Annotated in this window: 67 protein-coding genes and 1 tRNA gene (1 of these 68 only partly in view); 44 read left to right on the top strand and 24 right to left on the bottom strand. The window is 68.4% G+C overall.

The features are described 5' to 3' along the window. Together ACGFML_RS34650 and ACGFML_RS34645 are read right to left on the bottom strand one after the other, a co-directional pair. Positions 1-144, bottom strand: the 5' portion of a protein-coding gene (locus ACGFML_RS34650) for a hypothetical protein (protein ID WP_393549637.1). 90 nt of this gene lie to the left of the window's left edge; the window shows 144 of its 234 coding nt (coding positions 1-144); the start codon lies at positions 142-144; the stop codon falls past the left edge of the window. Positions 145-266: 122 nt separating this feature from the next. Next, the gene (locus ACGFML_RS34645; RefSeq protein ID WP_393549636.1) at positions 267-683 is read right to left on the bottom strand and encodes a hypothetical protein; all 417 of its coding nucleotides are present in this window, start codon (positions 681-683) and stop codon (positions 267-269) included. 263 nt (positions 684-946) lie between these two features. On the opposite strand from ACGFML_RS34645, the gene ACGFML_RS34640 reads away from it, so the two are divergent. The 10 genes from ACGFML_RS34640 to ACGFML_RS34595 all read left to right on the top strand — a co-directional run bounded on the left by ACGFML_RS34640 (position 947) and on the right by ACGFML_RS34595 (position 7968). Continuing rightward, the gene (locus tag ACGFML_RS34640; RefSeq protein ID WP_393549635.1) at positions 947-1453 is read left to right on the top strand and encodes a hypothetical protein; all 507 of its coding nucleotides are present in this window, start codon (positions 947-949) and stop codon (positions 1451-1453) included. Positions 1454-1521: 68 nt separating this feature from the next. Continuing rightward, entirely contained in the window at positions 1522-2181 is a 660-nt protein-coding gene (locus ACGFML_RS34635; RefSeq protein ID WP_393549634.1) for a hypothetical protein, read from the top strand. After that, positions 2181-2399, top strand: a complete 219-nt coding sequence (locus ACGFML_RS34630) for a hypothetical protein (RefSeq protein WP_393549633.1) — start codon at positions 2181-2183, stop codon at positions 2397-2399. The genes ACGFML_RS34635 and ACGFML_RS34630 overlap by 1 nt, the downstream gene beginning before the upstream one ends. Before the next feature lie 203 nt (positions 2400-2602). After that, positions 2603-2986, top strand: coding sequence for a hypothetical protein (locus ACGFML_RS34625; protein ID WP_393549632.1), 384 nt, complete (start codon positions 2603-2605; stop codon positions 2984-2986). A gap of 68 nt (positions 2987-3054) precedes the next feature. Beyond that, positions 3055-3267, top strand: coding sequence for a hypothetical protein (locus tag ACGFML_RS34620; protein ID WP_393549631.1), 213 nt, complete (start codon positions 3055-3057; stop codon positions 3265-3267). Positions 3268-3349: 82 nt separating this feature from the next. After that, entirely contained in the window at positions 3350-4033 is a 684-nt protein-coding gene (locus ACGFML_RS34615) for a hypothetical protein (protein ID WP_393549630.1), read from the top strand. Positions 4034-4117: 84 nt separating this feature from the next. Next, the gene (locus ACGFML_RS34610) at positions 4118-4771 is read left to right on the top strand and encodes a hypothetical protein (protein ID WP_393549629.1); all 654 of its coding nucleotides are present in this window, start codon (positions 4118-4120) and stop codon (positions 4769-4771) included. A 172-nt stretch (positions 4772-4943) separates the two neighbouring features. After that, the gene (locus tag ACGFML_RS34605) at positions 4944-5792 is read left to right on the top strand and encodes a hypothetical protein (RefSeq protein ID WP_393549628.1); all 849 of its coding nucleotides are present in this window, start codon (positions 4944-4946) and stop codon (positions 5790-5792) included. A gap of 380 nt (positions 5793-6172) precedes the next feature. Next, entirely contained in the window at positions 6173-7498 is a 1326-nt protein-coding gene (locus ACGFML_RS34600) for a DNA cytosine methyltransferase (protein ID WP_393549627.1), read from the top strand. Between the two features lie 119 nt (positions 7499-7617). Next, entirely contained in the window at positions 7618-7968 is a 351-nt protein-coding gene (locus tag ACGFML_RS34595) for a hypothetical protein (RefSeq protein WP_393549626.1), read from the top strand. Between the two features lie 13 nt (positions 7969-7981). Here the strand turns inward: ACGFML_RS34595 and ACGFML_RS34590 are convergent, their stop codons facing one another. The 4 genes from ACGFML_RS34590 to ACGFML_RS34575 form a co-directional block, all read right to left on the bottom strand. Further along, positions 7982-8281 (bottom strand): hypothetical protein, encoded by a 300-nt coding sequence (locus tag ACGFML_RS34590; protein WP_393549625.1) that lies wholly within the window; start codon positions 8279-8281, stop codon positions 7982-7984. Positions 8282-8409: 128 nt separating this feature from the next. Further along, positions 8410-8952 (bottom strand): hypothetical protein, encoded by a 543-nt coding sequence (locus ACGFML_RS34585; RefSeq protein ID WP_393549624.1) that lies wholly within the window; start codon positions 8950-8952, stop codon positions 8410-8412. 77 nt (positions 8953-9029) lie between these two features. Then, a complete protein-coding gene (locus ACGFML_RS34580) occupies positions 9030-9353 on the bottom strand; it encodes a DUF6087 family protein (protein ID WP_393549623.1) in 324 nt (107 codons plus the stop codon). Positions 9354-9412: 59 nt separating this feature from the next. Continuing rightward, positions 9413-10531, bottom strand: a complete 1119-nt coding sequence (locus tag ACGFML_RS34575; RefSeq protein ID WP_393549622.1) for a hypothetical protein — start codon at positions 10529-10531, stop codon at positions 9413-9415. Positions 10532-10717: 186 nt separating this feature from the next. On the opposite strand from ACGFML_RS34575, the gene ACGFML_RS34570 reads away from it, so the two are divergent. The 10 genes from ACGFML_RS34570 (at position 10718) to ACGFML_RS34525 (ending at position 17750) form a co-directional block, all read left to right on the top strand. Next, entirely contained in the window at positions 10718-11035 is a 318-nt protein-coding gene (locus ACGFML_RS34570; RefSeq protein WP_393549621.1) for a hypothetical protein, read from the top strand. Positions 11036-11157: 122 nt separating this feature from the next. Then, the gene (locus ACGFML_RS34565) at positions 11158-11673 is read left to right on the top strand and encodes a hypothetical protein (RefSeq protein ID WP_393549620.1); all 516 of its coding nucleotides are present in this window, start codon (positions 11158-11160) and stop codon (positions 11671-11673) included. A 124-nt stretch (positions 11674-11797) separates the two neighbouring features. After that, complete coding sequence (locus tag ACGFML_RS34560) at positions 11798-12301, top strand: hypothetical protein (RefSeq protein ID WP_393549619.1); 504 nt, start codon at positions 11798-11800, stop codon at positions 12299-12301. A 93-nt stretch (positions 12302-12394) separates the two neighbouring features. Then, positions 12395-12748 carry an HNH endonuclease gene (locus tag ACGFML_RS34555; RefSeq protein WP_393549618.1) on the top strand — a complete coding sequence of 118 codons (354 nt, stop codon included), beginning with the start codon at positions 12395-12397 and terminating at the stop codon, positions 12746-12748. Continuing rightward, positions 12745-13041, top strand: coding sequence for a hypothetical protein (locus tag ACGFML_RS34550; RefSeq protein ID WP_393549617.1), 297 nt, complete (start codon positions 12745-12747; stop codon positions 13039-13041). Before ACGFML_RS34555 ends, ACGFML_RS34550 begins: the two co-directional genes overlap by 4 nt. Positions 13042-13330: 289 nt before the next feature. Continuing rightward, positions 13331-13933, top strand: a complete 603-nt coding sequence (locus tag ACGFML_RS34545; protein ID WP_393549616.1) for a hypothetical protein — start codon at positions 13331-13333, stop codon at positions 13931-13933. A gap of 273 nt (positions 13934-14206) precedes the next feature. Continuing rightward, positions 14207-14890: a hypothetical protein gene (locus tag ACGFML_RS34540; protein WP_393549615.1), complete on the top strand. Its 684-nt coding sequence runs from the start codon at positions 14207-14209 to the stop codon at positions 14888-14890. Between the two features lie 74 nt (positions 14891-14964). Continuing rightward, the gene (locus ACGFML_RS34535) at positions 14965-15207 is read left to right on the top strand and encodes a hypothetical protein (protein WP_393549614.1); all 243 of its coding nucleotides are present in this window, start codon (positions 14965-14967) and stop codon (positions 15205-15207) included. Positions 15208-15426: 219 nt separating this feature from the next. Continuing rightward, positions 15427-17220 carry a hypothetical protein gene (locus ACGFML_RS34530; protein ID WP_393549613.1) on the top strand — a complete coding sequence of 598 codons (1794 nt, stop codon included), beginning with the start codon at positions 15427-15429 and terminating at the stop codon, positions 17218-17220. Positions 17221-17546: 326 nt separating this feature from the next. Then, entirely contained in the window at positions 17547-17750 is a 204-nt protein-coding gene (locus ACGFML_RS34525; RefSeq protein WP_393549612.1) for a hypothetical protein, read from the top strand. A gap of 25 nt (positions 17751-17775) precedes the next feature. Here the strand turns inward: ACGFML_RS34525 and ACGFML_RS34520 are convergent, their stop codons facing one another. Next, positions 17776-18093, bottom strand: a complete 318-nt coding sequence (locus ACGFML_RS34520) for a hypothetical protein (protein ID WP_393549611.1) — start codon at positions 18091-18093, stop codon at positions 17776-17778. Between the two features lie 81 nt (positions 18094-18174). On the opposite strand from ACGFML_RS34520, the gene ACGFML_RS34515 reads away from it, so the two are divergent. Continuing rightward, positions 18175-18447, top strand: a complete 273-nt coding sequence (locus ACGFML_RS34515) for a hypothetical protein (protein WP_393549610.1) — start codon at positions 18175-18177, stop codon at positions 18445-18447. Positions 18448-19022: 575 nt separating this feature from the next. On the opposite strand, the gene ACGFML_RS34510 is transcribed toward ACGFML_RS34515, so the two are convergent. Then, complete coding sequence (locus ACGFML_RS34510; protein WP_393549609.1) at positions 19023-19544, bottom strand: hypothetical protein; 522 nt, start codon at positions 19542-19544, stop codon at positions 19023-19025. Positions 19545-19739: 195 nt separating this feature from the next. Here ACGFML_RS34510 and ACGFML_RS34505 point away from each other — a divergent pair, with 195 nt between their 5' ends. Next, positions 19740-20216: a LexA family protein gene (locus tag ACGFML_RS34505; RefSeq protein ID WP_393549656.1), complete on the top strand. Its 477-nt coding sequence runs from the start codon at positions 19740-19742 to the stop codon at positions 20214-20216. 177 nt (positions 20217-20393) lie between these two features. Here ACGFML_RS34505 and ACGFML_RS34500 read toward each other — a convergent pair whose 3' ends face one another. From ACGFML_RS34500 to ACGFML_RS34445, 12 genes are all read right to left on the bottom strand, one after another. Beyond that, positions 20394-20828 carry a hypothetical protein gene (locus tag ACGFML_RS34500; protein ID WP_393549608.1) on the bottom strand — a complete coding sequence of 145 codons (435 nt, stop codon included), beginning with the start codon at positions 20826-20828 and terminating at the stop codon, positions 20394-20396. A gap of 454 nt (positions 20829-21282) precedes the next feature. Continuing rightward, the gene (locus ACGFML_RS34495; RefSeq protein ID WP_393549607.1) at positions 21283-21621 is read right to left on the bottom strand and encodes a protease inhibitor I42 family protein; all 339 of its coding nucleotides are present in this window, start codon (positions 21619-21621) and stop codon (positions 21283-21285) included. Positions 21622-22105: 484 nt separating this feature from the next. Beyond that, complete coding sequence (locus tag ACGFML_RS34490; RefSeq protein ID WP_393549606.1) at positions 22106-22855, bottom strand: 2'-5' RNA ligase family protein; 750 nt, start codon at positions 22853-22855, stop codon at positions 22106-22108. 46 nt (positions 22856-22901) lie between these two features. Continuing rightward, on the bottom strand, positions 22902-23384 hold the full coding sequence (locus ACGFML_RS34485; RefSeq protein WP_393549605.1) for a hypothetical protein: 483 nt from the start codon (positions 23382-23384) through the stop codon (positions 22902-22904). A gap of 13 nt (positions 23385-23397) precedes the next feature. Next, positions 23398-23955, bottom strand: coding sequence for a hypothetical protein (locus ACGFML_RS34480; protein ID WP_393549604.1), 558 nt, complete (start codon positions 23953-23955; stop codon positions 23398-23400). Continuing rightward, on the bottom strand, positions 23943-24200 hold the full coding sequence (locus tag ACGFML_RS34475; protein WP_393549603.1) for a hypothetical protein: 258 nt from the start codon (positions 24198-24200) through the stop codon (positions 23943-23945). Before ACGFML_RS34475 ends, ACGFML_RS34480 begins: the two co-directional genes overlap by 13 nt. Then, positions 24197-24853, bottom strand: coding sequence for a hypothetical protein (locus tag ACGFML_RS34470; protein ID WP_393549602.1), 657 nt, complete (start codon positions 24851-24853; stop codon positions 24197-24199). Before ACGFML_RS34470 ends, ACGFML_RS34475 begins: the two co-directional genes overlap by 4 nt. After that, positions 24850-25173: a hypothetical protein gene (locus ACGFML_RS34465; RefSeq protein WP_393549601.1), complete on the bottom strand. Its 324-nt coding sequence runs from the start codon at positions 25171-25173 to the stop codon at positions 24850-24852. The genes ACGFML_RS34470 and ACGFML_RS34465 overlap by 4 nt, the downstream gene beginning before the upstream one ends. A gap of 115 nt (positions 25174-25288) precedes the next feature. Then, the gene (locus ACGFML_RS34460) at positions 25289-26131 is read right to left on the bottom strand and encodes an aminoglycoside phosphotransferase (protein WP_393549600.1); all 843 of its coding nucleotides are present in this window, start codon (positions 26129-26131) and stop codon (positions 25289-25291) included. Then, positions 26112-26954 (bottom strand): aldo/keto reductase, encoded by an 843-nt coding sequence (locus ACGFML_RS34455; RefSeq protein WP_393549599.1) that lies wholly within the window; start codon positions 26952-26954, stop codon positions 26112-26114. The genes ACGFML_RS34460 and ACGFML_RS34455 overlap by 20 nt, the downstream gene beginning before the upstream one ends. Next, positions 26876-28099: a JmjC domain-containing protein gene (locus ACGFML_RS34450; RefSeq protein WP_393549598.1), complete on the bottom strand. Its 1224-nt coding sequence runs from the start codon at positions 28097-28099 to the stop codon at positions 26876-26878. The genes ACGFML_RS34455 and ACGFML_RS34450 overlap by 79 nt, the downstream gene beginning before the upstream one ends. 72 nt (positions 28100-28171) lie before the next feature. Continuing rightward, positions 28172-28342, bottom strand: a complete 171-nt coding sequence (locus ACGFML_RS34445; protein ID WP_393549597.1) for a hypothetical protein — start codon at positions 28340-28342, stop codon at positions 28172-28174. A 229-nt stretch (positions 28343-28571) separates the two neighbouring features. Between ACGFML_RS34445 and ACGFML_RS34440 the strand changes: the two genes are divergently transcribed. After that, entirely contained in the window at positions 28572-30026 is a 1455-nt protein-coding gene (locus tag ACGFML_RS34440; RefSeq protein ID WP_393549596.1) for a hypothetical protein, read from the top strand. Between the two features lie 144 nt (positions 30027-30170). Then, a tRNA-Met gene (locus tag ACGFML_RS34435) sits at positions 30171-30244 on the top strand. A gap of 244 nt (positions 30245-30488) precedes the next feature. Here the strand turns inward: ACGFML_RS34435 and ACGFML_RS34430 are convergent. The 3 genes from ACGFML_RS34430 to ACGFML_RS34420 all read right to left on the bottom strand — a co-directional run bounded on the left by ACGFML_RS34430 (position 30489) and on the right by ACGFML_RS34420 (position 32736). Further along, a complete protein-coding gene (locus ACGFML_RS34430; RefSeq protein WP_393549595.1) occupies positions 30489-30962 on the bottom strand; it encodes a TrmO family methyltransferase in 474 nt (157 codons plus the stop codon). Between the two features lie 39 nt (positions 30963-31001). Next, positions 31002-32393 (bottom strand): Tat pathway signal protein, encoded by a 1392-nt coding sequence (locus tag ACGFML_RS34425; RefSeq protein ID WP_393549594.1) that lies wholly within the window; start codon positions 32391-32393, stop codon positions 31002-31004. 169 nt (positions 32394-32562) lie between these two features. Continuing rightward, positions 32563-32736 (bottom strand): hypothetical protein, encoded by a 174-nt coding sequence (locus tag ACGFML_RS34420; protein WP_393549593.1) that lies wholly within the window; start codon positions 32734-32736, stop codon positions 32563-32565. Between ACGFML_RS34420 and cutA the strand changes: the two genes are divergently transcribed. Further along, positions 32735-33061, top strand: coding sequence for a divalent-cation tolerance protein CutA (gene cutA / locus ACGFML_RS34415; RefSeq protein WP_393549592.1), 327 nt, complete (start codon positions 32735-32737; stop codon positions 33059-33061). The genes ACGFML_RS34420 and cutA overlap by 2 nt on opposite strands. 62 nt (positions 33062-33123) lie before the next feature. Here cutA and ACGFML_RS34410 read toward each other — a convergent pair whose 3' ends face one another. Next, complete coding sequence (locus tag ACGFML_RS34410; protein WP_393549591.1) at positions 33124-34368, bottom strand: helix-turn-helix domain-containing protein; 1245 nt, start codon at positions 34366-34368, stop codon at positions 33124-33126. A gap of 519 nt (positions 34369-34887) precedes the next feature. Here ACGFML_RS34410 and ACGFML_RS34405 point away from each other — a divergent pair. The 19 genes from ACGFML_RS34405 to ACGFML_RS34315 all read left to right on the top strand — a co-directional run bounded on the left by ACGFML_RS34405 (position 34888) and on the right by ACGFML_RS34315 (position 54261). After that, positions 34888-35493, top strand: a complete 606-nt coding sequence (locus ACGFML_RS34405) for a hypothetical protein (RefSeq protein ID WP_393549590.1) — start codon at positions 34888-34890, stop codon at positions 35491-35493. A 124-nt stretch (positions 35494-35617) separates the two neighbouring features. Then, positions 35618-36055, top strand: coding sequence for an ATP-binding protein (locus tag ACGFML_RS34400; RefSeq protein ID WP_393549589.1), 438 nt, complete (start codon positions 35618-35620; stop codon positions 36053-36055). A 56-nt stretch (positions 36056-36111) separates the two neighbouring features. Further along, a complete protein-coding gene (locus ACGFML_RS34395) occupies positions 36112-36534 on the top strand; it encodes a hypothetical protein (protein ID WP_393549588.1) in 423 nt (140 codons plus the stop codon). Positions 36535-37091: 557 nt separating this feature from the next. After that, the gene (locus ACGFML_RS34390) at positions 37092-37289 is read left to right on the top strand and encodes a DUF5999 family protein (RefSeq protein ID WP_393549587.1); all 198 of its coding nucleotides are present in this window, start codon (positions 37092-37094) and stop codon (positions 37287-37289) included. Then, positions 37289-37753 carry a LuxR C-terminal-related transcriptional regulator gene (locus ACGFML_RS34385; protein ID WP_393549586.1) on the top strand — a complete coding sequence of 155 codons (465 nt, stop codon included), beginning with the start codon at positions 37289-37291 and terminating at the stop codon, positions 37751-37753. The genes ACGFML_RS34390 and ACGFML_RS34385 overlap by 1 nt, the downstream gene beginning before the upstream one ends. Next, complete coding sequence (locus ACGFML_RS34380) at positions 37741-38160, top strand: DUF6415 family natural product biosynthesis protein (RefSeq protein ID WP_393549585.1); 420 nt, start codon at positions 37741-37743, stop codon at positions 38158-38160. Before ACGFML_RS34385 ends, ACGFML_RS34380 begins: the two co-directional genes overlap by 13 nt. Further along, positions 38157-38603, top strand: coding sequence for a DUF6082 family protein (locus ACGFML_RS34375; RefSeq protein ID WP_393549584.1), 447 nt, complete (start codon positions 38157-38159; stop codon positions 38601-38603). The genes ACGFML_RS34380 and ACGFML_RS34375 overlap by 4 nt, the downstream gene beginning before the upstream one ends. Positions 38604-39119: 516 nt before the next feature. Next, on the top strand, positions 39120-40349 hold the full coding sequence (fxlM, locus tag ACGFML_RS34370; protein WP_393549583.1) for a methyltransferase, FxLD system: 1230 nt from the start codon (positions 39120-39122) through the stop codon (positions 40347-40349). Between the two features lie 55 nt (positions 40350-40404). Further along, on the top strand, positions 40405-40611 hold the full coding sequence (locus ACGFML_RS34365) for an FxLD family lanthipeptide (RefSeq protein WP_393549582.1): 207 nt from the start codon (positions 40405-40407) through the stop codon (positions 40609-40611). Positions 40612-40697: 86 nt separating this feature from the next. Then, positions 40698-43748, top strand: a complete 3051-nt coding sequence (locus ACGFML_RS34360; RefSeq protein ID WP_393549581.1) for a lantibiotic dehydratase — start codon at positions 40698-40700, stop codon at positions 43746-43748. After that, complete coding sequence (locus ACGFML_RS34355; protein ID WP_393549580.1) at positions 43745-44971, top strand: lanthionine synthetase C family protein; 1227 nt, start codon at positions 43745-43747, stop codon at positions 44969-44971. Before ACGFML_RS34360 ends, ACGFML_RS34355 begins: the two co-directional genes overlap by 4 nt. Next, a complete protein-coding gene (locus ACGFML_RS34350; RefSeq protein ID WP_393549579.1) occupies positions 44953-45954 on the top strand; it encodes a thiopeptide-type bacteriocin biosynthesis protein in 1002 nt (333 codons plus the stop codon). The genes ACGFML_RS34355 and ACGFML_RS34350 overlap by 19 nt, the downstream gene beginning before the upstream one ends. After that, the gene (locus ACGFML_RS34345) at positions 45951-47120 is read left to right on the top strand and encodes a hypothetical protein (RefSeq protein ID WP_393549578.1); all 1170 of its coding nucleotides are present in this window, start codon (positions 45951-45953) and stop codon (positions 47118-47120) included. Before ACGFML_RS34350 ends, ACGFML_RS34345 begins: the two co-directional genes overlap by 4 nt. Before the next feature lie 385 nt (positions 47121-47505). Continuing rightward, on the top strand, positions 47506-48294 hold the full coding sequence (locus tag ACGFML_RS34340) for a hypothetical protein (RefSeq protein ID WP_393549577.1): 789 nt from the start codon (positions 47506-47508) through the stop codon (positions 48292-48294). A gap of 261 nt (positions 48295-48555) precedes the next feature. Then, positions 48556-50409: an ATP-binding cassette domain-containing protein gene (locus ACGFML_RS34335; protein ID WP_393549655.1), complete on the top strand. Its 1854-nt coding sequence runs from the start codon at positions 48556-48558 to the stop codon at positions 50407-50409. A gap of 49 nt (positions 50410-50458) precedes the next feature. Further along, positions 50459-50794, top strand: a complete 336-nt coding sequence (locus tag ACGFML_RS34330; RefSeq protein WP_393549576.1) for a MazG-like family protein — start codon at positions 50459-50461, stop codon at positions 50792-50794. Between the two features lie 177 nt (positions 50795-50971). Next, positions 50972-51403 (top strand): hypothetical protein, encoded by a 432-nt coding sequence (locus ACGFML_RS34325; RefSeq protein ID WP_393549575.1) that lies wholly within the window; start codon positions 50972-50974, stop codon positions 51401-51403. Between the two features lie 162 nt (positions 51404-51565). Beyond that, positions 51566-51796 carry a hypothetical protein gene (locus tag ACGFML_RS34320; protein WP_393549574.1) on the top strand — a complete coding sequence of 77 codons (231 nt, stop codon included), beginning with the start codon at positions 51566-51568 and terminating at the stop codon, positions 51794-51796. A 14-nt stretch (positions 51797-51810) separates the two neighbouring features. Further along, the gene (locus tag ACGFML_RS34315) at positions 51811-54261 is read left to right on the top strand and encodes a phage portal protein (protein ID WP_393549573.1); all 2451 of its coding nucleotides are present in this window, start codon (positions 51811-51813) and stop codon (positions 54259-54261) included. The last annotated feature ends 104 nt before the right edge of the window (positions 54262-54365 follow it).

Below are 54365 nucleotides of genomic sequence, written 5' to 3'. Positions count from 1 at the left end.
GTAGCCCTGGGCGGTGTAGCCGTATTCGAAGTAGAAGAGGCGGCCGTTGAGCAGGCGCATGTGCTCGGTCCAGCCGTCGCCCTCGCCGTCGGGGTGCTGGTGTGCGTCGAAGCGGGCGCTGATGGTGAAGGATTTCGTAGGCATGGTCGTGCTCCTCGGGGGTGCTTATCCGTGTTTCCGGGCGGTGCGCCCGGCGCCGGCATCGGGGTTCCGATGCACAGGGCGGGGCGCACCGCCCGCCGGGAGGGGCGGGCGGTGCGAGCGGGTCAGGTTGTCGGCTCGCCGTGCTCGCGCATGGCCTCGATGAGTGCGAAGTGCTTGAGCGGCATGTAGTCCTGGAGCCCGTGGGCGAGCCAGGAAGCGCGGCCTTCGGGGGTCAGGGCGCGGGCCCATGTGCGGCAGTCCCGGTAGACGGTTCGGGCTGCGCCGTAGGTGACGCCGACGCGGTCGATGTAGTCCTCGATGGCGGTCGCGCGGTCATGTGCGGCGATGGCTCGGATGCTCGCGGCGTAGCCGTCGATGGCGGTCACTTCGAAGAGGTCGACGCAGTCGCCGAAGCCGGTGGCCATGGCCAGTTCGTCGTTCGCTTCCTCGGTGTCCGGGGTGAGCAGGACGCCGCACACGGTTCCCTGCTGCATGAGGACAGTGAAGGAGCGGGGTGTCTTGTCCAGGGTGACGGGCATGGGTGTCCCTTTCGGTTTGGGTCTGCCCGGTTGCTCTCCGGGCTGTTCGGCGGGGTGTTCCACCAACACTTGAATAGTACAGCGGACGTCACGACGACGGCAAGTCGAGCCATGGAATCGGCGCACAGCAGCTACATATAGGAGAGTTGCCTCAACCAATGGCGGACGCTGTACTTTTTCGTTCGCGATGTGTAGCGTTCCGATCGAACCACCGGCCCGGAGAGCAACCGGGCCAACAGACCCGATCCGAAAGGGACTTCCCCATGCGCAAGCCGCGCCTTCTCGTTCGCCGCCCCCACCCTGCGGCGCTTCTCGTCGCTGGGCTGGCCGCTGCCGCCCTTGGGCTCGCCGCCGTCCTCTCCGGCGGGCACGGCACCGAAGCGACCCGCGCCAACCGGCCTGCCAGCAAGGCGGAGATCGCCACCGCGTTCAACGATGGCTTCACCGACGGCCGCGCGGCCGCGATGGGCGACGACAACCGTGACGGCCGGATCGACGAGGACGAGAGCGGCTGGAACTGCCGCACCATGGGCAACGGCGTCTGCGGCCCTCACCCCGTCCCCGCCGAGTGCAAGGGCGCGGGTACCGCCATCGACCTGTGCGTGACGGTAGCCAGTCGCCCGCCGTACAGCCGGACCAACCCGGACGGCTCCCGCGCCGACAACCCCGACGGGCGCGCACAGGTGCGCGACCTCGACGAGAGGCCCGGCACCCCGGAGTTCACGGCCGCGCTGCGCGCCCTCGACAACGAGTGGCGCGAGCACCACTGACCGCCCGCCGGGGCGTCGCCGTTACGCCACGCCCCGCCCTCCCCGCCCCGACACCGGAAGGCTCCGCCATGCACACCCTGACCTTTGCCGACAGCTCCGTCACGTTCGCCCTCACCGACCGGCCGACCGCCGAGGACTTTGAGCCTCTGCCGTACGGGCTCAGCCTCGACGACGCCGTGGCCGTCCGCGCTCACGAGGTGAAGGCTGGTGATCTCGTGGTCGCCCAGTTCAGCGACGGGACCGGCGTGCGTCCGACTGAGCACGCTCCGACGCCGTTCCCGGCCGATCCGCACACCGTCTCCGACTGCCCGTGCGAGGGCTGCGAGGAGTGCGACAACGTCGACGGCTGGACGATGACGAACCCGGACCGCGTCGCTGACGTCGGATGGCGGTTCGTGTGCCTGCACCCCTCCGAGCCCGGCGACGACGAGTACGAGGACGAGCCGTGCGTGATCGCCCTGCGCAACCGCCCCGTGGTCGTGATCCCCGTCAGCGTCGTGGCCGACGCCCGGCAGGCCGCCGAGGAGGCAAAGCCGCCCGTGCGCATGTACGGCGTGACGTGGTCCGACGACTTCGAGGCGTCGAGCCCGGAGGAGGCCGCGCGCCTGGCGTACGAACAACTCAAGAGCTACGCCACCGATGGGTGGCCGCCGGTCCTGGAGGTGACGGGCGAGGGCAACCAGATGACCGTGGTCGACCTGAACGCCGGGAACGGGGTGCAGGGCTGATGGGGCGCGACTGGAACCAGATGGCGCGTGCCGACTTCGACGAGTCCACGCCGCTCGCCTTGGTCGACGAGGGCACCGCGCGGGCAGGTGCTCGTGTGCCGGCCACCCCGGACGCGTACGGGACGGCCGCCCTGTTCGGCGACGAGACGCCGGTGCGCTCGGCTGCTCCCCGCCGCCGGGCGCAGCATGAGCAGCCGCAGCCTGACGCCCTGTTCTAGCCACCCCGTCAGTACAGCGCGCGTCGCTGAGCAGTTACGCCCACACCCGCCGGAAGGGCGCCATCTGCTCGAAGTTGCAGAGGAAGAAGGGCGCCTTGTGATCGTTCGGCAGCCTCGGTTTGGATTCAGAGCGACGCGTGCTGTAATATTTCTCTTGTTGGCGGAGAGCAACCGCCGACAGACCCGAACCGAATGAGGACCCCATGGCTTCCGCCAACTCCCGCCGCGCCACCGCCATCGTCCGCAACCGGGCCCGCGCCAACCGCGAAGCTGCCCGCGCCCGCCGCGTCGCCACCACCGCCGCCCGCCGCGTCCGCACCGGCCCTCGATCACTCACCACCCACGTCATCGCTACCGGCGCCCCGCTCGACGTCGTGTCCGGAGCTACCGACGCGCTTCGCATCCAGGCCCGCAAGGCAGGCATCCGGGGCCGCGCCGCTCGCATCCGCCGCACCCTCAACGGCCACGCCCGCCGCGTCGTGACCGTCTACCGCTACACCGCCGAGCAGGTCGCCCAGATCGTCGCGAACTACAAGCCTCGCAAGGCCGAGTACAAGGTCATCCGCGCCGCCCTCGTCGCCGCCTGACGGACACAACCCCCCGCCGGGGCGCACAGTCCGCGCCCCGGCCCCCTCACCGAACAGGAGCCCCACCCATGCGCATCGACTTCTACGCGAACTGGTCCAACGTCCGTCAGGAGACCGTCACCGACCTACCCGACGACATGCCACGCGAACAGATCATCGAGCAGGCCCACGCCGTGATGACAGCCCACCCCGGCCGCGCCCACACGGCTGCCGTGCGCACCGACGAGGGCGGACCGCTGCTGTTCGTCTACCGCGACGGCCGAGTCCGCGACCCCCAGTAGCCCACAGCCCCGTCGGGGCGCGGCCTCCCCGCCGCGCCCCACCCCGCCGAAGAGCAACCGGCCCAGACCCGAACGGAACCCCGTGACCTACCAGCCCACTTCGGTCCAGATCGCTGCCGCCACCCGCGCCCGCACCGCCGCCAGCGTCGCCCGCGAGCGGTTCGCCGCCCCCACCACCATCACCGCGCTCCTGTTCATCGCCGCACACTTCGACGCCGCCGCGACCGCGTGTGACGCCTACGACGGGACCACAAACGCTTCCTTCATGGAGATGGGGCGTGCCCTGTCCGACGCCCGCGAGCTGATCGCCCTGCACCCCGACAGCCGCTTCCCGGACACGGTGATCGACTACATCACCGCACCACTCAGCGCCGCGCCCCTGCCCGCTCTGCCCCGGCTACTCCCGCCCAACGAGTGGGACGCCGCCGAGGAGACCGCGCTCCGTGCCGACCTCGACCGGCTCCACACCGACACCGAGGCAGCCGACACCGACACCGACCGCTGGTTCCGCACGGTGCTCGCCGTCCTCGCGAAGTGGAAGCGGCTCGAAGGCGCCGTCAACGTCGACAGCCTCCGCCCCTGCAACCGGGCGCGCGTCGCCGAGCTACACCTGAAGTGCACCGCGTGCGGCGGCTCCACCATCCGGTTCACCGTCTGCGAGTGGGCCGTCTGCTCCTGCGGCCAGGGCCAGACCTGGGCGGACGCCATGGTCTGCGACTGCATCGGCTACGACTGCCCAGCCGTCCAGCGCTTCGCCGCTAACTGACCACCCCGCTCCACGGGGCGTACCGCCCGGTGCGCCCCACCCCCGGCCGGAGAGCAACCGGCCCAGGCCCGAAAGGCACCAACGATGAGCAGCACCATCACCCCGCTCGCCCCCGAGGCCCGCGCCGCCTACGGCGCGTATGCCGCCTGCCCCCGCCGTCGCGACGTCGCCGACCTGCTCACCAAGCGACTCGGAGCGATGGAGGCGTACGCGTCTGCCCGTCGCCATGCCCCGGCTTGGAGCAAGGCCGCGGCGCAGCTCAAGGGCGCCATCGTCGACGTGGCCATCGCGACCGCCGTCCGCCGGGGACGTCGCCCCCTCATCCGGGCCGCGGTCGCCACCGTGAAGGACGCGATCGTGGTGTTCGAGACGGCGTACGCCACCTCCCTGCCGTACGACGAGCAGGGCCGCTACAGTCCCGCGCCCGGCACCCAGCACCCGTTCAGCGTCTCCGACATCGGCGATGCCGCCGTGCAGCTCCTCGGTCCCGACTGGGAAGCCGAGCCCGTCCCGTGGGGCGTCGGCGCCTCCATCGAGCACAAGGACGAGACGTTCGGCTACCTGCTGCTCGTCGACACCGGCAGGCACCCCATGACCCATGGAGTCCTCTACGTCGCCGACGACTCGGACAGCGGGAGCCGCACCTACCTGCGGGACGCGACCACCGCTGACTCTCTGCCGTCGCTCGCCGCGCGCATCGCCGCCGTCGTGCGCGACCTCCACGACGCGGAGGACTGACCGCCGCTCACAGTGCCCCGGCCACCCTGCCGGGGCACCTGGCCCGACGAGCAACCGGGCCACCCGAACCGAAGGGGTTACGCCCCGCTTCCGGCAGAGGGCGACGCAAGACGCTCCCTGCCGGTCCACTCCCCGGCGAGAGCAACGCCGGATGACCCGAAGGAACCACCTGATGGCCACTGCCACCGCCCCCGTGACCGCCGCGCCGGCACTCGCCCACCGCGTCGCCGAGCATCTTCCTCACCGCGACGGCAACGCCTGGACGGTCGCCCCGTACGCGGCGTGGTGGACGACCCGCCCCGCCGCGCGCCTCGCCCAGGCAGGGCGCCCCGGCGCCCTGATCCTCGCCGCACACCCGTGGCGCACCGAGATCGCGTGGCAGCTCGACGATCGCGAGCCGTACGGCCCCGACCTGGCACTCGACCGGATGGCGCCGGAGCCCGTTGCCCGCGAGACCCTGCGGCTCGTCCTGCCGCGCCTGGACGACGCCGCCGCCGTCGCCTACTCCCACCGACCTGCCGAGGCCGAGCACGCCCGGCTGCGGCACCTGAACCTCATCGGCAGCGCGGTGCGCGCCCACGGCGCCGCGACGCTCAACCACGTCGGCAACCAGCCGAACAGCCACGTCGTGACTTGGGGCAGCGCGGGCGTGCGGTACGCCGTGACGCTCGTCGGCGCGAACCCGGCCTGCGACATGTCCGTCACGGGTCCTGTCGCCGCCGTGGAGCGGTTGTTGCCGCTGTTCCTGCCCGAGCCAGCCGCCGAGACCCCCAGATTCCCGATGCGCACCGTCGGCACCCGTCTGGGCCGCCGCATAGCCGCGCACCTCGTGCAGTACACGGAGGTCGACCAACTCGACGACGGCGGACTCACCTTCGGCGGGAGCACCGGCCCATTCGGGTACGTCGCCCCGCCCACCGACCCGATCGCCCGCGTGCGGGACACCACGCCCGCGTCCGCCGAGCTGCACGGCGTCGGCGTCGACCACCTGGTGCACCTCGCCCCGTTCCTCACCCGCTGACCCATCCCTTCCCACGGGGCGCGCCCGAGCGGCGCGCCCCGGTTCCGACTGGAGACCATGCCCATGCCCGAGAACGCCCCCGCGAAGTCGTCCTGGACCGGGCGGACGGGCGCCCCTGACAGTGGCCGGGTCGGCCCGCTGAACCACCCTGGCCCGCTTGCTCGTTGAGTTCGCACGGCTTTCCGGCGGGGCGTTCCCTCATACCGAAGGGGCGCCCTGTTCGCCGTTCGACCTTGGCGCGGCCACCTCTTTTTGATACAGCACCGGCCACAAATACCTCCCTGGACTGCATAAACATACCCGTGGCGACGCATGCTGTACTATTTCTGGTGTTGGTGGAGAGCAACCGCCGACAGACCCGAAGCGAAAGAGACAACCCAGTGCCCGAGCTGACCGCAGCAGAACAGAGCGTCGTCACCACCGCGCTCGCCCACAAGGGGACCGGCGCCCCGATACCCACCCACGTCATGGCCGAGCTCGACGAGATCGCCGCGCCATGGCCCGGCCGTTGGCTGCTCCCCTGGGAGGAAGGCGAACCGGAGCGCGTTGTTGAACTGTGCGCTGGTCCGGGCGGCTGGGGAGAGGGACTGAAGACGGTCCTTGGGGTCACACGCTTCGACGTCGTCGGCGTCGACATCGACGAGGACGCATGCGCGACCGCCCGCGCCGCCGGACAAGTGCGCGTCTGCGCCGACATCGCCAAGCTCGACCCCGAGCACCTGGCACTGCGCGGCACGCGCGGCGTCATCATCAGCCCCCCATGCCCCAGCTTCTCTACGGCAGGCAAGCGCGCCGGACTCCTCAAGGCGAACATCGAGATTCTGTGCGAGACCATCGCCTACGTCGGTGAAGCGGCCGGGTTCATCCGCCTCGACGAGGTGTGCTGCGACGAGCTGTACCCCAACCTCGAAGGCGACTGCCGCTTGTGTGCCGAATACGGCTACCACGAGGGCTACGCCCCGCGCTCCGGCGCCACTTGGGCCGAGGTCCGCGCAATGCTCGACGGCCTCACCGACCCGCGTATTGGCCTGATGGCCGAGGTCGTCATCTGGCCGCTCGGCCTCCAGACGGCAGGCGCGCCGATCGAGTGGATGGCCATGGAGCAGTCCAGCAACCTGCCTGAAGGCGTCCTGGAAGACCTCTCGATCGAGTTCGGGTGCGCCGACTGGTTCCGTACCTCCTGGGCCGTTCTGGAGGCCGCAGACCTCGGCGTCGCCTCCCGACGCAAGCGGACCTTCATGGTCGCCACCCGCCACAAGTGGGTGGCCATCGCGCCGCCTGCCGCGTCCCTGCCAGTCACGACCATGGCCGAAGCGCTCGGCTGGGACGAGGGCGAGCGGATCAATACCCGAGGCAACCGGCCCGTCGACCCGGCTACCGGCCGTGCGAAGGGCGGTAATTGCTACTCCGCCGACAAGCCGTCCTGGTGCCTCACCGGCAAGACCCGCACCTGGGTCCGCGAACGTGATGGACTTCGGCTCACCCCCGCAGAGGCCGGGACCCTCGTCTCCTTCCGCGCCACCTACCCATGGCAGGGCTCCCGCTCATCACAGTTCCAGCAGGCCGGAGATGTCGTCTGCCCAGTCGTCGCCGCCTTCGTCCTCGCCGCGATCCACGGCATCGACTGGGAGCCACGGGTCCGGGACTACCTCACCGGCCTCTACCACTACGACGACCTGTGGGCCGAGTACGACCTAGCAGTGTGACCGTGCCGCCCGGCCTCCCGCCCTGGAGGCCGGGCCAGCCGCCCAGCGCGCGACGCAAGGCGTACGGCCCGCCCAGGATGCGCGACCGACCGACTGCCCAGCAACTGGAAGGCCCGTTAGTGAACACCCTCACCGCCCGACTCCACACGCTGCGCCCCGCCTCGGCTGCCGTCGCCACCGTCGCGGCGGCCGCTCTGCTCTTGACCGGCTGTTCCTCCGACTGCGACGACACGCCCGCCTGTCACGTCGTGCGCTCCAAGGGTGGTGACCTCGTTCCGTCCGGCGGCGGCCGACCGTGTGTCCTCTACGGGACCGGACGGCAACGCGTGGCCGGCGACGACGCTCGCCCGGCTGCGCCGGGGGGTGCCTCGAAGAACCGGTCGATGCCCAAGGCCCTGTCCGCGGCCAAGCCGAAGATGCCCGCCCCGAAGGCCCCTGCGGTCAAGCCCCCGTCCCTGGTAAGGAGGTAGGTGCCGCGCGCGGTCAACTCTGCTGGTCGTGCTCCGGGTTGATGCGATCGGTGAGTGCCGGCTCGGTCCGGCCGGGGGAAATGATGAGCTCGCCCGCAGCAGCCTTCCAGGTCAACGGCAGCCCTGCGGCCTTCCGTGCGCGGCGGTAGGCCAGTGCCCACCCCCTGTCGTGCTCGGCCTTCCCCTCCGCGTTGACGTGCGAACGCCACCACAGCCACCCGAACGGGTGACTGCGGCCGTCCGCGCCAGGCGGCACGAAGGAGTGCGCGGCGGTCGTGCTCAACTTCGCCAGCATGTCGGTGGTCTGTTGCACGCCGCCGAACGTAAACAGGTCTCGCCGGGCCCCTTCCTTCGCGCCCTGGACCATCCCGCGCAGGAACCCTGCGCCCAGGACCGCCACGACCAGGGCGACGATGACGCCAACGAGCGCCCAGCCCCAACTCACCGCTTGCCCCGGATGCCTGACACCATCCGCAGCCAGGGGTGCGCCGAGCCGCCCTTCGTGACGGCGCTTGTGGATCCAGAATCGACGCCACAGAACCGGGCCAGCACAGGCTGAAAAGCCATCAGCGCCGCTTCCGCCTCCTCGTACGCGGCCTTCCCTTGATCGAAGTCAGGCCAGGCGTGCACCACGTCGCCAGCCACGTACTGCCGAGACATCTCGCTCGTGACGTCCTGCGCCAACGGGTCGAGGGAGAACCGCTCGTTGCAGTAGTCGATCCAGGAGGAGCGCAGCGACAGGAGCCGCCCGGCGGCCACCACAGCGGGCAGGAGGGCTGGGGCAAGGGGCGACTCGGGGGTGACGCTCACGGCCAGCCTGTGCAGCGCGCTGTGCACCGCCCTGCTGTCGTACAGGGACTCCCCGACGAGGCAGTCCGGATCAGCCCCCGGCGTGGTGCTGAGGAACGGTGTGCGGGTCGCAAGCACAAGATGCGCGTGCCAGGCCATCTCTCGTTCGACCCGAGGCAACTTCCGGTCGGGCATGCTCTCCCCCTCGTGCGCAGTGCGTCGAACGCCTGTCTACCCGACTGGTCGCTCTGTCCACAACGATCACACGAGCATCAGGCGTCACGTTCTTCCGCAGGGGACGGCTTCCGATGCCGGCCGCGGCCCTTGCCCAAGGCTGGCCGGTCCCACTCGGCGGGCTTCTCCTCGACTGGCTGCGGCGGGTGCAACAGGGCCTTCGCGGCAGCCAGGTCATCGACGAGCCCGACGGTCACCCACTGAGTGCCGTCCCACTCCTGGATCACGCGTGGCGCGTCCGGCTCGACGTGTGCCCCACGATTCGGGCCGCCCGTGAGCGGCACCGCCCGCAGCTTCCCCTTCGACAGGGCCCGGCGCTCCTCACGCCGCCGCGCCCACTCCTCCAGCGGCTCCTCGTTCATCGCAGCATCGTGGCGCAGCCCGGTTCTTGAGCGCCACTCTGGCCGTAGTGCGGCGAGGTTCAGAAGCGGATGGTTCCCCGGTTGTGCTGCGACAGTAGAACGTGCAGCCCGGTCTCGCCTGCCTGTCCGACGCGGTACGTGCTGGCGTCGGGGTGGTCCGGGTCGGGCTCCGGGTACTCGTGGCACAGCGCACGCCAGCGCACCATGACGGGATCGTCGGCCTCGTCCTTCGTGTGCCCGAGGGCCTCTAGTCGGTCGGTCCACCGCTCCGTCAGCCCGATATCGCGCCGGGATCCGGCCAGTTCCTCGATGTCCTGTCGATTGACGTCGGAGACGGGCACCGAGCGTTCGCGTGCCAGGAGGTAGAAGCCGATGGCCAAGGAGCTGGCACCGTCCACGTATTCCTCACCGGAGGTGGTCGGGTAGCCCGTCGTGCTGATCACCTCGTGGCCGAGCGCGGGTGAGACCACAGCACGCGCCCGGTACCACGCGTCACGCCACAGCTCGCCACCTTCCCTGTCCGACTGCAGGGCCAGCTCGTCCAGGCGCTCGCGAACCGTCAGATTCGGGGTGCCGCACACTGGCAGTGCCGCGAGGTGATCCCACGTGTAGTAGCCGCGGTCGACGTCCTGCCGCATATACACGGCGTGCAGTCGGCTGACGCTGATCTCGACGCGTGCAGGGCGGATGCCGCGCAAGCGGCGGTTAAACTCGGCGTCGTGCACGTCTCCGGTGCGAAAGTAGGCCGCCGTGGAGTGCGGCCAGTGCCGGTCCCCGGCCGCCCGCAGTTGAATGTCCTTCACCGTCGACACGGCTTTACGGACCAGGGTGTTGAGGGAAGCGGGCTGCTCCTCGGGGTACATCGCGACTGTGACGGCGCTGGGCCCCGGCCACACCGGTCCCATCTGGACGGTCATCCGCGACGCGTTCCAGGCGACTTCCTTGCGGACGGCTTCCACCGCGCGCTCCACCTGGTCCCGCGTCAGACGGTGGCGGATGCCCTGCACAGTCCAGTGCAGCCACTGGGCCGGCACGATCCCGACACGGTCGTCGTACTCGGACAGCAGGTCGTGATGTGCCTGGATGAACTCTTGGTACTTCGGGTCATCCAGGATGGCTACGAAGTGCAGATACGGGCCGTCTGCCCACGTTCGCTTCGGGGAGAAGAAGCTCTCCACGCCCACCCCTCCATCATCTGGGCCGCACCTTGCGACCAGCACGCTACCCAACCGTACGGGGCGCCAGTCGACCGAGTGAGGCGTGTGTTCGGCAGGACAGTTGAGCGCCGGTGCTCACCAGGCGACATAAGCCCTGCCAAACGGTCACCGTCCGGGCTTCCCATCCCCTGTACGGAAGGAAGCCCCGTGAGCACTCCCGCGCCCTCCCGCCGCACTGTCGGCCTCGTCGTCGGCGCCGTCCTCGTCATCGTCGGTGCCGTGATCGCCTCGCTAGCCGTCTTCGGTGGTAGCACAGCCCCCGATCCCAAACCGTCCCGCCCGCCGACCTCCCAGCCCTCCGAGCCGACCACTGGGCCGACCTCGGAGCCGAGCTGCCTGCTCTACGACTTCGAGTGCCAGAGCGGCGGTGGCTCCGGCGGCCCGACTCCACAGCCGTCTACCCCGCCCGACGGCCGCACGGGAGGCGCCGGCGGGAACGAGGGCCTCTTCGGCGACACTGGCTGACCCCCGGCCTGCCGCAGACACCCTTGCCAAGCTGGGTGTGTCCGCGGCAGGCGGTGGAGCGTTGCACTCCTACGCTGAGCAACATGAGCGCCCCCTCCGACCCCACGAAGGTCCCGAGCACAATGGACCTCGCCAAGATCGTGAAGACTCTTGGCGGAACGCCCAGCAAGTACACGCCGCAGGGCCCTTCCGTCACGGAGCCCTTCATGAAGGCAGCACTGGCCACCGCGGCCTATGCCCGTGCGGCCAAGACCGCCCAGAAGGCGCAGGCCGACCTCGCGAAGACCGGCGCCGTGCAAGAACGGGCGTCGCTCAACATGCTGCTGACGGCCGCGGTCGAGGAGGGCGACGACCGCCTGGAGGCCATGCCGCTGTTCTGGTACTGGCAGGTCGGTGACATGGCCAGAGCGCTTCGCGAGATCCGCGAGCAGGCTCCCCAGGCCGACCCGCTGATCAAAGCACTCGCGGATACCTCGCGCGCCTTCATGATCCTGCTGGAGGCCCGCCTGAACCTCAACGCCGAGCACATCGGCCAGCTCACGAAGGTTCTCGGCGAGGCCGAGGAGATGCTGACCAGCGCACGGTCGAACACTGCCCGGCTGCCGAACTGGATTCGGCAGCCCGGCAATCTCGGTTGAGCCGACCGGAGACCGCCCCGTCCTGAGCTCGACGCTAGACCGCTCGGCCGGGATGCTGCCCCGTTGCACTTCCTGCCGGCACCCGCCCCTTCGGCTGGTGCCCGGTGAACGAACGGAGCACCACATGCAACCCGCAGTCCTCCAGGCCATCGACGCCTGGGAACTGAGCTGGAACAGGACACAGGCCGCGGCCGTAGCTGCACTGAAGGCCGCCTTCCCCTCGCTCGCCGACCGGCCTCGGTACGTCGGCTGCAACGACATCCGTTTGGAGTACGAACAGGACGGGCTCGGCGGGGGAAGGGTCTGCGTCGACGACGAGGGCCGCGCCAACGTCGAGTTCGGCCAGGTCCCCAACGAGATGATCGCGCGTGCCGTCGACGAGATCCGGTTTCCCTACCTCGACTACGCCGACGGGCCGCTGTGCGACGCCCCGCCGGGCACCTACGTCTACGAGTGCGAGTCGACCCACTCCCAGTTCGAGTTCGTCCTCGGCAGGCTCGGGCACGGCGAGGTGATCGTCTCGTCTGCCACGGTCCCCGATGCCGCGGCGCTCCTGGCGACCATGGCCGAGGTGGCGCAGATCCTCGAAGCGCGGCCGCCGGCCCCGGAGCCACAGGGCAGGACGTAAGCGTCTGCTGGTGTGCATCGTCCCGTCCTCGCCCCGCCGCCTTCCCGCGGTCGCACTCTGCGGCCCGGCGGCCGGGCAGGACGGAGACCGCTCGTGGCCAGAAGGCGCACCGGTCCCACGGACGCAGTCCGCGAACTCGTCTACCAGCGTGACGGCGGACGCTGCGTCCGCTGCGGCTCCGTGGACCGGCTGACAGTCCACCACCGCGTCAACAGGGGCATGGGCGGCGCCCGCGAGCAGTGGATCAACCAGCCGCCGAACCTGCTGCTGGTCTGCACAACGTGCAACCTGTGGTTCGAGGACAACCCGCGGGACTCGTACGCGGCCGGGTGGAAGGTGCGCCGCCCGCAGCTCCCCAACGAGGTGCGCGTCCTCTACCCCGGCGGCGGTCTTTACTGGCTCACCCAGGACGGCGCGCTGAGCATGGGTGTGGAGGCGGGACGATGAAGCGCACGGCCCCCGGGTTCGTCGACTTCGGCCGGTGGACGGCCGGCACCTGGATTACGAAGACGCCCGGCATCTGGTTCGCGATCGGCTACACCTACAGCCACACCGTGAAGCCGTACGGCGTCGGCGGGCCCGCCATCACGCTCGGGCGCCGCACCTGGGCCGTGTTCACGCTGTGCTCCCGCGCCGAGTACAAGGCCCGCAAGAGCGACCCGTGGGCGAGGGAGAGCGAGGAGTTCCAGCCGCTTCCCCGCCACCGCCGCGGACTGGAGCGGCTGCTGTGGTGGCGATGAGGAGCCTGGCCGGGCTCGGGGTGCTGCGCCGCAGTGCCGTCCCGCGCGCAGCGGTGGGACGGATCGCCTTCACTAACGTCCCTCACCCCTGCGATCCAGGTATTGCACATGACGTCGAAGGGCGGTTGCTCCTGCTCGGGCGCTTTGGGTTTGTCCTGCTCAGGAGGGGTGCACGGTGGTCGCCATGACAAGGCGGCGCCCTGCGCTGTACTATTTCTGGGTTCGTTCGGCATGGGGTTGCCCCAGCCTTCGCCGGCACCAGTGTGGTGCCCAGCCCCGGAGGCCAGTCATGCCCACTCCGCACCACAACCTCACGATCCCCGCGCACAAAAACCTCCGAGCCGAGGCCGAGCGCCAGGTCAAGGACGAACTGGGCGCCATCGCTCGTCCCGACGACCGGTTCAAGCGGGCCTGCGAGATCGTGCAGCAGGCCGACCTAGAGGTCGCCGCGCACGCCGAGGAGCGCAACCAGGCCGCCCTGTCGCTGTGGTTCTACGACGGCGTCCGCGGCCTGGACAAGGTCCTCGGTATCCTGCCCAACGCGTACTCCGAGATGCGCCGCATCGCCCTGCGCGGCCACAAGAAGGCGACCATCAATCCCGGAGGCGACCCCAACACCCGGATGACTGCCGAGCAGCGCCAGGCGGCCGCGGAGGAGGCCGGCGTGCCGCACATCGCGGACGCCGCTGACCGGCTGCCGTCCCTGTCCGCGACGGTGTCTGTGGCGACCGCGCGCAGGAAGGCCGCGATGCCGTTCCTGCAGGACTCCGCGCTCGTGCTGACGGAGGAGCCGTACGAGTGGTCCACGGACCGGATCGCCGAGCTGGGGGATATCACTCCGAAGTATGCCCGCGACTTGAAGAACGCGGCGAAGCGGCGCCGCGGCCACTGACCAGCAAGTCCCTCGACCCGGCCCCGAAGCAGCACCGGGGCCGGGTTTTCAGTCGCCGGTGACCGGGGCCTGAAAATCCGGCGCCGGTGAATCCGGCTTCCGGTGTAACGGGTTCCGGCAGATCAGGCCCCTTTAGTAGGAACATCAAGCATGACAATCAAGTAGTTACGGTGCCCTCGCTTCGCTCAGGCACCGTCGGCCTCCTTGCCAAGGGGCCTGCCTGGCGTCATCGGGCCCTGCCGGCTCATGATCACGGCTGGATAGGCTGCGCTCATGTCACGCGTACGCATCGCCCTTGCCACGGCCCTCGTCGGAATGGCCGCGCTCACCGCCTGCTCCTCCAGCGGCGACAAGCCGAGCTCCGCCGCCGGCGGGCCGGACGGCGACAAGCCGGTCTCTTCCCCGGCCCCGAAGCCGATCACGAAGGACCTCGCCCAGGCGGCCATCACCCAGGCACTGTTGGGCGACGGCGAGACGCTTCCCGGATGGGCCCTGCACGGCGACAAGGACGTGACGGACGGGGAGTATTGCAACACCACGGAAGCCGACTCCTCTCCGAAGGGGTGGGTCCGGGGCGGCGACACCTCGTACGAATACAACGGGTCCACGAGGAACATGGCCTTCGTGAACATCTGCCTCTTTGATACGGCCAAGGACGCACACAACGCCTACACGAAGTGGAAGGGCACCGAGGCGAGCAAGGAACAGTCCACCAAACCGCCGGTGGGCGAGGAGAGCACCCTCGTGATCAACCCCGGCGTCAGCGAGGACAGCGTCTACGGGTTCAGCCGCTCGGGCAAGGTCAACATCCGCGTGAAGATCGATGGCGGCACCGCAGGTGACCCATCAGGCGCACAGGCCATGCTCGCCGCGACACTGAAGCGTCTGCAGCAGCTCCAAGACGGGAAGCCCGCCACGGTCACGGCCACAGACGAGCAGGTCACCGCCGGGAAGTAGCCGGAGACGGCCAGATGGCGGCGTCCGGCTGTCACAGAATCGGGCGGGGCGGCGTTCTCTCCAACATGACGCCCATGCCCAGCGCTCTGTCCCTCGCCCGCCACTACTACGAGGCCCGCCGTGAGGTCCTGGCAGCGGGCGGCCACGAGGCCACGCCCTGGTACAGGCTCAGCGCCGACGAGCGCGCCGTCGCCATCGCCGAGGCCGCGATCATCGTCGAAGCCGTACGCCGCGCCAACGAGGAGCACCAGGCGCTCTTGTGCGCCCTCGACAACCGTTTCCCTGCCATCGATGCGCCCGGCGTCGTAGAGGTGTAACAGGATCGCGCCGCTCGACGTACTTATAGATGCCGAGGCCCGCGCGGCTCCCCTCCCCCCCGGATCCGCGCGGGCCTTGAGCGAGGCTTCCGGCGTGCGAAGCGCACAGCGCGGTCGTCATCACACAGCGCGCCGGAACCCGCGGTCTGGCCGGGTGCCTGGGCATGGGCACCGGCCAGACCGCGACATAAAGCCCACCCGAGCGGCACCGTCCCGATCATGTCCCGCACGCAGCCTGAGCAGCCGACACGCACCCGCGTGGCCCCCTCGGCTTCCAAGCTGCAGCACGCCCGACCCGGTGTCGTTTCCCGCGACGCTGCGAACGTCGCCGACATCCTCCTTCGCCTGACGCCCACCGAGCGCCGCAACGCCTTCAAGGAGCATTTCACCGCCCGCGAACGGGCCGTCATCATGACGGAGGTCGAACGGGCAACCGGCTCCCTATACGGCCTGTGGCGAGACTCGCCCAGCGGATTCGTCGAAGACGTCCTCGGCGAGAGCCTGTGGAGCAAGCAGCGCGCTGTTCTCGACTCGCTCGTCGGCCACAAGCGCACCGCCGTCCCTGCGGGATTCGGCGTCGGCAAGACGCACTTGGCCGCGCGCGCCGCGGTCTGGTTCACCAACGTGTATCCGGTCGGCACCGCACTGTGCATCACCACGGCAACGAGGTTTCGCCAGGTGCAGCGGCAGCTCTGGCCGCACATCCGCAAGATCGTGCCGCGTGCCGGCCTGCCGGGCTACTGCGACACCGTCCAGTACAAGATGCCCGACCCGTACGGCAACGACTTCGTAGCCGCCTACGGGTTCTCCGCCCCGGCCAACGATGAGGCGGCGATGCAGGGCATCCACATGCCCCATCTCCTGCTGATCGTCGACGAGGCGGGCGGTATCGCCCCCATGATCGGCCACGGCACCAACAACCTGCTCACCGGCGGGCATGCGGCGATGCTCGCCATCGGCAACCCCGCGATGGACGATCCCGCCTCGTGGTTCGAGGAGCTGTGCATCGAGGGTGAGGACCCGAGCGAGCCGACGACCTTCACCATCCCGATCTCCTCCCTCGATTCCCCGGCGATCACGGGCGAGTTGGCCCCGTACTGCACCGACTGCCCGGCGGGCGTCGTCCGGCACTCCCTCGCCGACCACATGCCGGACCAGGACTGGGTGGACCGCACCATCCGGTCGTACGGGGAAGATCACCCCTACGTGATCGCCAAGGTCTACGCGAGGTTCCCGAAGGGCGGCGGCGGCATCGTCGTCCCGCCGAGCTGGGTCGAGGCCGCCATGTCGTACGAGGATCCGACTGGCGACGGCTGGCACCGCCTGTGCGACCTCGGCCTGGAAGGCGAAACTGCCCAGCACACCGTCCGTGAAGGCGCCTGGGTCCGGTTGGGTGTCGACGTCGCGGCCGATGGCGGCGACGAGTTCACTGTCTACAGGGTCGTCGGTGACGCAGTCGAATTCCGGCACGCGTCCGCCGGCGCCGCGAACGACAACCAAGTGTCCGTCGCCGAGGTGGTCTTGGAAGAGATCCACGCTGCGCAGCGCCTCGCCAACGCACTGAACTCCCCGCACCCTGTGCGCGTCAAGGTCGACCAGAACGGCATCGGGCACGGAGTCGTGTCGATGCTCCAACGCTGGGCAGAGACCGGCCGGCACCGCGCCCAGATCGTCGGCGTCATGGTGTCGGAGTCGCCGAGCCAGGACGACCCGGGCACCGTCATGCGGCCGTGGCGCAAGCGCGACGAGATGTGGCTGGCGACTCGGAGCCTCCTCCAGCCGGACCCCTCCTCCGGCCGCGGTCGGCTGCGGTTCCACGTCGACAAGAAGGCCGCCGCACAGCTGTCTACCCCGAAGCTGCTGTCGACGACGAGCGGCTACACCCAGATCGAGTCGAAGAAGGCCATGAAGGGGCGCGGCATGAAGAGCCCGGACCGGGCGGAGGCAGTGCTCCTCGCCCTGTACGAGCCGGAGCCCCTGAACAAGCCGCGCCGCCGCGGCCTCCTCAACTGAAGAAACAAGCCACATTGAGTAGATTCGAAAACATGCCCGAGGATGCCCCGAGACGCCTGGACCCGACGATGGACACAGCATCGGCGGCGATCATTCTGGGGTGCGAGCCACGACGAGTCGGCCCGTGCACGCGCTGCCGTGGTCTGACGGTCCGCTACGGAGGGCCGAAGGCCGAACCGGTCTGCCGGGCCTGCCTCTCGGCCGAGGCTCCTGCCGCGCCGAGCAACCGGTAGATTCAGGCAGATGAGCACTGAGCAACCGCTGCACGTGGATGCACGATGATGGTCAGGCTCTCGCTGTGCTGCAGCGCGGCCAGCTTCGCGTTCATGATTCACGCGCTCATCTCCAGCAGGCGCCGCGCCCACATCCATCAAGACCGGATGCGGGCCCGTTACGAAGACGGGGTCGCGCAGGTCGACCAGACCGACGCCGCCTACCGGGATCGCCACCTGATCACCTCTCGGTCTGCGAAGGCGTGCCTCGCCTTCGCAGTGGTCGCGATGGTGCTTCTCGCTCTGTCCGCCGCATAGTGGGCCACGCCACGATGTGCGAGCGTCACCGAGTGCGCCACGGAAACCTCCACCGGCCCCGGCGGCTTGGCGCATCCCTCTGCTCCGGCTCCGCCTTCGGTGGCGGAGCAACCCTGTCCGGCTCCAGGCCAACCTTGTCTGGGTGCACGCAGGCCGGAATGCCCCCGTCGAGCGTGTAGCGGTGCCCGTTCACCGGATTGAACGGACACTCCCCGGACGGCCTGCTGTAGACCACGAACTGCTTCCGCGGATACTGCTGGGCCGGACAGATCCCGCAGACCGGCGGCTTCTCTTCACGGTCCGGATTGATGTACGGCGGCCCGGTGGGCTCCGGGATCTCCATGGAGCCAGAGGGTAGCGGGCTTCTCGCTCTCCGCCGGGCTACGGGCCGCTGCCGCAGGCGACTGCGGTAGCGTCCTCATCCATGGCGGACCCGTTCCTCACAGCCCTCGATCAGGCCACCCGAACCGTCGTTGCGCGCGTCCGCGGCGAACTCCCCGCGGCGGCCCCGACCGCGGCGGTGGGCAACACGATCGCGCACTACTACTGCTGCGACCCGAACCAGTCGCTGTGCGGGCTCGAACTGGGCGACACGTCGTTCGCCGGGGACAGCGAACAGGATTGCGTTGTCTGCGCGGACCTCAATGAGAGCGATGTGGATTGCCCCCTGTGCGCCAGCGGCCAGAACGCGGCCTGATCACGCTGGGACGGGAGACTCGTGGCCGCACGGGCACGAAGCAACGGCCTCCGCGCACACCATGACTCTGCCGGCATCCTCGGTGTCCGCAGCGGAGAACACCGCTACGACGGTGTCCGGGTCGGCCAAGCACGGGTGCTTGTCGAGGAGCCCCCGGAGCGCCGCTTGCGAGGCGAGGCCACGCGCCCCGAAGTCGGATGCCGGCCACCGGCCCGTGGCACGGTGCGCAGCAGGCGCCTCAATAGCGGCAGGGGAGACGGCGGCGAGCAGGTAGTCCGGGTGGACACCATGGAATTGGCGCATCGGAGTCCTCGTCGGGGGCGGGCGAATACGTACAAAGTTAAACGGAACAGTTGACTCCACACCGTCGTACCAAAGACCGAACTTGCACCCACCCCAGCTCATCCCCACGGAGTACAACCGTCACCAACGGATATCGAATCGCCTCTCCTGCGGCAACGCGAAAGGCCGCCGGGGCGGTCCTCCAAGCTTCTGTCCGGTGACAGGGAACCTTGAGCGCGTGCCATCGATACCTTGAGCGGCCAGCTCTTTGGGGTGGCCTGACGCGACCCAGGTCAGCCAGTGCCGGTGATCCAGCGTCCATTGAGGACGTCATTGATCATCTGTGTCGTGACTGTCTGCCGCATAGAGAAGAGGGCCCCGAATGAGTCTGTGCGCACTATGACGTCATGGGCTTGGTGGCTCGATCGGCTACTGATGATGCTTCGCACCTCAGCTTCGATGGAGCGCATCGTGGCAGCGAAGCGACTGTAGAACAGGTCCTCCGGCCCCAGGTGGCTGACGCTGGCCATCGCCTGATGGACCTGTTGCCGCAGCTCGGCCGACTTTTCGTCGAACTCCGTGAGCTCCGCAAACCGGCCAGCGGAGGCGTCCGTCGTGACGTGCATGAGATAGGTAAGCCACTCCTGCGCAGCGGCCCGGACGCCGCCGATCAAGGTCACGGCCTCAATTCGTTTGACATCCGCTGTTCGCGCTGCCTCAGCCCTTTCACTGCGCCTCTGGAGAGCTACCGCGATGCCCCCGGCGATAAGAGCACCCATTGCTGTTCCACCTACGCCGATCCAGGCAGCGTCCATCGGTCCCCTCCTGCTCGACGGTCCAAGTTAGTCGCTCCTGGCTGACCGCACGTCGAGTTGAGCGGTAGTCCACAACCTGCGGAGGCGGGTTCACTCAAAGTTCGATGGCACGCGCTCAAGGTTCGCCGTCACGGGACAGCTTCGAGGGAACAGGACACTCCGACGAGCCGAGGCTTTGCCTTGAAATTCGAACATGTGGTCTATTCAGAGTATGGACTGTGCCCGCTTCCCCCAGGACCTTCTAAAGGATCAGACCGCTTGGTACCTGACGTACGACGAACTGGCCGTCGCCCCGGCCGGGTCACAGACAGCTGCGCGCCGTCGGCTACTGGACCTGTCCCGCCGCGTCACGGGGCATCCCTTCTGGGAGACGCCTGCCGGGACGCCGGCCGCCCGGGTGGCCCTCAAAGAAATCGCCCGCGCTCAGGCAGAGGCGGGCTCGTGACGCGCTCCGCATGGAAGCCTGCCGCTGAGCGGCGCAGTGACCTTCTACGCAGGCAACGTGCGTGGATCGCCGAATACGGCGAGGAACCATCCGTGCGTGAACTCGCAGAAGCCGTCGGCATCTCCCCCTCCACCGCAAGCCTCCACCTGACGCGGATGCGGGAGGACGGAATAGACATCGGCACCCGCGGAGTACGCAGTCGCCGCTGCCCGCACTGCGGGCGCTGAAGGGAACCTGCCCGGCCGCCGCGATGGCCGCCCTTGGCCCTGCCCCCATCCGGTGCCCGAGCGCCATCAGCGACCGATGGCCGGCACCTTGTCCAGGCCCGTCTCGCACATGATGCGCTTCACAGAGGACCGCCCCCGAGCCTGGCCAAGGGCGGCATCGCCACTCGTTCGCGTCGCTTACTGGACGGGGTTCTCGTCGAGCCAGTTGGACAGGTCGTGCGCGGACCCGAGGACGTCCGGCCTGTTAGTGAGCCTATCCTCGCCGACGGCCATCCCCTCCTCGATCTTGTCGAGCAGGACGTACGCCTCCCGCCAGAAGGCTGGGCCGGTCTTCTTGTCGGCGTTCATCGCCTTCCGCAACACCTTGGCGGGCTCGGCAACAGCCTTCATCTTGTCCCAGCACTCGCCCTCCGCCTTCGGGCAGCCGTCGCTGGTGTCGAAGCCGGTGACGGCACCCTGGAACGCCTTCGTCGCCACGGCGACGGCCGGAGCCTTCGGCTTCGCGGTCGGCTTCTTCTGCGCCTCGGCGTCGCCGCCGCACGCGCTTGTTCCCATCACCGCGGCCGCGAGCAGCACGCCCACCGCGGTCCTCCCCCACGCGAATCTCCCCATAGCGAATGATCATGCCATGTCCGGCCTATCCGCCAAGGGGGATCTTTTCCAGGTCTTCCCATGTGATGGTCTTTGACTGCCTGCTGGTCTCGGCGGTGACGTCGACGAGGTGGACAGCGGAGATATGGAGGGGGCGTGGCTGGGCCGGATGCGGCGCAGCGGTCGCTGTGCTGTGACAGCGGCCACCGGGAATTCCCCACGGACGGCCATTTGTGGATGTAACGCTCGGTGACCGCTGTCGCCAGCTGGTGGGCTTGTGGCCAGCTGTCCGGCCAGCACCTCCCGGCCCGGCCAGTTGCCGCCTCGGACTCGTCAGGCCAGCGAGGCGATGAAACCGGCTACGGGCGATGGATCCGTGACGGCTCTGGTGCCAGGTGCGAAGCGGAGGCCGCATGCGCAGGATGCTCTGGTCGAGGCAGGCTGAAGGATCTACGGGATCACCCTGCCCTGTCTGTCAGTCCACGGTGACGGTGACGGTGCAGGACTGAAACGACTGCACGGACTGCTCCCAGGGGCGCCGGTAGACGAAGGATACGGCCGCGGTTCCCGCCGCCTTCGCAGTGAAGGTGAAGTTGAAGACCCCGCCGACCCTCACCTGCTGCGTCGTGTTGGCATTGCCCTCGTAGCTGCTGCCGTCCAGCGTGAGTACTGCGGAATCGACCTTGTCGACAGACCACGCGTAGCCTGTGGTGGGGTTCCCCTCCAGGCCGATGATCAGTGTGCTGCTGTTGCGGATCGCCACCTTGCTGCCGTCCGAGCCCATGATCCTCGTTGCGTTCTGGTCGGTGCTCATCGCGATACCCACCTCTCCTCAGATTCCGGGCTCTGTGGGCCCGTTAGCGCGTCGGCCGCGCTAGATCATGATCCCTAACGGCCTCACGGCGCACTGAGAAACGGGAAAACAGCACCCGCGCAGTGAACTCCGCACCCATGACTGTGGCTCCGTACGCGACAGTGAGCAGCGTTTTGACAGCAGTTCGGGAGGCGCTGTGGTTTCTGGCCCACGTCGAATGTTCACGGCTCTGAGCAGCAGCTCGGGTGCCATAGGAGAGATGGGCCGTCTGACCGCTTCTGGAGGGACAGGGCAAGGCGCTGGCTACGGGGGCAGGTGGCCCGTAGCGGCGACATCATTGCCGAGTGTCAGGGCCGTGGTCCGGGCTGCTGCTCACAGCCGTGAACATCGACATAACTGCAGTGCAGGTGCCTCCCGCAACGGTGAACAACTGCTGACGCGAGTCGTGAACAAAGCCAATGGCTGCGAGGCACATGAACGAGCCTTAGCAGAATCGTCTGCTACTCGGGAGACGGTCGCTGCCAGTACATCCCTGGCCCCGCCGGCCGTCGGCGCCAGCATGCTCGGATGTCGCTTCAACAGCTTCGTCGACTCCTCGGCAACGCCTGGCCTCCAGGATCGCCCCCCACGTCGATGGGAGGGGCAAATCGAGGAGCACCCCTCTGCGAGCATTACCGAACTGTCGGCTGTCGGCGACTGCTCTTCGTGACATCTGCGGCCAGATGACTCCCCACCAAGTGGCCGTGAGTGGGGAACCTGAACTGACCACCAACAGTGCTGCATCGGAGTCGGCATGGTCGTAGGCATAGGCGGCCGTCAGGTGTTGGACGCCCCACGGGTATCGGGCGGCTTCCTCGCCGCAGATGGCGCGGATGGTGTGCCGGATGGTGGCATGCAACTCGGCCAGGCTGCCATCGGGATGGAGATCAGCGATGACGCCGGAGTGGTAGCTGAGGAGCGAACCGACGGTCAGTTCCAACGGTGCGACGTCCGCCATGCGCTCTCGTAGGGCGTCCACCAGGGCTCGGCGCTCCTCGGTCGGCACCTGGGACGCAGTGCGCCCCGTGACTTGGTCGATGGTGATGTGGAGCCACTGCGGCTCAACAGGGCACACAGGGAACCCGGCGTCGGCCAGTGACTTGTTCGCCTCGGAGATGAGGGCGAGCAAGGGGTGGTGGCGAAGGTCGGCAAGATCGACGGGGCGTAGACGTGTAGGACGCTGTCGGCCTGCCATGTCTCCGCTCCGTGCTGGAACTTGAAGGGCTGCATCCAGGGCCCCGTCAGAGGGTGACTGCGAAGCGGCCGCGGAGTTTCTCCAACCCGGCGAGATAGCCCGGCCCCCAGCGGGTCATGGAGGAGTCGAAGGTGTCGTCGTAGTTGCCTTCAGGCGTGCGGTGGTTGTGAGCTATCTCAGACCACAGGCGCACCACCGGGTCGCCACCGTCGGATATGTCATGGCCGATGGCCGTGAGGTGTTCCTCCCAGGCGACCCGGCGTTCCTCGACCGAAACGCCAGCAGCGTAGAGGGCTTCGACCTCCTCGCGGGTAACTGCGTCAGGTTCAACACCGCGCTCGGCGGCCAGAACGTAGTACGCCGTGGCGAGTCCGGCAGCACCTTCAGCCACCACCACTCCGTCGACGACGATCGCGTAGCCGTTGAGCGGCCCCTCAACCATGCGCAGAGTGCGGTCCCACGCCTGCACCCACAGCGCTGGCCCACCCATGGCCTGCCATTTACGGAGTTGGTCTACGACAGTTCTCAACCCAGGGCCTCCCTTACGCTTCACAGCTGCTCTGTTCGACGGTTTCATGCCCGGCGGCGGGATGGGAGTGGATTCGCAGGAACGCCGAAGGGCTTCCTTTGCTGGGACCCTCGGTCAGGCTGTGACAGGTGCCACATCCCTCAGTCGGCGGAGCGGTCACATTGGCCTGGTCAGCGCGCCTACGCCCCGCCTCGTACCCGCGATCCCACGCTCCCTTCAGTTCCCACCGTGGGGCGGCGACGAGCCACGGCACCAGGGTCTCCGCGAGGTATTGGTACTCGGCGGCCTTCGCGGGGTTGTCGCGCTCCAGCTCCTCGATGTCGGCGCCCAGCTCCAGGGTGCGGATGATGTAGTTGGTGAGGGCTTCCGCCCGGTGGTCGACGCGGCCTGTTTCCTCGGGCGGCGGCACTGACAGCAGGACCTGCGCCAGGTCGGGGTGCCGGTCGGAGGGGCCAACCTCGTCAAGGTGGCAGTGCAGTTCGACATTGAGCCAGCCCTCCAGCGGCAGCAGCTCGCCCAGAACGCGGGTCCGCGCCGCCTGCGGTCCGATCTCCCCGCTCAGGCGACGCATGGCACTTCCACGGTCTCGTCGATGATCGTCTCGGCCTTTGTATGGCAGTCCTGGCAGGCGCTGCTGTGCGAACCGCAGATAGCCGCCGCAAGGGCATCCAGGGCGCCCGTGGCGGCGATGTTCAGCAGGGCCGGAGCCTTGCGCGCGCACGCCGCGCACGAGGCGGTCTTGCCCGCCCTTCGGCCGCAGGCGATCAACGCGACCTTGTCCAGCAGCTTCACAGACTCGGCGATGGTGGTGCTCACGCGCGGGCTCCCTTGGGGGACTTGGGCTTGAAGTTAGCTATCGGCTTCAGGCCGGCCGCTCCGGTTTGCTCGTACACACGCATCTCCTGGCAGTACGAGCAGCGGTAGGCGACGAGCCAGCGCAGTGGATTGTCCTTGCGCAGCGGGTTGCCCTGACGGCCACCGGCCATCACGCGCGGCCCAGCGTCGTCGCACCAGCCGCACGGCGACGAGTAGTGCGACAGCTTCGGCGCCTCGATCCACTCCGACCAGCGGATCAGCCGCCCACCATACTCGGCCGGCAGACTCGGCGCGGTGTACGTCGGCAGGTTCGGAATCGCACACAAGTGGCGCCGTTGGTGGTCCGGTTCGAGCTCCGGCAGGACCTCAGTCACGCGCGTGACCACCTGGCGGGCCTGTTCCGGCTCGGGCTCGCCACGCAGTACCCGCAGGCATGGGGCGCACAGGCGCTGTTCGTCGACAGGTCCGACCCAAGGGCGCACGCCTGGCGCGGACTTGGCCTCCGGCTGACACTCCACCGGCACCGTAAACATGATCGCTTCGGGCACCTGGGCTCCGTCCACGGCGACGTGCAGGGCCACCCTGCCTGCCGCGCGCACGATGACCCGCCCGGCCCAGATCGGGGCTGCCGTCTCGACGGCCAGCGCGGTCACGCCTCGTCCTCCTGCTGCAGGAAGGGCAGGGGCGGCTCCATGACGAATACGTGCTTGCCCCAGCAGCCCGATCCCGCGACGAGGGCGCGTGCTTCCATGCGCCAAGATCGCGACAGCCGGCCGTAGCCGCAGGCCGGGCATGGAACCTCGCTGCGGACCTTGACCGTGGTGTTCGGCAGCGGTGCCGGGAAGATCGGGAACCCGGCGGCGAGGGCTAGGGCCTCGGCAGCATGGGGCTGGAGCCGGATATAGACCTGCTCCCATTCCACCCATGGGGTGAGCGTGTCCACAGCTGTGGGCACGTCGAACGTGGTGCTCATGGAGGGGCATCTCCTCGGTAGGTGATCGAGGGGCAAGCCCTCACGGTCACTTACGTCAGATGGCCAGATCTGTTACGCCCAGAAGTATCGGCGCAGGTCACTGTGGCAGGCCGCCTCACGGCGTTGAGCTCAGGGAGGCCAGCAGTTCGGAGGCCGCAGCCTCCATGGCGCCGGTCAGCGGGCCTACCCTTCCCGTTCGCCGGTACGCCCGCGCCACGTTCGCGCACAGGATCAGCCGCGATAGTTGACCGGTTCGAGTGTTGAGGACGTCGGCGAACTCGTTGAGGACGCGTGCGGACAGGGTGGGGACCGGTAGCGAGGCTGACCACAGACAGGCGGCGTCCCAGCCGGTAGGCGCCAGCCCCCAGTCCTCCCAATCGAGCAGGGTGAGGGGGGCGGCGGTGAGGTTGGCGTATCCGACGTCGCCGTGTGCGCACGTCCATTCCGTCACTGTCGTGTCGACTTGGTCGCCGTACACCTCCCCGATCCGCTTGGAGAGGTGGCCCTGCTGGACGCACACCCGGCTCGTCTCGTGCCGGGCCAGGTTCCCAAGCGCCGTATGAAGGTCGGCCCACCATGCGTCTGTCAGGTCCGGATCGCGGTCGACGGTGCCGGTCGGCGAGAGTGCTGGGGCGGTGGCGAGGCTCATCTCATCGACCCGCCAGACGACCCCCCGGCCCTCGTCGTGCCACATTGAGCCCGCGAACCAGTTCGGTCGCGGCACTCCCCCGATTGCGACGGATGCCTCCAGCCCCGTCCAGGATTGCGCGCTGAACGCGCCGGGCCGCGCCCACGCCAGCCGCACCCACGTGCCCGCCGACGTCGGGAACCCGGCCGTCCCGTTGTACTGGGAGTAGTGGGCACGGCCACGGTCGAAGTCGCGGCCGGTGCGCTTCTCAGCTTCGGCCAGGACGTCCTCGTGGCCGATGGTCGACAGGTCATCCATGGTGGGCTGCACGGGCGGGTTCCTTTCCGTGTCCGGCCCGTTCCCAAAGCAGTGTGCGGTAGGCGTGAACCATTTCCGTGCTGGTCGCGATGCGGGTAGCGGCGGCGAGCTCGGCGAGGTGGTCCGGCTGGGTAGTGCCCACGGCGATCCTGCTAACGGAGGGGACGGCGAATGCTGCTGCCAGTCTGGCCTGGACGCTCGATACAGCTGGCTGCCCTGGTTCGAGGAACAAGCCGGTGTCGAGGCCAGACCAGACCGGATCTGACGGGTTGCCCGCAAAGGGTGCCATACCCCACATCGCCCTGCTACTTAGCTCGTGGGCCAGGTTCTCGGCGGCGTCGAGGACTTGGCCGGGGGCGGCCAGGCCGGCGCGCACCATGACCACATCTGGCTGTACGGGCACCCCGGCCGCGACCGGCGCCAGGGGCAGCGGGTTCCACGTGGCGACCCCCCAGGCTAGGCAAAGGCCCGCGGCCTGGCAGGCGGCGAGCGTCTCGCACGCAACCGCGAACCGTCCTGGATCGTGCTCGGGGTTGTGCAGGAACACCGTGTCGGGCACCCGGCCGAGGGTCTCCCCTGTCTCGGCTACGGCGGCCCGCAACCGGTCCGGGTCGAGGTCGTGGCCGTCAGGAAAGTAACCCACCTTGGTCGACACCTCGAAGCGGTCCAGGAGTTCGCCTGCCTCATCCACGAGCGCCCGGTGCCCCTCGTAGCGGCTGTAGTTGTAGGCCGTATCGACTGCGGTGATGCCGACCTCTAGAGCCCGTTCGAGGACGGCACGGGAGGGACGAGTCCGGTATAGCCCGAGAACAATTCGTCGGTCAGCTCCGCGCACAGCCCCTCCCGGATCAGGATGTTGGCGAGTTCCCCCGCGTCGATGCCGGTCTCGATGCCTGCCTGCTTGATCTCCACTGGCGCGCCGGACAGGAATAGGCGTAGCGCGGGCAGTGTCTTGCCGTGAAAGGTGAGGCGCTTGCCCGTCGCGGAGACAGTGACGTGTTCGCCTTCCGGTTCGACGAGCGGCGGGAACTCGGTAACGCAAGCCACGGCGGTCGGCGGCCCGAAGAGGCCGGAGGTCTGCACGTGCCGGGCGGCCGTGCGCTCCTGCTCGCGGGTCGCGAGGAAGGCGGCCGGAGGGAACTCGTCGGCCAGCCGGGTGGTGGCGGACGCGAGTGCGGCGGTCTGCTCGGTCTTCCCCTCAGCCGTGCCCCACCGGTCCAGGTCCGTGCGGAACGCCTCCTCGCGCCGGCACTGGTCGGCCAGCCATGTCAGCCAGTTCACTCCCGTGCGCTTCACGAACCCGAACGTTAAGTGCAGGCTGTACCCGTCGCCGCTGTCGGTGCGGGTGGCCTGGTGCCAGTGGCCTCGGGGTATGTGCATGACGTCCCCGGCCTTGAGCGTGCCCCGCCAAATGGACTGTTCCGGCGCGTCGTTGTTCGGTGCGGCGTCCCGATACATCGGCACCGGTCGGGACACGCCACGCACGTCCCACGACTTCTCACCGGCAATTTGAAGGATCACCACGTCATGGTCGTCCCAGTGCAACGCGAACCCAGCTGCGTCCTGGGTCGTGAGGTACGCGTTGACCTGGACGAGCTCGCGAGACCACCACTGCAGCGCCCGGCAGGCGACCTCAAGGGTGGGGTCGAAGAAGTCGAGTTCGTCGAGGACCAGAGTGCAGCCCTCGCGCATCAGCGCCCCAAGGCGCGTCATGTTCGCGAAGCGGACGCCCTGACCGCGGCGGGTGACGGTGTCGGTGAAGTATTCGCCAGGGTGAAGCTCATGCCCGTCCTGGAACGCCCGGAACTGGGGATGCGACAGGCCGCGTCGCATCACGGTGTCAAGAAGCCGGGTCGGGTTCATCAGCCGCGGGAGGAGGGTCGGGGCAGGGATGCTGCCTCTGGTGAACGCGGAGCCCATGGGCGCTGGGCCGTCCCAACCGAGAGCGGACTCGATGGCGTGAACAAGCTGGTGCTGCACATGGCCTCCGGGAATCGTGAGAGGCGGGCCCGCCGCAGACCGCGGCGGGCCCAGGTACGGATGAAGCGGCGCCTACGCCTCTGGGTGATTCAGGCCGTCGCGGTTGTCTCCGTCGTCCCCGGCGGAAGTCCCGGTCGGGTCGGACTCCTGGGTATCGAAGCGGTCCTGCACGCGGGCCAGTTGCTCGACGGCGATCAAGAGTCCGGACTCGCCGGCGCTGCTGGACGGTTCTCGGTTGGCCATGTTCGTCCTCGCTCACTTCCAGTGAAGGGGGCTGATGACGTGCTGTGGTGCCCTGGAACCCTGCTCTCTCGAACGTGTGTACGCAAGGGCGCAAACGAGCCCGTCCGGGCGCACCGGGCGCGGCCGTGAACGAGCTCACACGGATCGCTGAGTTACCCATGGGTAGCCGACGATAAGAGTGATTGTCGTCGGTAATCTTGAGTCACTTGCCGCTTGACCAGGGGGAATTGTGACCGCGCCGGTAGAGCTCGTCGAGATCGTCGACGCCGAACTCATTGATGACGAGGGCCCGGCACCCGCCACCCCTCCGGCCGGAAGGCCACTCGTCGATCACCACACCGTGCTCCGACCCGGCCAGGAGATACCCACCGCCGGAAACGGCCCCCAGTACACAGAGCGGGACTTGTACGTCTCCGAGGAGACCGCCCGCGCGCTCGACGAGGCAGAGGGCCAAGAAGCCGGCCCGATGCGCGCCTTCCGGACCTGGTGCGCCAGCGAGTGGCGAGTGGCCATCCCATGCACGACGGCCACGTACACGGAGTACGGCCGGCACCTGATGGGCCGGGGCCTGAAGCTGTCCACGATCCGCAATTACATGTCGCGCATCCGCACGTCGATGCCCGTGGGCCTGAAGCCGGACAACAGCCTCTACCTGCAACTCCTGCGGGACTACCGGAAGAAGAACAAGAAGGCGTCGCGCATCAAGCAGGCGTTTCCCATCACGCTGCCGTATCTCATCCCGATGATGGAGACGGCCGAGGCGGACGGCCGCCCGATCGGATGGCGCGACGCCGCACTGTTCGCCTTCGGCTACCGGTTCCTCGGCCGCCGTATCGAGGACGCGGACGTCGACATCGAAGACCTCACGATTCTCGACGACCGGATCAAGGTGTGGGTCGTGAAGGACAAGACGCACCAGGACGAGGAGCAGGAGATCATCCTGCACGACCGGCCCGACCTGCGGCTCGTCGCCAGGGTGCGGCGGTGGATCTCCTACCTGGCCTCCCAGGGCGTCACCAAGGGCCCGCTGCTCCGCCACCTGCTCAAGGACGGCACGGTCGCCTCACTGGAGACCCGGCAGAAGACGGCCACCGTGCGGGGCGTGTACCTGCGTGGCCACACCGTCAACGAGCGCGTGCAGCTCTGGTTCGCCAGGGCCGGGCTCGTCAGCGACGGACGGCCGGTCAGTTCCCAGGGCCTGCGGGCCGGCGGCGCGACCGACCTCGCCGAGAACGACGCCACCGACGAGGAACTGGAAGAGGCAGGCCGCTGGGCGAAGGGCTCACCCGTCCCGCGCAAGGTGTATGCCCGCGCAGCAAGGCAGGGCAAGCGAGACCCCTTCGCCAAGGTCCCGATGTACGGCCACAAGATCGCACAGCCAGAACTAGAAGGCGCCGCCATGAGCCAGCAGACCGGCACCCAGCTCTATACGTTCATCGCCGACCGGCTCGACGAGGAGATGCGAAAGAAGTACGAGGAAGGCCGCGGCGAAGGCGCCGTGCGGCGCTACGCCGATGAACTGAGGGAGGCGATGCGTCTGCACCAAGTGCTCACCGAGGCCGCGTACGCCAACGACGGGGCCAGGGTGGACGAGCACCTGCAGAAGCTCACCGAGCGGGCCGCCACGTGGGCCGACCACGCGGAGCACCCATTGAAGGCGGTTGCAGGATCCGCAATTCCGTGAGCACTGGTTCTGCGGGAACGTCAGGATCCGGACTGGATGACCAGCGGCCATGTCGGTCGATCAAGGGCAATCGGGCTCAGCCTGAGCGCGGGCGAGAGTCGATTGGGCCGATCCAGATCGGTGCCGTACAGTCGACCGTACCGACGCGGGGTGGAGCAGCTCGGTAGCTCGCTGGGCTCATAACCCAGAGGTCGCAGGTTCAAATCCTGTCCCCGCTACTCAGAAGTGAAGGCCCGGCATCCACCGGGCCTTCACTGCGTGTGAGCCCGGTTCGGACCTGGTCCTTGGCGAACAGGGCACCGGGGTCGCAGAGGGCGCGAACGTACTGGGCTGCACCGAACCCGCACCCCGCCTCGGCAATCTGCCCTCCGCGACGCCGGGCAGGTCGTTGGGCTAGCTCGTGATCACCAGATTTGCTCGGACAGTGCTCACGGAATCGCGGGCCCTACAGCGGTGATCTAGTCAGCCCTTGTCTGCCCAGTAGTCCGCCAGCATCTCGCCCGGCCAGGCGGGCTCACGGATTGGGCCGCGCGGCCCCATCTCGGTGAAGAACGGCGACACGTCGTAGATCTTCGTGCCGACCACCGCGTCCAGATCGGTCACCCGGAGTCGAAGGCCATCGACTTCCAGCAAGCGCGGGAAGCTCTGCGCCAGCTGGTTGGGGCGCCGGTGGTTGCGGTGAGCGAACGTCCCGGTGGCCGGCCACCGGGAGTTTCCCCGCGGACTGCGGGCGTGGTACTCGACATCACCGGGTGATGCCTGGTCGAAGTGCCACACGACCACCAGGTGGGAGAACTCCTCCAGGCCCTGTACGGAGTCGGTGGGGAACTCGGCCTCGTCGATCTGGATCACCGACTCAATGCCGCCCCAGTAGTCATCGGACACCTGGGTGCGGCCCGCGACGACTTCCCCGATCGGCTTGATCTCCAAGGCCATGGCCCCAGCCCTTCGACTCGGTCTTAACGATGCTTGTGATCAATCTACTTGGGCCAGGTACGAGGCCGCACGGGCGTCGAGCACGCCGACGGCCGGGATGCCTCGCTTGCGGTAGGGCGAGAGCAGGTGGCGCATGTCGACGACCCTCTGGCGGGCCCGTCCCGAGTAGATCCCGTCCTCCATCGCGTCCAGGACGCTGGTCCACGTTGCGCATGCCTCCTCGACACCGCCCTGGGCGATCTGCGTCGCGCCCATGTACCCGAGGGTGACCGCGTGCGTGCGACGGAACGCAGCCCCGCGGGTGCGCACGGACCGCCGGAACTCCTTTACCGCCCGCTGATGATCGCCGAGGTCGCGCAGGGTGCACGCGGTCTCGTGGGCCAAGGATGCTTCGCCGAAGAAGAACGTCCTGTCCGGCTCCCTGATCCCGTCGTGGGCATTCGACAGGTCCTCTTCCGCGCGCAGCAGAGCCCGTGCCGCCTCCTGTCTGCGGCTGTTCGCGGCGAGGGTCCGCGCGTGCACCACGCCGAGGAGCGCTCGCTCGCGGGGGGTGGCGGCGGTGTAGCGCTCGCCGTGCACTGAAGCCTGCGCGATCTGGAGGGCTTCGCGTCGAAAGCCCATGTCGAGTGCCTGGTGCGCCATGGCCCGCAGGATGTGCCCGCTCAGGGGCGCGTCGCCGGAGCGGGCCGCCAGCTTCACCGCTGTGTTGAAGCGCTGGAGGGCGATCGTGTGCTCGCTGTTGTCGAAGGCCATCCAGCCCGACACGTACGCAAGCTCGGCGGAGGCTGAGAACATCGCGCGCCGCGTCTGGTCGTTGGCGAATCGGCCCCGGAGGAAGTCGTGCGCTTCGGTCTTTAGGTACTCGTCGACGGCGCGTCGGCCGTGGCCGCCACCGCGCCGCTGATCCATGCGTGAGAACGCCTGCGTCAGCTCTCGTACGGTCTCAACGTCTCCGCGGCCGACGCGTTTGCCCGCCGGGGGCTCCTCGGCCGGCGGTTGGGCCATAGCGTCCCACCATGTCTCGTCGGGCAGGATCAGGGCCGCCGCGGAGTACACCCCGCCCGCCAACAGCCGACGCCGGTCCGTGTCCACGCCACTCCCCAAGTCGTTCAGCGCGATCAATGGATCGACGCGCCAGTCCAGCGCCTCCTGCGCTGGCGAGGCGGAAGCTGCGAACCCGATCTCTTGTGGCGTGATCTCACGCTTCAATCGTCGGGACAGCGCCTGGCACAAGATAGCGGGCGCGATCCCCGACGGCTGGACGCCTCCTACCCACATGCTTACGTGGGAGCGTCCGATCTTGGAGTTCTCCCGCACCTCGCCATTCAGCGTCTCAACGGCGACCCGGTTGTACGCGGCTGTTGCCTGCGCTCGTGACCAGCGAGCTTCTAGGAGGAGTGCGGCCAGCCGCTCGTTTCTCTCGCGCGCCATCTTGCGCCCCCGCCACTGAAAACGATCTTTGACCACGTTGACCGGACCCGCCCCGGAAGTAGTTCAGGGACGGGCGCAGATCCAACGTAGTACTCAACTTCCCCTTGGCGCAGTCGAGGTGGCGGAAAGCACCCATCCCCTGGGCTCCTAGTCATCCGCTCGGCGACGTTCAGCTCAGGATGGCCAGCCGTTCGGAGGTCGCTGCCTTCATGGTGCCGGACAGTGGCTCCGTCTTCCGCCGGTGCGCCCTCGCCATGTTCGCGCACAGCATCAGGTGCGACAGCTGACCGGTCGAGTCGACTGGGTAGGGTCGCAGTACACCGACCAGGAGAGGGCGTTGCATGGCGAGCGAGATTGTGATTGCGCAGACGACCATCGACAACGAGGAACAGGCGAAGGCGCTGGCGCGCGGCGCAGTCGAGGGCCGGCTGGCGGCCTGCGCCCACATCGATCAACCGTTCACCGCGGTCTACCGTTGGAAGGGCACGATCGAGACTGCTCAGGAATGGCGCCTCTCCTACAAGACGACCACCGACCGGCTTCCAGAACTTGAAGCATGGGTGGCCAGGGAGCACAGCTACGAGGTTCCGGAGTGGATCACCCTTCCGGTCACCGGCGGGTCTGAGGCTTACCTGTCGTGGGTGGTCGACGAGTCGGCAGCACAGTAGCCCTGCGGTGAGCGTCCGGTCGAGCTAGCGGCACGGACGCTCACAGGCGGCCTACGCGCGGATCAGGCCGCGAACTGCTCGAGATGTCGGGCGAGTTCATGCTCACTATCGGGGAGGGCGGCAGCAATGACCTGCGCACGGCCCCTTCCCATGGTGTTCGGCCGAGCTTCTGCTGCGGCCGCAAACTGGCGTGACACGTAGACGCCTTGGTCCACATCGCCGCCACGCAACAGCGCTGAGGCGAGGTCCCCCAGGACGACGACGCCTGAGTCCGGTAGAGCTCCGCCCAGTCGGCTGACTGCGGTTTCTGCTGTTGTGGTCAGCTCCTTTCGCCTCAGCTGCCCGTACACCGACAGCGCCAGCGAGTCGACGCGGTACGGGGTTACAAAGCGCACCCATGCTTGTTCATTGGCGTGATCGGCGAAGTCGTACACGATCCGGGCGCGATCCAGGGCTCGCAGAGCACCTGTGCTGTCTCCGACATTCGCTGCTTCCTCTGCGTACCGGCCATGAACCCAGGCGGCAGCGGTGGCATTGCCGTGCCCCCGCACGTCCTTGGCAGCTTGAGCCAGAAGCTGCACCGCCTTCTCCGGCGTAGCAGCTCCGTAGCTGGCATAGGCCAGAGCCAGCGCCCTCAGCGGTGGGTGCCCGGCAGACTCTGCGCAGTCCTCCGTGACGTCGTAGTAGGCGCGAGCGCTGTCGTAGTCGCCCAAGTCCCAGGCGACCCATCCGGCCAGAGCAGCTGTTTCTCCGGCAGCGATCGTCAGAGCCCGCTCGTGTGTGCCAGCGCGCGGTAGCGCGGCGGTGATCGCGTCAAGGTGCGACTCCACCATGCCCTGAAGCTGGCGGGCCGTGAGGTGGTGCTCGCTCACATGGAGAGCACTGGCTCGGTCAATGAGAGAGCTCGCTGCGGCTGAATCGATCTTGGCACCCTTGCCTAGGGCTTGAGCAAGGCGGCCCCATGGCTCGGCAGCGGAGGCCGCGCCGAGGATTGCGCCCCCAAGTAGCGTGCGGCGTTTCACGTCGTCCAGGTCCTCCCCTTCGCGGCGACCCACCTTCCTCCGCCGAGCGCGGGCGCCTGCTGCCTCCCGCTGCAGTTCTTCAGGGGAAAAGCCGCAGGCCACCGCAATGTGGCTGAGTGTGTGGTTGGTGGGGATGTTCTCGCCGTGTTCGTAGCGGTTGATCTCCCGCCGGGTCATGGTGTCCCGGCCGGAAACAGCGTTGATCGCGGCTGCCTGCTGCTCCTGTGTGCGTCCAGTCTCCGAGCGGAGACGTAAGAGCAGTTCGGCGAACGGATCTGCTGGCATGAGTGTGACCTTTGTGGGTGGGCGGAATCCAATCATGGCCCCAAGTCCCCCCTCTGGTTTCCCCCTTGACAGATATTTCCCCCTCTGGGTTCCCCTGGCAGACCGCTTGGACGCGCGGTGCGATAGGCCCATGACCACGTTCCAGCTCGCCTTCGTCAATGAGGGCCACCGACAGCAGGGGCATTCCTACACGGACCACTACAGCCCGCCCCCCTGACGCGGCCGGGGTGGTGCCGCATCGATGACCGCGGACGATCTTTGACCACCTTGACCACCTCCGGTCCCTTGACCCCATGCCAATTACGCCGCTCAAGCGGTTCGCTCTTGTAGGCCAGCTTCACGACGAGCGGGAGCACCCACATGAACGCCTCCACTGCCAGACCCAGCGGACCGAGCGCTGTCCGCCCGAACAGCGCCGACCAGCGGCAGTTTCATCGTGTGGCCATAACCGGTGGCTTCAGCCGCAGCTCCGCGGTGCGCGTGTCAGCGATGCAGGCGCCAGCTGTGGGGAGGTCGTAGATGCCACTCGCCCTTGCCGACACCCTGACCGAGTTCCTGGACCGAGCGGCGTTCGTCTACATGTGGCCGCTGTACCCGCCGCCTGAGACGTGGAGTCCCGAGCGTCCGAGGTCTCGCAAGACCCCTGACTGGATGGACGTCGAGCGGCGGTCCGCCGAGCAGTGGCACCCTGACCGGGTCCGCATCTCGCCGGACCAGCTCGTACTGCTCGGCGCCGAGCGCCGCGAGGTCCTCAACCAGCGTCTGGCACAGCTCGAAGCCCACGGTCGTACCCCGCGCGTGTGCCTGTACGGCCTCAACCCTGTTGGAGAGCAGCCGGCACGCTCGTTCGCCGCCGCCCGCGCGTACACCCACCGCAAAGGGTGGAGGGTCGGCGCCGACCGCTGTATCGCGGACCGACTCCGCAGGACGGACCCGATGCACCGCCCCGGCTGGCGTTGGGTGCTGCACCTGATCCGCGCCGGTCACGTCGACGGAGTCGTAGCGCTGACGCACACGGAGATCAGCCAGCACCTGGACGAGTACGAGTTCCAGCTCGACCGGGTCGGCCACCACGGCGGGTTCGTGGCGCTCGTGACGCCGGAGGCCGCGGGGAGGAAGCGATGAGGCCTCACGTGGTGACCCTCCCGTTGGAAACCCGTCGAGGGAACGACGAGGTGAGTTGTGCCGGCCGACGTAATGGAGTCGTATGCCGCACGCTCCCCGGCACCGCCCACTTGGGAGGTTTCCGATGACCCCTGCCGCATCCGTCGCATCGGTCGCCCAGGCGAAGCCACTGTCGCAGACCGCGGGTGCCTTCGAGGTGTCGTTCACCCCGGACAAGACCCGCGTCGGCCACATGCGCACGATCACTGCCGCCTTCCTGCGGAAGTGGGACGTGGGCGGCTCGCTGGCCGAGTACATCGTGCTCGCCGTCTCCGAGTTGGTCACCAATGCCGTCCAGCACGGCTTTGGGGAGGTTGGGCTGCGGGTGCGCTTCGCCGCTCGCGAGTTGCGCATCGAGGTCAGCGACGGGAACTCCAAGCCCGCTGAACTGCGATGCGCCGACGATGACGACGAGTCCGGTCGCGGCATGTTTATCGTCGCCTTCTTCTCGACGGACTGGGGGGTCAGCGAGGACGGCACGACGACGTGGGCCGCGTTCCGCGTCCCCGCGGGGAGGTCGTGATGGTCGCCGTCGAGGTAGCCACCGCGCCGTCAAGGCGACAGGTCACCGAAAGGGACGTGGCGAAGCGCAGGCTCGCCCACCTCCTTTCCCGCTCCCTTGCAGACGAGGGGATCCCCGACGACCTGATCGCCACCCTTGAGGAAGCCCTCAGCGACCGTCCTGGCCCCGCCGCCCCTAGTCGGAAGTTCGACTGCCTCTTAGCCAGGATCGGCCTGCCGATCCCCCGCCGCCGGCCCCCGGAAGTCGCCCCGCTGGGCCTTGAGGATGCGGCACGGATCGCCGACCGGTTCCGCCGGGCCACCCACCAGCTCGTGCAGATCGCTCCGCACCGCGTGGCCCTGTACCCCACCGAGGAGCTGCGGCTGCTGCTCGCCCTGCGCAACGAACGCCCCGCTCCCGACGTGGCGCTGTCGTACCTGCGCCGATACGCCCTCGCGATCGTCGCCCTTCTCGATCTGATGGGAGACGACGAGGAATGACCACCCTGTTGGAGGCCATCACCGCCGCAGTGCAAGGCGATGAGCGTCAGATGGTGCGCGAGGATGCCCGCCAGGTGATCCTCGCAGCGCGCGAATGCCTGAATGGTGGCAACGCCGCGATCTACGCCAGCCTTCATGTACCGGCCGTGGAAGCGGTGATCGCCAATCTCCTGCCAGCTTGCACCGGACGCGCCCGACAATCCTCAGTGGCTCTGGCTGTGGTCGAACACGCATGTGCTCTCGTCGACGGCACCCATGTGAGCCAGAGCTACCCGGCAGGACGGCGGCTGCGCGTCCTCCTCCACTCTGCGCATCGCCTGCTGGTGATCAGCCAGGCCACGCCGCGTCGTCGCCTTCGGTGGAGACGACGACGCCTCGCCCCCTGCTGGCGCCGGTGGCCGGCCGGCCACTGCGAGGGACCAGACCGGCACCCCCACCCCTGGGTGCCCGGCGCTACCGGTCGGCCCGCCATTCCCTGCCCTGAAGCGGGTCGGCCGGTAGCGACAAACCTGCACACCCCGACGGCGTAACCACACCCCCGATTCCGGAGTTCTCCCATGTGCAAGCATCAGCCCCCGTGCCCGCCGCCCGACGCTTCCGATCGGGAGGCCGCGCACCCGGTGGCTCACCACCCGGAGCAGGGCTGGAGCCTGCTGTGCAACGGCGTCCTGCTCTTCGAAGACACCGGTGAACTCCTGCCTGACGGACAGGTCATCGACCCAGCGCAGCGTCGTGCGCAGGGGGCAGCGGCCTGATGCCCCCGACCGTAGCGAAGGTCATCCTTGCGCCCAGGGAGCGGCAAGTCCTGGAGGGCCTGGCCGACGGCAGCATGATCGCCGAGGTCGCGCTGAGCCTCCAGATCCGAGAGGGCACGGCTTCGGGCTATCTCAAGCTCGCCAAGCGGAAGCTGTACGGCGTGAGGGAGACGGCTGCCGCACTCGCCGTCGCCTACGCCACGAAGGCCATCGACCGGCCGAATCTGTTGGACCCCGGGTCGCTGTATCTGCCCCGTGAACAACGCGAGCTCGTGCCCCTCATCGCTCAGGAGATGACGGCCGCGCAGATGGCCACTGTTCTGAAGCGGGAGGTGGACATCGTCCGCCGGGACGGTCGCGAGTTGTTGGGGAACTTGCGCGCGCGGAACCGCGCTCACGCGATCACGCGGGCGTGGACCTACCAGTTCCTGACCGTGGAGCAGGTGATCGAATGGCTGCGCTGACGCCTACGGTCCCCGACAAGGTTGAGATCCGGGCTCTCGCCAAAACGGCGCTCGCCTGGAAGCTGGATACCTCGGGTCTTCCCACCGTCGAGGACGCGCTGAGCATCACGGAGAGGTTCACCGGTTACGGCCGGACCATCGCCAACGACCTGTGCATCCAGTGTCTCAGCCTCCCCGCCGACTCGGGCGCTGCTCGTAGTGCGCAGGTCACGCTCGGCGAAGCATCCCGGCGCCTCTACCTGGACCCGTTGGCCGGGACCGCCTCCCCGTGGGCGGCCGCGCACCGCGCACAGAATCTCGCCCGCCTCGTAACGAGTTTGCTCCGCGCTGCCGGAGCGGTCAGCGAGGAGCTGGTGCGCATCACGCGCCAGCAATCACAGGGCGCCACAATGAAGGGAACCCAATGAAGTTCAAGTACGTAGCCGTTGCCGCTCTGGCCGCCGTTGGCGCCGTCCAGATTGTGCAGAGGGAGCGGCACCAGCGGCAGCGGAACGAGGTAACTGTCGCCCATATCCAGCTCAACCGGCTCACCCACCTGACTGCGCACCCCGACCTTGCGGCCCTGTGGGCGCCCCCGGGCGTGGGCACCGAAGAGTACGTGAAGCTCCTGGACGCCAACCACCAGATCTGCGCGCTCTCGCTGAGGCACAAGTTGGGCATCACCCGCGGGAAGCAGTTGCGCTTCGTCGCCGAGAAGGTCATGGAGCGTGAGATCGGCCGGCGGTACTGGAAGCGGTTCGGCTCCTTCCGTGCGGAGGAGGCAGCGGGCGACAAGCCCTCCGAGGAGTTCACCGAAGCCATGCATGACGCGTACCTGGCCCACCCGGAGATCCAGCCTGCGGGCGTCTGACCTGTACTTCTGTGCCGCACGTCGCCACTGACTCACGGCACCGAGACTGGGGCCTCCTCCTGGTCATGAGGACCACCGTGCCCGTGCGCGGAGGGCCCGAGACCACCCCGCGGAGGAGGAGGCGGCGCCTGGGGCGCCCCGGCCACGCTCCGTGAGAGAGATGTGGCCGGCCCGCTCAACCGCCCGCCCGCCGACCTGGTACGTGACGGTCCCGGACGGCGGGCGGGTGCACCACCCGGCAGCCGAGTCTGGAACACGGCTCGGTGCCGGACGACGTGTGGGGAGGGGCCCCCTCCCATGGGCTCCTCCCCACGCATACCCGCCTCAACGAAAGGAGGAAGGACAGCAGTGACGATCTCCGGGGCCGCTTTTCAGTCGTACTCCGAAAGCCATTCCGCCCGGCGGCGCGTAGCCCCCGTCAAGGGCCAGCGACCTGGCTAGCGTCGCAGTCGACCACAGGCCAACGCGCCGATATACCCGTGCAGTTGTGCGAGATACCGCGAAGGAACCCCCTCTATGACCGATGTGACCGTGGACCCCGACGAGAACCGCGCGACCGAGCTGCGCAACAAGGTCGTCGACAAGCTCAAGGAGGACGGCACCATCGTGTCGCCCAGCGTCGAGGCCGCCATGCGCAAGGTGCCCCGGCACCTGGCCGTACCGGAAGCGTCACTCGACGACGCCTACAGCACCTACAACCCTGTGGTCACACAGGAGGACGAACACGGCAATCACACCAGCTCGGTGTCCGCCCCACAGATCCAGGCGATGCAGCTGGAGCAGGCCGACATCCGCCCCGGCGACAGCGTGCTGGAGATCGGCACCAACGGGCCGAACGCTGCATACATTGCCGAACTGGCAGGTCCCACTGGGCAGGTCACCACCGTTGACATCGACCCGGTGCCCGCCGCCCGCGCTCAGCAGTTCCTGGATGCGACCGACCACACCAATGTGCGGGTCGTCGTTGCCGACGCCGAGAACGGCGTTCCCGACCACGCCCCCTACGACGCGATCATCGTGACCGTCGGGGCGTGGGATCTCCCGCCCGCCTGGACCGAGCAGCTTAGGGACGGCGGCCGGCTCGTCGTGCCGCTCCGCATCAACGGCCTGACCCGCACCTATGGATTCGTGCGGCAGGGCGACCATCTGGTTGCCACCAGCGCCCACGTGTGCGGGTTCGTCTCGGTACAGGGCGCAGGCTCGCACAGGCAGCAGGTGATGCAGCTGCCCGGAGACAAGGGGGTCACGCTGCACTTCGATGAAGGGGCCCCCGCCAACCCATCGCTACTTGACGGCGTTCTGGACACGCCCCGCGCCGAGACGTGGACAGGCGTGACCGTTGGCACCGGCGAGCCCATCGGCACCCTCCAGATGTATCTGGCGACACACGTGCCGACCTATTGCAGCATGACCATCGACCCCGAGCTGACTACCGGAGCTATCGGTCCCACGGGCCTCGGATTCTCGATGGTCGCTGTCGACGGTCCGAACTTCGGATACATCGTGGTTCGCCGCGACCCCGACAAGAACAACGCAGAGTTCGGGTTCCACGCCTACGGGCCTGACGGCTCCGGCTTCGCCGAGCGGCTGGCCGACATCGTCCGCACCTGGGGCAAAGCACACCGCGACGCTCCCGGCCCCCGCATCGCCGTCTACCCGGCTGCCACGCCCGATGACCGGATCCCCGGCGACCGGATCATCGACAAGAAGCACAGCCGGATCTCAGTCTCCTGGCCGGTCGCGTAACGCGACGCCGGGCCAGGTCTCCTGCACCATCCCATCGGACAGAAAGAGTGATCACATGACCACTGCCGTACTCGACCGTGCCACCACGCTGAACGTGCTGCCGGGCGGCGACCGCGCCGACGACGAGTTCCAGCTGGATGTCCACGTCGTCATCTCCGAGAGCCCCATCACCAATCTGAGCTGCCCCACCAGTGACGGCTGCGGTGACACCTGCGCCAACGGCGCCAGCTCCTGCGTCTCCACGATCGAGGACGCCGCCTAACCGCTCCTCCCCATCACGTCTCCGGGGTGGCAACCGATCGGTTGCCACCCCGGCAACACCTCGCGCCCCATCAAGAAGGGGAACCAGTGGCACACAGATCACCCATCACCTACCAGTGGCAGCGGGGAGCACTGCTGCGCGCCTCCACCGCTCCCCGGCAGATACCTGTGCCGGATCTCGATCTGCACAGCGCAGACATCCCCGCCAAGGGACGCGCGTGGCTGGCCGAGGTGTGGCACGACCCGCTGCCGAACGCCTTGGCCGCCGCCAGCCCCGTCCTGTGCCAGCGAGTAACCGACATCCTCAACGGCACCCTCACCGACAGCCGTCGCATCCGCCGCGCCATCCGGTCCGTGGCCGCGTACCTGCTCCGCTGGAATCACCGACCGACGCCCTTCGGCGTGTTCGCCGGGGTCACCCCCGTGCACGTGGCCACCTCAGCCCGAGTTGACTGGGCAGGCGAATACGGGACAGTTCTCCGTCCCGATGCCAACTGGCTGACGGACGTCATCACCCAGCTGGAGAGCAGCCCCACCCTCCTTGCCCGGCTCACAGTCGTCGCCAACAACACCGGCCGGTCACGCGGTGACCGGCACGTGGTGGACGGAATGCCGACCGACGGGCACACCAAGAACTACGCACCGGTCGAGCTGTCCATCCGCCGTACCCGGCCTGTCGCCGCTGCGCTCGGCGCAGCTCACACTGCGATCACATACACCGCGCTGTTGCGCCATCTCGCCGAGCAATTCCCCACCGCGCGCCCGGCTCAGCTCACCGGACTGATCTCCGACCTGCTGGCCAAGCACATCCTGATCAGCAGCCTGTGGCCCCCCATGACGTCGATCGACGTGCTCGCACATGTGTGCAGTCAGCTGGAGAAAGCCGACGCGGCCAGCATCCCTGACGTCACCGACCTCGCCGCCCAGGTCGCAACCATCCACGAGCGAATCGACCGCCCCGACAACTCAGCACCGTGGGAACCCGGCTCCGGCCTCGTGAAGAACATGCAGCGCATCAGCCGCGTCGCAGCGGTCCCGGTGCTGGTCGACACCGTGCTGGCCTGCGACCCTCATATTCCCGAGGCTCTGCTTACCGAGGCCGCCGAAGCCGCCGGGATCATGCACCAGCTGTCGCCCCACCCCTACGGATATCCCCGCTGGCGTGAATACCACCATCGGTTCCTTGAGCGGTACGGCAGCGGCGCCGTTGTCCCCGTCCTGGACCTGACCGCCGACAGCGGACTCGGCTTACCTGCCGGCTACCTAGGTTCCGAACGCACCCGGCCGCCGTACCAGTTGACTGACCGGGATGAGAAGGTCCTGCGTCTCCTCCAGGAGGTGAAGCTCGACGCCGGCCGAGAGCTGGTCCTCAGCCGGGCAACGATCGCCGACCTGACCGCCGACCACTCCGAACCGCTCTTGCCTGTACCGCGGGCAGAGTTAGCCGTTGAGATCCATGCCCCCACACCAGCAGCCGTTCAGCGCGGTGACTACCGGCTGCTGGTCACCGGAGCGCCCCGGCCGGGCAGCAGCATGTTCGGCCGGTTCGCCCACCTCCTGCCGCCCTCAGCACAATCCACACTCTCCGACAGCTACGCGACCGCCAGCCCCGGCGCGATCCCGGCGCAGCTGTCGTTCAGCCCACGCCGCCGTCGCAACGAGAACGTCGCCCGTGTCACTCAGCTGCTGCCTCACACGATCCCCGTCGGCGAGTACCACGAACCCGGCCCCGGCGTGATCCCCCTCGCCGACCTGGCAGTCACCGCCGATGCGCGCCGCTTCTACCTGGTGCGCCTCTCGACCGGGCAGCACATCGAGCCCCGCGTCCCTCACGCACTGGAAGCGTCCATCCACACGCCACCGCTCGCCCGGTTCTTGGCAGAGATCAACACCGCCCGCAGCGCCGCGTACAAGACGTTCGCCTTCGGTGCCGCCGCGACGCTGCCGTACCTGCCGCGGGTCCGGTACAAACGAACCGTCCTCGCACCCGCCCGCTGGCTGCTGTCCTCCGAAGAACTTCCCGCACGCTCCGCACCCATGGCCGACTGGGCGAAGGCCCTGGACCGGTGGCGCGCAAGGCTCCATGTCCCTGCCCGCGTCGCCCTGGTCGAAAGCGACCAGCAGCTACCCGTCGACCTTGACCAGCAGATTCCCCGCGCACTGCTGCGCGCCTGCCTGGACCGCACCCACCTTGTCGAATTGCGGGAAACCCCCACGCCGCAAGACCGGGCGTGGATCGGCCGATCCCACCAGCTCCTCATCCCCCTGGCGAACTCCGCTCCCGCCGGCGTCCTCCCGTCTCTTCCCGAGCGCATCACCATCAGCCCGCTGATGCCGGGCCGGTCCACCGTCCTGCACGCCCGCCTGTACGCCCACCCCCAGCGGTACGCCGAGATCATCACCGGCCACCTACCCGGACTGCTCGGCCAGTTCGAGAACGCACCGCGCTGCTGGTTCCTGCGTCACCGCGACACCAACAGCCCGGACTCCGACCAGTACCTGGCGCTGCACCTGGAACTGGCCGCCTCGGACGACTACGGCCCCGCCGCCGCGCGGCTCCACGACTGGGCTGCCGCCCTGCATCACCAGCGTCTGGCCGCCCGCCTGGAGCTGACCACCTACCTGCCACAGACCGGCCGCTACGGACACGGCGCCGCGCTCGACGCCGCACACGACGTCTTCGCCGCGGACTCTGCCGCATGCGCCGCACAGCTACGCGCCGCCCCCGACGGCCCGACCTCCCAGGCCCTGACCGCCGCCAGCATGTACGACCTTGCCGTTCAGTTCATCGGCGACCCGAGCCAAGCCGACGCATGGCTTACGCGCACCCTGACCCACGAACACGGCCTCTTCGACCGGGACTTGACCCGCCAGGCCATCGCCCTGTCCGCTCCCGACCGTACGCACCTGCTGTCTCTGCCCGCAGGCCGGGACATTGCCGACGCCTGGCAAGACCGCGCCGCCGCCCTGCACACCTACCGCAGCGAACTGGCTTCCCAACGGGACCCGCATACCGTTCTGCGATCCCTGCTCAACCAGCACTGCACCCGGGCGCTGCCTATCGACTCCGACCATGAACGTTCCACCGGCCGGCTCGCGAGAACCTGCGCCTTGCGCCACGCGGAGGGACGCCAGTGACAACCACAACCGACCCGGCCACGATCGTCGACGCCTTCGCCCGATCCCTGGCCGCACCCCACCAGCCGCCCCAAGACCAGCCCTGGCAAACACAGTCCCTGGCCGCGGGCGCCGCTGGTGCCGCTCTACTCCACATCGAACGCGCCCGCACCGGACGCGGCACCTGGCGCCAAGCCCACACCTGGATCACGGCCGCCGTCTCAACAGACGTCAGCGCGGCTGAGACCACCGGCCTGTACCTGGGCGTCCCAGCCATCGGCTTCATGCTCTTGTGCGCCGTCACCGACGAGTCCACCCGCTATCACCAGGTGCTCAACGCCATGGACAGGCACATCGCCGATCTCGCCCACCGCCGGGCTGAGGCCGCCGATACCCGCCTACGCAGCGGACGTCACTCCACCTTCCACGAGTACGACGTCTTCTATGGGCTGACCGGCATCGGTTCCTACCTGCTGCGCAGCGCTCCGAGGGGCACCGCCATGGAACGCGTTCTCACCTACCTCGTTGCGCTGACCCGTCCCGTCCGCGATGACCACCACGGCGAACTGCCCGGCTGGTGGGTCGGCCACGCCCCCGACCTCACCGCCTCCGGTGACTTCCCCGGGGGGCATGCCAACCTGGGGGCAGCGCATGGCATCACCGGTCCGCTGATGCTGCTGTCCCTCGCTCACCGCCAGGGCGTGACCGTGGACGGTCAGGCCGAGGCAATCGCCACCATCGTCGACTGGATGGACGAGTGGCGGCAGGAGGGTCCCGCCGGACCCTGGTGGCCGGAACACCTCACCACCGCAGAACTGCGCACTGGCCGCACCATGCGGACGGGGCCTGCCCGTCCAAGCTGGTGCTACGGAACACCCGGCATCGCCCGCGCTGGGCAGCTCGCCTCGATCGCCCTCGGCAACGCCCGGCTGCAGCATCAGTTCGAGCACGACATGGCCCGCTGCCTGACCGACCCGGCGCAACTGAACCGGCTCGCCGATGGAGGGCTGTGCCACGGCTGGGCAGGCGCCTATCAGACTGCCTGGCGCGCGGCCCACGACGCCGCCACCCCGGCATTGAATACCGCTCTGCCCGGCCTCACAGCCGCCCTGACACAGCACGCCCACCCCGGCCCCGATCCTGGCCTCCTTCAAGGCAACGCGGGCATCGCACTCGCCCTGACCACCGCAGCCCACGACTCTGCGCCGACCTCGGGATGGGACGCATGTCTCCTAATCGACTGAACCAGCCCGCCCACCTGGAAACGACCCTGCACGCAGTGATGGAGGTCCTAGCCGGCGCCAGCACGGACGGTGCCGCAGTCCACGCCGGACTCGAACCCTCCGACCTGGACGCCGCCGTCGCCGTTTACCAGGAAGCGGGACAGCATGCACTAGCTCAGCAGGCGGGGCCCCCGGAGTGGCGTCAGCTGTACGTCCAGTTCACTGACTGGGACAACGCCGAGCAGACCGCGGCCGGCCACATCGCCCCCATCCTGGACCTTGCCCAACAGGACAGGCTGATCACGGGCTGGTGGTTCATCCGCAAACACCCGTGCTGGCGGCTGCGGCTGCTCCCAGCGCCCGGGGCACAGCTTCCCTCGACGTTGGCCGACACGTTGGACGAACTCACTGCCGACGGACGAGTCCACCGCTGGTGGCCGGGCATCTACGAACCCGAAGCCGCGGCGTTCGGCGGTGACACCAGCATGGCCATCGCCCACGCCCTGTTCCACGCCGACAGCCGGGCTATCCTCGCCACGCCCCAAGGGGGCCTGGGCCGCCGGGAACTGTCGCTGCTGCTGTGCGCCACTCTGATGCGTGCCGCAGGACTGGAGTGGTACGAGCAGGGCGACGTCTGGCACCGCGTCGCCAAGGAACGGCCCCTCCCCCCGGACGTACCGGCCGCCAAAGTCCATGCCATGGCCGGGAGCCTGCGGCAGCTGCTCCTCGCCGACACCAGCGCCACCGGCACGATGCTCCAGTCGGACCGCACGCTCAAGCCCGCCACCGACTGGGTCCGCGCGTTCCGGCACGCGGGAAGAGACCTCGGCACAGCCGCCCGGGACGGAACCCTCGACCGCGGCCTGCGTGAGGTCATCTCCTACCACGTGATCTTCCACTGGAACCGGATAGGTCTGCGCTCCCGCACCCAGAGCGTTCTCGCTCACGCGGCCCGCACCGCGATCCTGCACCCCGTTGACTCCACGGAAAGGCCGATGCCGTGACCGCGCCGCCCCCGCAGGCAAGGACCCACCGGTTCGGCAGGCTGTTCCCTCTGGTCAGCCGGTCCCACCTCGTCTACCCCAGCTTCGCTGCCCGGGTCGAAGAGGTACACAGCTGCGCGGAGAAGTCGACACAGGACAGGCCACTCCTCGACCGGATCAACCTCGCGTGCGCTGCCTGGAACCTGTCCTCACTCATCGCCTCCGACTGCGGACTGACGGACCTCGCAACAGACCTGTGCCTGCGTCAGTTCCGCCTCTTCCAGCCGGCATGGCCCGTCACCGGGGATACCGCCATCGCCTGCCTCCAGCCAATTGTCAACCTGGTACGGCTGACCACCCGAGCGGGAGACCCGCGAGCCGCCTACCAGCAGCTGATGAACGTGCACCGCGCCGTGCACGACGGCGGCCCCGTGACCGTCCACGGCCACCCCATCAACTTCACGGGCTTCGCCACCGACGCGACCCTGGACCACATCCGGCCCTGGCTACGCACCGTCCTACTCGAAGACGGCACCCGGCTCCTCGTCTCCACCGGCCAATGGCCACAAGCGGCAGAGCACGCAACCGTCTACGACCAGGCCCCCGAGCGCCTGCACGACAGCAGGCAAGCGCACGTCATGGCAAGCCTGCACACGACCGCCCCGGACACAGCTCACTCCTTGATCGACAAGGCAACGATCACCGAACCGTGGGAACGAGCCGTCGCACAGATCCTCCACCAATACGCCAAACACCTCGCGGGCCGCGCCACGGCAGACGGGTTCACGGCTGTGGCGCGCGCCGTGCGGGATGCCCTGGAGCCGGCCCCGCCGCACCTACGCATGTTCCGGGTGAGGCTGGTCCTGGCGGCCATCGCTCTGACTCCCGAAGGCTGCGAAGCCCAGGCACAGCCCCTGCACGACGCGATCGTCAACGACACCAGGCAGGCGGGCGATGCGTACTCTGCGCGCCAGATCCTGCGTCAATCCGTCCTATCTGCCAGCGAGCGGTCACACCGTGAGCTGGAAGCGATCGTCCGCGAAGGCGAGCTCGATCAGGGAATCCTGCCGGAGCCGGTGTTGTCCACGATGACGCAGGCCGTCAGCACAGCAGGAGCGAGCCTCGTGCACTGCCTCGCCGAGGAAGGGACGACGACGCCGCATTCGTGGCGGCCGGGCATCAGCTGAGGCAACGGGTCCCGCCGGTCAGCTGGTGCGCATGGGCTGTGCACGGGCGCCGTGCACAGCGTTCGTGAGTGCACGACTACGGGCCCATCTCGGACTGCAGGCCCTCGCAACCGGCAAGACGGCCTACATCGAGGGTGGAGTGCTGCGCCCCTCCGCACCCCCAGAACTCATCCAGAAATAGAACGGACGAATCCATCGCCGCCCAGAGCTGGGGCCTCCTCCTTCTCAGGCGGACCACTCTCCCCGCGCCCCGGTCGCGCGCTCTGGGCGGAAGCCAACAACCGCCCCGTTCAATCACCTGCCCGCCGTCCGGTGAATGGAGTTCCCAGACAGCGGCCGGGTGCGTCACTCCTCACCCCACCTGTATCCATCGCTGAGGAAACACATGACCAGCGCAGAAGGCGTTCGCCCCGTATATGACCGGGCACGGCCCAATCGCACGGCCCCCGTGGTCGTCCAACACGACCTGGACCAGCTTAAAGTCGGCGCCAACCCGATCGTGGTCGGGCGGCAGTACGGCCTCTCCATCGTCGGCCGCGACATCGCGCCGGGCGACGGCTGGTGCAGGGCTCTGTACGCACCCGAGTGCTCCTGGCCACAGGGCGCCGACATCTGCGTACTGGTCGAGTGGTTCCCCGACCGCGAGGTGGGATCGGACTGGGCGATGCGCCTCGATGCCGTATCGGCAGCGCTGCACTCGCTGGGGTACATCGTCGAGCGAGCAGGCCGGCCCGCCGACCCGACGAAGGACGAGCAAGCCAACCTGCTCGTGTACCGCATGGCGCTGGGGAAGACGCCGCCCGAGCGCCCTCAAGACGCGTGGGCCTACGTCCCGCCCCCGCGTACCTACCACTGGTCGGAAACCTCGCCTCTGGATCAGCTTACGAAGGACCTGGGCATGAAACGGCGGGACACTGGCCGCCTCCAGGATGGCTCACGCCTCGTGTTGTGGGAGATCGAAAGCGCCCTGTGGCCGCCGCTGGCCTCCTACTGCGCCAGGCTTGAATGGCGGCCGACCGCAGGGGCAACCAGCCGGGAGATCCACGACGGACGCCGCCGGCTCGTCGCCCTGGCCCAGGCTGCCGGCTATCAAACACGGCTGCCGGAGCGGGAAGTTCCCCACCCTGTGGAAAAGGTGGACATCCTCGTCTACTGCAGCGCCGCGACCCGGTGAACGCCAGACCAATCCTCATCCGTCACACCGGTCTCAACCTCGGTGATTCGGCCATCCCGAGTCATGTTGCGGGCCCACCCCCGCTGCGCTCGTGCGTTCGGCGCCCAGCAGTTCCCGGGGCCACGGACGTCTGGAATCGAGCGCGTTCGATTCCCGCGGTACGTCGTTATGCCGTGCACTGCCGAGCCACCCAGGTATGGCACCAACCCCCAAGGAGGATGCAGAGTGCCTGCTACTGACGCCTCAAATACCAACGCGGAGATGCCGCCCCCTCCACCCCCGGCTCACCTCAGCTTCGAGGGGGAGCACGCCAAGAACCCGCTGGCAGAGGCCAGTTTCGCGAAAATGTGCGCACGGCTCCCCTCAGTGCTGCGGCACACCGTACGCAAGGCATGGGCTGTCGACCGAGCCGCCGTAATGCTCCTGCTCGCCTGCCAAGGTCTCACCGGAGCATCGGCCGCCCTGCTCCTCGCGTTCACCGCGAAGGCCATGACCCACATCCTCGGAACGGGGCAGGTCTCCGAACATCTGCACGCCGCGCTGCCCGCGCTCATCGTCGTCACGGCGGCCGCAGGGGTGGGCCGCATCAGCAGCGCCCTGTCCTCCTACGCCGATGGGAGGATCACTCCTCTCCTGATGACAGAAGCGGACGTCGCCCTCGTCTCTGCGGTGTGCCGCGTCGAAGCCGCGACCTACGGGGAAGACGGATTCGCCGACCGCCAGGAGGCCGCCGAAGTGGGTGTCACTCGCACCCGGATGCTGGTTCAGGACGCCCAGCGGTTCATGGCCGCCCTGGTCCGCATGATCGCCGCGGGTGGTGTCATCACGGCGCTGCATCCGCTGATGTTGCCCCTTCTGCTGCTCGCCGTGATCCCGGCCGGCCTGGGCGCCGTACTCTCGGCGCGCGTCGACTACGAGACCCACTACGCCAACGTCGGTGACCGCAACGTGCGCGGCACGATGCGCTGGTGGGCCACCTACTCCCGCTACGGCGATGAGGTCCGCGCCAACGGCATGACCGGCTACCTCATCTACTGGTACCGCGCCCTGTCCGAGCGCATCGACGAGCGCACCCTGACCGCCGCTCCCCGCATGCTTCGCATCGTCCTGTCCACCAGCGCGCTCGGCGGAGTCTTCCTCCTGGGCACCTGGGCCACCCTCGCGTGGCTGGCCATGACCGGCCGCGTTGCCCCACCGATCGCTGCCACCGCGGTGGTCGCCGTCCAGACCACCCTGGCAGCACTGTCGCAGTTCGTCATCTACGGTGCCGCCCTGTTCCACACCTCGCTGTACCTCGCCGACATGCAGTCCTTCCTCAACACGGCGGCCGAACGCGCTCCCCAGCGCGGCGAGCTGACCATTGCCGAGCAGGTGGAGGAAATCCGCCTGGACGACGTCGTGTACCAGTACCCCGGCAAGGAGGAACCCGCCGTCGACGGGGTCTCACTCACCCTGCGCCGTGGCGAGATCCTGGCAATCGTGGGTGAGAACGGGTCGGGTAAGTCCACGCTCGCGAAACTGATCACCGGAATCCTGCTCGCCGACAAGGGCCATGTCCGTTGGGACGGCACCGACTTGGCCAACGCAGATCCCGACGCCGTATGGTCACGCACCGCCCTCGTGCCGCAAAACTTCGCCTGTTGGCCTCTGCGTGCCCGCGAGAACGTCACCCTCGGGCAGCCCAAGACCTTCGACGACGACTTGGTGTGGGAAGCGATCGACTCGGTCGGGATGCGAGAAGCAGTCGAGAAACTGCCCAAGCAACTCGACACCCTGCTCGCCCGTGAACTCTTCGGCGGCGCCGAGCTGTCCGGAGGGCAGTGGCAGCGATTCGTGTGCGCCAGGGCCCTGTACCGCAAAACCCCTCTGCTGATCTTGGATGAGCCGACCTCCCAGATGGACCCGCGTGGGGAACACCAGATTTTCCTGGAGATCAAGCGGATCGCCGCAGAGCGCATGACGATCGTGGTGACGCATCAGCTCGAAAACACCCGTCTCGCCGACCGAATTCTCGTCATGCACGAGGGGCGCGTTATCGAGCAGGGCAGGTACGACGAGCTTGCCCATGGCGGCGGTTTGTTCGCCGAACTCGTTGCCCTCGCCAAGGACCGATGAGCGTCGGCCCTCCAAGTCCCCAGGCGACAACGACAGAATCGAGACACACATGACCGATACCTGGCAGGCGATTGCCCGCCTTGCGGGCCGCCTGGAAGACCACTCCACGCTTCCTCGCGAACAGCGAATTCTGCTGCAACTGCTGAAGATCCAGGAGGAAGCTGGCGAGGTTGCCGAGGCGGTAATCGGGGCCATGGGGCAGAACCCTCGCAAGGGGCACTCGCACACCTGGGAAGACGTCGAGGCCGAGGTCTGCGATGTCATCATCACCGGCATGGTCGCGTTGACCCGCATGAACCCCGATGCCGCGGCGGTCTTCGAGCGTCACATGGAGGGTGTCATCGCGCGGGATATGAGCAAAGCGGAGGGGGCCACCGCCCACTGAAGGGCAGCGATCCTGATTGGGGGTGGTTGTAACAGATCGCCGCCCCGCGACGTTCCGCGCTGCGAAAGGGGTTGGCCTTTGTGTCAACCCCACCAGCGACACAGCGCGGAGGAATGGGTGACAACGGCTACAGCTCCCCTCTCACCGGCAGCGGGGCGGGCCTTTGGGCAGGAGTCCTTGTTCCTGGCGGCGCCAGCCCCGGCGCCTCCGGCGAAGAAGGCGGAGGCAAAGACAGCACCCCCTACCCTTCCGGCTGAGCCCGTCGAACCCCAAGACCTCTCGCACGCCTGGATCGTCGCCGCCGAGATCCAGGTAGAGCCGCGCACCGCGTCCATCGCGGACTTCCGCGGCTCCTTCAAGACGATCGCCGGGCAACGCGTCGACGCCCTGGAGGTCTACTGCAAGGGCTGTCGACGCCCGTACGACGAGGTGAAGGGCGAGGACTGCGCGGAGAAAGTCGACAACAGGCACCTGATCGGCGGGGACCAGTCGATACGCAAAAAGCGCAAGATGCCGCCGCCGCCGAAGGGTGCCAAGATCATCCCAGGCGAGAAGGTGCAGCGGCGCGGCATCGGCGCCTACATGGCCGGGGTCAGCCGCCCTCGCTGACCTCCATGCGCGAGCACGCGACACTAACCGCGCACTGCACCCATCGTGCGCGCCGTGAGTACACCGCCTGAGACACCCTCGCCACGAAGCCTCGCCCGCGAAGCCGCCGGTCTTCTCCTCGTCGCCGCCGGCGTGCTCGTCGGTCTCGTTGCACTGGGAGCCATGCACCCAGTGCTGAGCACCACCGTGGCCGCAGCGGGCACCCTCGCGGTCTTCCTCTTCTGGGCTCCGCCGAGGACCAGGGTCTCCCGTGCATGCGCCTGCACCATCATCGCCATCGCGGCCGCGGCCGCCGTCGGCTGCGCCTTCGCGTACTTTCCGCCTCTGGGATGGGTTGAGGTCGGGGCGGGCATCAGTGCGACGGGCATGTGGCTGGCCAGTGAGGGCGCCTGATGCTCCGCCAATTCATGCCCGGTATCCGCCGCCTCCTAGTCCCCCGCACAGCGGTGGAAGCTGTGGAAGAGAAGTCCACCGGGGCGATCGGCAACAACTACGTCTCCATGACATACGCGGGCACGACTACCGTCTGGGCCACCGAGAACCGCGCCGCGGGCTGGGACCTCGATCGCGTTATCCAAGAGGGGTACGAGCGCTCGATTTGGACGTTCAAGTCCGTCGAAGCCATCTCCAAGCACCCCAGTGCGCTCACCGTCGAGATTGGGCGCGGCGGTGACGAGCGCCAGTTCGCGGAAACCCTCGCCGATCACCCGCTTCTCCATGTCCTGAACGTCCAGGCCAATCCGTTGGAACGGGCCACCGTCTTCAAGAAGCGGCTCTCTGCGCAGCTCCTCTTGTCGAAGAAGGGTGCATTCGTTGAGATCACCCGCTCTCGCGCGGGGACGATCACCCGCCTCGACCTGCTCCCAGCCAACCGCGTCGAGCCAGTACCGGACCCGCACGGCGACTACCTATCCCACTTTGAATTCACGACGTACGACGGTCGAGTACGGGAACTGGAGCCCAACCGCGTTGTGTGGTTGAGAGACCCGCACCCGACCGACCCGTTCTGTGGCGTTACGCCTTTGGAGGCCGCGGGCCTGTCCGTCGACCTGGACGTGAAGGCCCGGACCTACAACATCAGCTTCATCGACAATGACGCGCGACCGTCGGGGATCGTCGGCATCGACGTCGACGGGCTCGACCAGCGCGAGATCGACCGTATTCAGCAGAGGCTCGCCCCCGGCGCACACCAGGCAGGCGAAACCGTCGTCGTTGGCAGCGGGCCCGGCGGTCTGAACTACGTCGACACCAGCACGCGGCCGCGCGACATGAACTACGAGACGCTGTCGAAGACCGCCAAAGACGAGATCCTGAGCGCGTTCGGCGTTCCGGAGAGCATCGTCGGCAACGCGAGTGAGCGGACGTACGCCAACGCCGACCGGGAAGAGTGGAACTTCTGGCAGCACACCGAGCTGCCCCACCTCTCGCTGCTGGCCTCCGCCTTCGACCTCGACATGGACGACGGCTGGTCGCTGCGCTTCAACACGTCCACCGTGGAGGCACTTGAGTTCCCTCGCCGGCAGCGTCGCGAGGAGGCCCGAGCGGAGTGGAACGCCGGGCTGATCACGGCGGATGAGTACCGGGAGATCGCTGGGCGCCGTCCCTTCAACGTGCCCCACACGCGTGCTCTGTGGATCAGCCCGCAGAAGGCGCCGGTCCCCGCCAACGAGCAGGACGCAGCGGCGCTCGGCGTCGCGCAGGACCCAGCGGTCGGCATGCCCGGCCTGCCTGGTGCGGGCGGACCGCCGCCAGCCATCGCACCCTCCGGATCCGCAGGCGGCTCGGCCGTCGACGCGGTCGCCGAGGCTCGCGGGCAGGACCCGCAGGGAACCGCGGCCGCCGACGTTGCGGCAGCACACGGAGCCACGAACGGAACGCCCGGGGACTCGGCTGCAAGCGCCGTCGAGCAGGCCCGCGACAACGTCCCACTCACCCTGCCCGGTGATGCAGCAGGCGACGTCCACGCCGCCCGATCCATCGTCGAGCAGTCGGGCACCGGCGACGCCGCCGACGACGTCAACGCCGCACGGGCCAGCATCGAACGTAAGGAGCTGCCCCACGGCGATGAACCCGGATACGAGGTCATCGAAACCGACTTCGACACCGCGGCTGCCTCGGTCTCGGCCGCACTCACCGCACTCCTCGCGCGCCAGGAAGGCGTCATCACCGCCCGCCTGCACGCCCCCAAGGTCCGCAAGCACACCCGCTACTGGCAGCCGAACGGCGACACAGACCTACGCCGCGGCGATGACCCGATCGACGGCGCCCGTGTCGTCGGCGCGGCGCGGTGGGAGGAGGAGACCACCAGCACCCTCGTTCCGATCCTCCAGCAGACCGCAGCCGCCATCGCCGCGGCCCTAAGCAAGGACCTCACGGGTGCGGGCACCGTGCCGCCGGGCGCAGCCGCCGCAGCGTTGACCAGCGCGGCCATGGCGGGACGTGCAGTCAGCTCGCTGCTGGCCGACCTCGTCGAAGTCCTCGACACGGCGCAGCGCGAGCCTGGAACCCTCGGCGACCTCACAGGCACGCTCACCGCGTTCTACCGCGCGCGCACCGCGAAGTTCATTGCCCTGCTCGCCGAGTCCTGTTCCATCTCGACGGTCAACGGTGCCGCCGACGCCGCCGCCGAAAACGTAGGGCCCGCCGTACTGCGTACCTGGGTGTCCCGCAGCGACCCCCGCGTACGACCCGCACACCAGCAGCTCAATGGCACGACCCTGCCCGCCGGCACCTCGTTCGCGGTCAACGGCTCGCCTTTGCGCTACCCCGGTGACCCGTTCGCGCCCGCTGACCTCACCGTCAACTGCCGGTGCCGACTGCGCTACCGCACCGACCCCACCCCCGAGGAGACCTCCTGATGTGGCCCGCCATCTGGACCGCTTGGACCTGCCTGTTCGCCGTTGCTGAGACAGCCGCCCTCGTCAACAAGCGGGAAGGCGACACTTTGAGCGAGAACTGCCGA

This window comes from Streptomyces sp. NPDC048650 (assembly GCF_043199095.1).
In the GTDB taxonomy this organism is placed as follows: Bacteria; Actinomycetota; Actinomycetes; order Streptomycetales; family Streptomycetaceae; genus Streptomyces.
The sequence above is the reverse complement of the archived record's forward strand: the minus strand, read 5'-3'. Positions and strand labels throughout refer to the sequence as shown.

Coding starts and splice junctions, on each gene's coding strand:
- ACGFML_RS34645 (WP_393549636.1), bottom strand. CDS start 683: ATGCCCGTCACCCTGGACAAGACACCCCGCTCCTTCACTGTCCTCATG.
- ACGFML_RS34640 (WP_393549635.1), top strand. CDS start 947: ATGCGCAAGCCGCGCCTTCTCGTTCGCCGCCCCCACCCTGCGGCGCTT.
- ACGFML_RS34635 (WP_393549634.1), top strand. CDS start 1,522: ATGCACACCCTGACCTTTGCCGACAGCTCCGTCACGTTCGCCCTCACC.
- ACGFML_RS34630 (WP_393549633.1), top strand. CDS start 2,181: ATGGGGCGCGACTGGAACCAGATGGCGCGTGCCGACTTCGACGAGTCC.
- ACGFML_RS34625 (WP_393549632.1), top strand. CDS start 2,603: ATGGCTTCCGCCAACTCCCGCCGCGCCACCGCCATCGTCCGCAACCGG.
- ACGFML_RS34620 (WP_393549631.1), top strand. CDS start 3,055: ATGCGCATCGACTTCTACGCGAACTGGTCCAACGTCCGTCAGGAGACC.
- ACGFML_RS34610 (WP_393549629.1), top strand. CDS start 4,118: ATGAGCAGCACCATCACCCCGCTCGCCCCCGAGGCCCGCGCCGCCTAC.
- ACGFML_RS34605 (WP_393549628.1), top strand. CDS start 4,944: ATGGCCACTGCCACCGCCCCCGTGACCGCCGCGCCGGCACTCGCCCAC.
- ACGFML_RS34585 (WP_393549624.1), bottom strand. CDS start 8,952: ATGCCCGACCGGAAGTTGCCTCGGGTCGAACGAGAGATGGCCTGGCAC.
- ACGFML_RS34580 (WP_393549623.1), bottom strand. CDS start 9,353: ATGAACGAGGAGCCGCTGGAGGAGTGGGCGCGGCGGCGTGAGGAGCGC.
- ACGFML_RS34565 (WP_393549620.1), top strand. CDS start 11,158: ATGGACCTCGCCAAGATCGTGAAGACTCTTGGCGGAACGCCCAGCAAG.
- ACGFML_RS34560 (WP_393549619.1), top strand. CDS start 11,798: ATGCAACCCGCAGTCCTCCAGGCCATCGACGCCTGGGAACTGAGCTGG.
- ACGFML_RS34550 (WP_393549617.1), top strand. CDS start 12,745: ATGAAGCGCACGGCCCCCGGGTTCGTCGACTTCGGCCGGTGGACGGCC.
- ACGFML_RS34545 (WP_393549616.1), top strand. CDS start 13,331: ATGCCCACTCCGCACCACAACCTCACGATCCCCGCGCACAAAAACCTC.
- ACGFML_RS34540 (WP_393549615.1), top strand. CDS start 14,207: ATGTCACGCGTACGCATCGCCCTTGCCACGGCCCTCGTCGGAATGGCC.
- ACGFML_RS34535 (WP_393549614.1), top strand. CDS start 14,965: ATGCCCAGCGCTCTGTCCCTCGCCCGCCACTACTACGAGGCCCGCCGT.
- ACGFML_RS34530 (WP_393549613.1), top strand. CDS start 15,427: ATGTCCCGCACGCAGCCTGAGCAGCCGACACGCACCCGCGTGGCCCCC.
- ACGFML_RS34525 (WP_393549612.1), top strand. CDS start 17,547: ATGATTCACGCGCTCATCTCCAGCAGGCGCCGCGCCCACATCCATCAA.
- ACGFML_RS34520 (WP_393549611.1), bottom strand. CDS start 18,093: ATGGAGATCCCGGAGCCCACCGGGCCGCCGTACATCAATCCGGACCGT.
- ACGFML_RS34515 (WP_393549610.1), top strand. CDS start 18,175: ATGGCGGACCCGTTCCTCACAGCCCTCGATCAGGCCACCCGAACCGTC.
- ACGFML_RS34510 (WP_393549609.1), bottom strand. CDS start 19,544: ATGGACGCTGCCTGGATCGGCGTAGGTGGAACAGCAATGGGTGCTCTT.
- ACGFML_RS34500 (WP_393549608.1), bottom strand. CDS start 20,828: ATGGGGAGATTCGCGTGGGGGAGGACCGCGGTGGGCGTGCTGCTCGCG.
- ACGFML_RS34495 (WP_393549607.1), bottom strand. CDS start 21,621: ATGAGCACCGACCAGAACGCAACGAGGATCATGGGCTCGGACGGCAGC.
- ACGFML_RS34490 (WP_393549606.1), bottom strand. CDS start 22,855: ATGGCAGGCCGACAGCGTCCTACACGTCTACGCCCCGTCGATCTTGCC.
- ACGFML_RS34480 (WP_393549604.1), bottom strand. CDS start 23,955: ATGCGTCGCCTGAGCGGGGAGATCGGACCGCAGGCGGCGCGGACCCGC.
- ACGFML_RS34465 (WP_393549601.1), bottom strand. CDS start 25,173: ATGAGCACCACGTTCGACGTGCCCACAGCTGTGGACACGCTCACCCCA.
- ACGFML_RS34445 (WP_393549597.1), bottom strand. CDS start 28,342: ATGGCCAACCGAGAACCGTCCAGCAGCGCCGGCGAGTCCGGACTCTTG.
- ACGFML_RS34430 (WP_393549595.1), bottom strand. CDS start 30,962: ATGGCCTTGGAGATCAAGCCGATCGGGGAAGTCGTCGCGGGCCGCACC.
- ACGFML_RS34425 (WP_393549594.1), bottom strand. CDS start 32,393: ATGGCGCGCGAGAGAAACGAGCGGCTGGCCGCACTCCTCCTAGAAGCT.
- cutA (WP_393549592.1), top strand. CDS start 32,735: ATGGCGAGCGAGATTGTGATTGCGCAGACGACCATCGACAACGAGGAA.
- ACGFML_RS34420 (WP_393549593.1), bottom strand. CDS start 32,736: ATGCAACGCCCTCTCCTGGTCGGTGTACTGCGACCCTACCCAGTCGAC.
- ACGFML_RS34410 (WP_393549591.1), bottom strand. CDS start 34,368: ATGCCAGCAGATCCGTTCGCCGAACTGCTCTTACGTCTCCGCTCGGAG.
- ACGFML_RS34405 (WP_393549590.1), top strand. CDS start 34,888: ATGCCACTCGCCCTTGCCGACACCCTGACCGAGTTCCTGGACCGAGCG.
- ACGFML_RS34400 (WP_393549589.1), top strand. CDS start 35,618: ATGACCCCTGCCGCATCCGTCGCATCGGTCGCCCAGGCGAAGCCACTG.
- ACGFML_RS34390 (WP_393549587.1), top strand. CDS start 37,092: ATGTGCAAGCATCAGCCCCCGTGCCCGCCGCCCGACGCTTCCGATCGG.
- ACGFML_RS34385 (WP_393549586.1), top strand. CDS start 37,289: ATGCCCCCGACCGTAGCGAAGGTCATCCTTGCGCCCAGGGAGCGGCAA.
- ACGFML_RS34380 (WP_393549585.1), top strand. CDS start 37,741: ATGGCTGCGCTGACGCCTACGGTCCCCGACAAGGTTGAGATCCGGGCT.
- ACGFML_RS34375 (WP_393549584.1), top strand. CDS start 38,157: ATGAAGTTCAAGTACGTAGCCGTTGCCGCTCTGGCCGCCGTTGGCGCC.
- fxlM (WP_393549583.1), top strand. CDS start 39,120: ATGACCGATGTGACCGTGGACCCCGACGAGAACCGCGCGACCGAGCTG.
- ACGFML_RS34365 (WP_393549582.1), top strand. CDS start 40,405: ATGACCACTGCCGTACTCGACCGTGCCACCACGCTGAACGTGCTGCCG.
- ACGFML_RS34350 (WP_393549579.1), top strand. CDS start 44,953: ATGTCTCCTAATCGACTGAACCAGCCCGCCCACCTGGAAACGACCCTG.
- ACGFML_RS34340 (WP_393549577.1), top strand. CDS start 47,506: ATGACCAGCGCAGAAGGCGTTCGCCCCGTATATGACCGGGCACGGCCC.
- ACGFML_RS34335 (WP_393549655.1), top strand. CDS start 48,556: ATGCCGCCCCCTCCACCCCCGGCTCACCTCAGCTTCGAGGGGGAGCAC.
- ACGFML_RS34330 (WP_393549576.1), top strand. CDS start 50,459: ATGACCGATACCTGGCAGGCGATTGCCCGCCTTGCGGGCCGCCTGGAA.
- ACGFML_RS34320 (WP_393549574.1), top strand. CDS start 51,566: ATGCACCCAGTGCTGAGCACCACCGTGGCCGCAGCGGGCACCCTCGCG.
- ACGFML_RS34315 (WP_393549573.1), top strand. CDS start 51,811: ATGCCCGGTATCCGCCGCCTCCTAGTCCCCCGCACAGCGGTGGAAGCT.